This is a genomic window from Mesorhizobium caraganae, from assembly GCF_016836705.1.
Classification (GTDB): Bacteria; Pseudomonadota; Alphaproteobacteria; order Rhizobiales; family Rhizobiaceae; genus Mesorhizobium; species Mesorhizobium caraganae.
Map to the genome: position 1 here is coordinate 53,280 of NZ_JAFCGY010000016.1, position 56,054 is coordinate 109,333.

Genomic DNA, 56,054 nt, shown 5'->3' on the forward strand with positions numbered 1-56,054 from the left:
CCCGGCGTGTTCAGCCTTTCATTCCAGCTTTTCACCATCCATGTCTCCTGACACGTTTATGGCATGGTGCTCCTGACAGCATTCTGTCAGGAGCCTTCAGCATCGTCGGTAGCGAGCACACAAAAAAGGTTTGCGCCAGCCCGGGGCATCGCTGGCCGAGTTTCATGTCAATGATCTGGGCGTTGCAGGGGCCGCATCCAAGCATTGTCATGAAAAAAAGCCTCAGACCTTGCGAATGCGGCTGCGACCCTCATACATATCGGGCCAGCCAATGTCCTTGCGGATGTCCGCCGGCAGGGAGTTCAAGAAGCGCTGGGTACGGACTTCATTGCGCATCGTGCGGATCTTGCCGACGTAGTGCTGTACGCTGTTCAAAATACCAAAGCTGTTCATGACCGTCTCCTCTTCTCTGATGGAGACACTATCGCACACCCCTCCTGACAGCAGTCTGTCAGGAGCCTGTCAGGTCGCTGAAGAAAGCTGCGAGGTGCGTTGCGGGCGGCTCGGAAAAGAGCCTTTTGTCAGGAATGGCCGGATTGGCGGAGACCATGCAAGAAGCGCTTTGACAGCCGTCCGTGATGCTGGTCAAAGGCAGCATGTCGAAACTGCTCGCCCTTGTCATCATCGGCATGATGGCCATCCAGCTGATCAAGCCGCTCGGCTGGCCTGGCTTGAGGCGGCGCGGCGATTTCTGGAAGCTGGCTCTGCTCGCCATGGCGGCCATCGCGCTGGCCGGCGCGCTGGGGCACTGGACATAGCACAGCGTCTGTCGCGCCCCCTTGCCGCAGCAGGCAGGCTGCTGTGTCAGGTCGGATCGACCGTTCCCATGGCGATCATGCGAATTGCGGTGAGGCTGGGGACGAAGAAGTAATCGCCACCGCGCGTCGTCACGAATTCAGGCAGGTTCGCCGCGATGAAGGGCGTGGCGTTGGCCGGTCCAGCCGGAATGACGTGCTTGCTGGATTCGGCCCGGTTGCCGGTCAGCGGGCAGGTGTCATTGCCGGCTTCGAAATCCAGGCCGTAGCTCATCCATTGCTGCTGGATGAATTCGAACTGCCGGAAAATGCTTGAACAGATCGCCATCATGATGACGCCCTGTTCGCCGTCGGGATCGGCATAGGGCAGCCCGCGGCGCAGGATGCGGCGGCGGTTGGTGAGCGTGCTTGCCCCATGCGTCTCGCTCAGCAGCGGATCGAGCATGTCGCGCGGATTGGCGCGGCGTATATGGGCGCCGAACGGGCATTTGGCGCCGTCTGGGTCATCGCCGTAACGGAAGCCGGTGAGCAGCTGGGCAAACGCCGCCAGCCGCTCCTGGTGCCTGGCGTCGTCGCGCGGCTTGCGCAGCGCGGGGTCGATGCAATCGGCCCATTCGGTCATCAAGCGCTGGTGATCGGCCCAGCTCGGCGCGGCCAGCAGCGGAATGCCGGACCGCCAGCGGCCGACCAGCTTGGCCGAGACGGTCTCATAGGCCTCCACGTCGTCGGCGATGCCGGTAACCTGCTTCCACAGGGCCGCCTGCCGCCGCATCTCGGCCTTGAACCCAGGCACGTCCTGGCGCAGCTTGCGCCAGACCATGAAGGTGCCGTTGCGGGCAAAGCCGGGCGGCTGCGTGGCGACCGGAAATTCCTGGCCCTCGTCGACCTGGCCGAGGATGAACTCGCCGGTCTCGAGTGCTTTCCAACTGGTCTTGGGATCGTAGGGGCCTTCAGCGATCTTGCCAGCGCCGATGACGGCGCGCGCCTCTGCGTCGGCCTGGAACTGGCCGCGAAAGACCGGATCGCTGATGCCGTCGGTGAAGCCGAAGGGCTCTTTCGGCTGCGGGATCATCGTGCCGTCAGGACCGGGTTCCATCAGCGCGGCGGAATCCTGCCAAAGGCCTTGTCCGTCAGCTCCGTGCCCTGCGAGAAGGGCAACGCCACCATTGGATTTTGCCGCAAGCTCCTGCAGCCATGCGGTCCATAGCCCGAGTTCAGGCAGCGGCGTGCCGTCGGGATTGGCGCCGACATTGAGCGACACCCAGACATGAACCGGGCGAACGCTGCCGTCGAGATGCGCGTGCCACACGGGGTCCCAATGCCTTGGCGCGCTGCCTTCGACATCGCCGAGGATGTCGGAGCGGCAGCCCATGCCGTCGATGAACTCGTCGGGCAACAGTCGCAGCGTGCGGGTCGGCAGATCGAGTGCGCGCAGGCCGAGAAAGGTGAAGCCGATGTTGAGCGTGATCGGCGGCTTGCGCAGCAGTGTGGGTCCGGCGCCGCCAGCCTCGGACTTTCCCCATGGCTCGGCCGTGGTGATGCGCGGCCGGATGCCTTGCACAAACAGCCGGCCGGCGGCAGCATCGGCGATGGTGAAAAACAGGTGCCGGCTGTGCGGAAAGCCAAAACGGCCATAGGGGCGATGGATGTTGCCCTGGATGTCGGGAAGGTCGAGTTCGATCATCGCGCCCACTCCGCCGCCGGCGCCCGGATTTCACCGGCCTGCTGTGTTGGTTCCGCCGGATCGTCCGGCTTTACGGCGCCGAGAAAGGCACCGAAGCGGGCGTGAAGTGCTGTGTCGTCAAGGCCCTGCGCCTCGATGGCGAAACGGGTGAAATGCTGCTGGATGAACAGCGACTTCAGGACCGAAGGCAGGTCGGCGCCAGGTGCGGTTGGAAAGGGCGTCATGCCCAGGCGGAAGACCTTGCGATACAGCTCCCAGGCCATGAGCAACGTCAGGACGGCCAGCAGCAAAACCACGGCGACGCCCCATGTGGCTGCCGTCGCGATCCATTGCGCAAAAGCGTTGTGCACGCCAAAGACAGCGAAGACGCCGTGCAGGAGCAGGACCGCAAGCCAGATTAGTATCGCCCCAGCGGCAGCGATGCCAACCGGCTTGAGCGCGCCGATTTCCAGTGTCTTGTCTTTGACGTCGAGGCCGTCCGGCCAGTAGTCGTTGAACGGCATCGTCGTCTCGATCTGGCAGCGTTTGATATAGGCGTGAAACCCGTCCGCGGAATCGATGCCGTCGAAGCCGACGCAATGGCCGAAGATGATCACCAGATCGCGTTTCATCGTCGCCCACAATTGATCGGTGTAGGCGCGTAGAGCATCGCCTTCGGCCTGTGCGTCGATATCGGCCGCGAACAGCAGAAAAGGCGTACCCAGCCGATCTACGGGCTGCGGCGCCAGCGGATTGACGGCGCGCACGGCGCTGACCAGCGCATCGCTCGAAATGCGCCCGTTGAAGGCTGGTCCATGGATGATGACGAACCTGGCGAGGTGGTTCAAAGTGTTGAGTGAGAAGGGCGAGGGCCGCGCATTGGCCGGCGATTCCGCCGTTTGCTTGCCGGTGGCCAGCAACGCCAGCTTCTGCGCCAGCAGTTGACGGTGCGAGCGCGAACGGCCGATCTCGTCGGGGTCGATCATGATGTCGACCCGGATCGGGGCGAGGACCGTCAGGAAATAGTGGCCACCGTCAAGGTTTGGCATTGGCCGCCCCACGCTTCTTTTCGAGCATGTCGATGAATTCGTTCCGCGCCTTGTCGGCCTTGCGTGTCGCCACCGAGGCGATCGGGGCAAAGCCCGGCGACGCCAGCGAATTGGCCACCTTCACAAGCGCTTCCCTGTAGGCCAGCGCAAAGGCCTTCGGGTCGCTGCTGGCGTGGATCCTGGCGAGCATCAGCACCTCGTTTCGGACACGCAGCGCTGCCTTGATGTCGCGCTGTGCTGCCCCGGGCGTGGCGTTGTAATAGTAGTTGGTATGGATCTGGTTGGCGCCGATATAGTCCTTGAAACTCGAGATCGGGATCGAGTGCGGATATTTGGTGCTGGCATACCAGAACATGTCCAGGCCGCTCGGGATGCCGTCGGCGAAGGCGTCGATATACTGATCCCAGGTGCCGTTGAAATTGGACAGGAACAGCATGTAGTCGTTCTGGATGGCCTGCTTGCCCTGGCCGAGATCAGGCCATTGGTCGCGCCGGATGATCACCCAACGCGCGAAGTGAATGAGCTTCAGCCCAAGCAAGCCCGACAGCTGCGCAGGCCCGGCGCGCGCCACCATGAAAATCAGGTGCTGGATCCATGTCCGCCAAGGCCGCATTGGCGTCAGCACATTCATTGCATATGCTTTGCCGGCAATGTTCGACATGCCACCCCGCACCCCTGGCCCAATGGCAGAATGACCCAGCAGTCCTGAATCCGCAAGATGGCATTGCAGAAGTAACGTCGGGCTGGCGCATTCATGTTGTTTTGACTTGGAGTACTCTTCCTCCAATCCACTGGAGGGGTGCGGAAATCAACAGTATTTCGAAAATAATCGATCCAATTCTCCGAAACCGGCTAGCCCGAACCCGTACCCGATCTGGTCAATCGGCGAGGACCTGCCCAACCAGGTGTTCGGCCCAGGCCCGATACCCGGCTTCCGAGGCATGAAAACCGTCGGAAGCAAAACCCTCTTCGGGATTGATGATCGGCAGGCGCGGCGCGGGTACGGCGCCGCGCTCGAAACAAAGACGCTTGCCCATGCGGTTCATTGCGGTGGCGCGGATCTCGAGGATTTTGCCGAGCAGCGGCGGCATGGCCGGCGCACGGGTGAACTCCAGCACCGGCGACCAGACGACACGCGCCTCCGGCCATTTGGCCCGAAGTGCGTAGAGCAGGCCGCCGAACTCTTTCTTGAAGCGCGGCACCGAGTGGAAATTCTTGGTGTCGTTGGTGCCAATGGCGAGCACAATATGCGTCCATGGATCGGCCGACAGATTGGGCAGCACATGGTCGCGGATCTGCCCCGACGTTGCCGAGTTGAAACCGGCGGCGCGCCAGCGCACGGCGTTGCCGGTGCGTTGCGCGATCATGACGGCAAGCTGCGCGGCCAGCCCGTGCTCGGAATTGCCGATGCCGACCGAGGCGGCCGAGGAATCGCCCAGCACCAGCAGCGAGATTGCCGGCGCCCTGCCCGATATCTCGTGCATCACCGGTCCTTGCGCCGGCAACATGCGGGTGGTGCGGCGGCGCACGCCGAGCCCCTGCCAGACATAGACGGGGTAGGCGAGCCAGGTGAGGAGGGCCGGGAAGCGCATGGCGATACCGTTATAGATTGGCGGCAGGCTTAGCGCATGTTCGGGCTGAGGTGAACGCCTTCAATCGTCGCAGCAGTTCGGCTTGTCCGCGTGCCTGTCCTGATATTCGTCATGCAGCCGCACCCAGTCCATCAGGTTTTGATAGGGGCCATTTTCGTCGCGGCCTTTCGGCGTCATGTCGAGATAATCGTAAGTGCCGATCTGAGCCTCGCCGCCGCGGGCGCGCGACGTGAAGGTGAGGAAGATGTCGCCGTTCTCGTCCTTGCAGAAAACGCTGGTGCCGGGAAGATCCTTCGATGTCCGTGGACGTGTCTCGAAATTGTAGGTGGTGTCGCCGGCCGCGATCTGCTTGTCGGTGAACGAGACCTGCATGTCGAAATTGAAATCCGAGGCGTAGGACGACACCCAGTCGAATTTCCAGCCCATGCGCTGCTTGTAAGGCAACAGCTCCGCCAGTGGCGCGCGCGCAACCACGACCAGAGACACGTCGTGATGCCTCAGATGCTGGTTGGCGCCGTCTATATGGTCGGCAAGGAACGAACAGCCTTCGCAGCGATGATCCGACCCTGGCGTCATCATGAAGTGATAGACGATGAGCTGGCTGCGGTTGGCGAACAGCTCCGCCAGGTTCTTCGGGCCTTGCTCTGTCTCGAAGACGTAATCTTTCCGGATCTTCAGCCAAGGCAATTCACGCCGCTCGGCGGCGATGCGCTCGCGAAACCGCGTCAGTTCCTTCTCGCGCGCCAGATGCGCCTTGTGCGCCTGGAACCAGTCTTCGCGCGAAACCACCTTGTTGCTAGGCATGAACTTCTCCCTGTCTGTCATCCCAAGGACGTTCGGAATGGGCAGGAACCGACATCGCCGTCAACTTTTGCCGAAGGGGAGATAAGGATGGACAAGCTTCATCCCAAGCCCGTTCGCCATAAACAAAAACCCGGGCGCATCGGCCCGGGTTTGTATGACAACGGGAGGACTGCGCTCAGGCAGCCTGTTCGAGGCTCGCCTTCCATTTCCCCAGCGCAGCCAGATGGTTCATATGGGCGCGATGGGTGAAGGCGGCCTGGCCGGCTGCGACGTTCGATGCCTTGCCGCTCCAGGCCTTTTGCGGGGCCGCCTGCAGGGCACGGCCGTAGGAGAAGGTCAGCTTCCACGGATGCGGGCCGATGGCGTTGATGGCGTTTAGGTTGGCGGTCGCTTCCTCGTCCGACTGTCCGCCCGACAGAAAGGCGATGCCGGGCACCGCAACCGGCACGGTTTCGCGGAAAAGCTTGATCGTCTTCTCTGCGATCTCCTCGGGGCTGTTCGTCTTGCCGGATTTCTTGCCGGCAATGACCATGTTCGGCTTCACGATAGTGCCTTCGAGCACGACGCGCGCCGCATGAAGCTCGTCATAGAGCTTGATCAGCGTCGCCTTCGAGACCGCGTAGCAGGTGTCGATGTCGTGGGCGCCGTCCATCAGCACTTCCGGTTCGACGATCGGCACGATGCCGGCTTCCTGGCAAAGAGCGGCATAACGGGCCAGCGCATGGGCATTGGAGGCGATCGAATTGGCCGAAGGCACGCCCTTGCCGGTGTCGATGTCGATCACCGCGCGCCATTTGGCGAAGCGAGCGCCGAGCTTGTAATAATCGGCAAGGCGTTCGCGCAGGCCGTCAAGGCCTTCGGTGATGGTATCGCCCGGGAAGCCGGCCAGCGGCTTGGCGCCGGTGTCGACCTTGATGCCGGGAATCGCGCCCGATGCCTTGATGACATCGACCAGCGGCGTGCCGTCGGCGGCCGTCTGGCGGATGGTTTCGTCATAGAGGATGACGCCGGAAATGTATTTGGTCATCGCGTCCTTGGCGCGAAACATCATCTCGCGGTAGTCGCGGCGGGTGTCGGCGGTCGATTCGACGCCGATGACGTCGAAGCGCTTCTTGATGGTACCGGAGCTTTCATCGGCGGCCAGCAGGCCCTTGCCACCGCCCACGATCGCGGCGGCAATGTCTTCGAGACGTTCGCTCATTTTGCTTCTCCTGAAGGGGTCTGTTCCGCGCTTAACGGAAGTCTACCGCCAAAGGAATGGCATCGGAAAGCTCGAATCGATTGAAAGTTCCTGGCGTCCGTTTTTGCGCCACCGATCCGGTCAGGCCTGTTTCCTCAGCACGTCGACGCCTGGCAGCGGCTTGCCTTCCATCCATTCCAGGAAGGCGCCGCCGGCGGTCGAGACATAGGTGAAGTCGTCGGCGACGCCGGCATGGTTGAGTGCGGCCACCGTATCGCCGCCACCGGCGACCGAGACCAGCTTGCCGGCCGCGGTGCGGGCCGCCGCATGCTTTGCCGCTGCCACCGTCGCATGGTCGAAGGGTTCGATCTCAAAGGCGCCGAGCGGGCCGTTCCAGACCAGCGTCGCGGCGCGGTCGATCCATTCGCCGATCGCCTTCACGGTCTTTTCGCCGACATCGAGGATCATGCCGTCGGCCGGCACGTCCGAGATGGCGACGGTCTCGCAGGCCGCGCCCGCCTTGAATTCCTTGGCGACGACGCCGTCGACCGGCAGGATGATGGCGCAGCCGGCTTCGGCAGCCTCGATCATGATCTGCTTGGCGGTCGGGGCAAGGTCGTGCTCGCACAGCGACTTGCCGACAGCGGTGCCGCGCGCGGCGAGGAAGGTGTTGGCCATGCCGCCGCCGATCACCAGCGCGTCGACCTTCTTCACCAGGTTCATCAACAGGTCGATCTTGGTCGACACCTTGGCGCCGCCGACAATGGCAACGACAGGGCGGACCGGATTGCCCAGACCTTTCTCCAGTGCCTCGAGTTCGGCCTGCATGGTGCGGCCGGCATAGGCAGGCAACAGCCGCGCCAGGCCTTCGGTCGAGGAGTGCGCCCGGTGCGCGGCTGAAAAGGCGTCGTTGACGAAAATGTCGCCATTGGCGGCAAGCCTTTCGGTGAAAGTCGGGTCGTTCTTTTCCTCGGTCTTGTAGAAGCGAGTGTTTTCGAGCAGCAGCACGTCGCCCTTGTTCATGGCGGCGACTGCACTTCCCGCCGTGTCGCCAACGCAATCCGAGGCAAAGCCAACGGGACGGCCGAGCACCTCGGCTGTGGCCTTGGCGATCGGCTCCAGCGAGAATTCGGGCGAGGGACCGTCCTTCGGCCGGCCGAAATGGGCGAGCAGGATGACCTTGGCGCCCTTGCCGGACAGCTCGGCGATGGTCGGCGCAATGCGTTCGATGCGGGTGGCGTCGGTGACCTTGCCGTCGGCGACGGGCACATTGAGGTCGACCCGCACCAGCACGCGCTTGCCGCTGATATTGCCGATATCGTCGAGTGTCTTGAAGGCGGCCATGCTGGTTCCTTTCCGTGAAAATCGCCGGGACCATACCTCGCATCAATGACGATGCAAGGCTTGAGCCGGGATGGAAGCGAAAATATGAGGGCTGGATCGAAGGCAGCGTAGACGATCGCCTTGTCAGCTCTCGGTCGTTGCCTTTTCCACCGTCGGCTCCGCGGCGGCGGGCTTCTCATCGGCTCGTACCTCGGCCGCCTGCGTTTCCGTCGGCTTGCGCCAGTTGCGGATGAAGGCGGAGACGCGGTCGCCGATCTCGCCGGCGCTGAGGAACACCGGCACCCGCGCCACCGGCGCGGTCGGCTCGAAGGACAGTCCGAGGCCTGTGATCTTACCCTTGTCGTCGACGTCGCGGACGATCAGCTCGATCGGCCCGATCAGCACCCGGTCGGCATATTCGGCGTGGCCGCCGAGCCTTGCCGTCACCAGCGCGCCGACGGTGAGCTTCTGCTCGGCTTCGGTCAGGCCCGGCGTGTAGGCGGCTTCCAACTCGGCGGCGGAGCGCGCCGGATCGACGGCGAAGGCACCGAAGAAATCGGCATCCTCGGGGTCGACCACGGCGCGGCTGGCGAACAGCTTGTCGAGCAGGCGCGGATAGCGGTCAGGCACGAAGATATAGACCTGGTCGCCGGCAGCGAGCCGGCCCATGTCCTGGAAGCGCATCGAGCGGCCGTCGCGCAGCACCAGGGAGGGCCTGGCCCAGCGCGGGATGCGCTCGCCGCGCGCCACCGGGCTGCCGGGCGCGACGCGGTAGGCGAGAAGCTCGTGATGGGCCGAGCCCGGCAGTTCGAGCTCGACCTTGTCCAGCGGACCGAGCCTCGCCGGCACGATCAGGCCGAGGCGGCGCGCCAGTGGCCCGACCGTCCAGCCCTGCACCACCAGCGAGACCAGCACGATGATGAAGGCGGTGTTGAAGATAACGCGGCCGTTCTCAAGCCCGCCGAGCAGCGGGGTGATGGCAAGCAGGATGGAGACTGCGCCGCGCAGGCCGACCCAGGATACGAAGGCGACCTCGGGACGCGGCAGGCGGAACGGGATCAGGCAGAGCCAGACGGCGACCGGGCGCGCGACAAACATCAGGAACAGGCCAAGCAGCACCGCCGGCACCAGGATCGCCGGAAATTGCGACGGCGTCGCGAACAGGCCGAGGATCAGGAACATGATGATCTGCGCCAGCCACGACATGCCGTCCTGGAAGCGCTTCAGGATGGTGACGGCGCGGATGTCGGAATTGCCGGCAATCAGCCCGGCGAGATAGACCGCCAGGAAGCCGGAGCCGCCGATGGCGCCGGCGGCGGCGAACACCATCAGCGACAAGGTCAGCACGAAGATCGGCAGCAGGCCGTGGTCGAGATTGAGCCGGTCGACGAGGCGCACGATGGCAAGGCCGCCAAGCACGCCGACAATGGCGCCGAGGCCCATATTGAGCACGAAGCCAAGGACCAGATTGGTGACCAGCACATGGGTCTCGGGATTGGCGTGGGCGGCGATGATCTCGACCAGCGTGATGGTCAGGAAGATGGCGATCGGGTCGTTCGTGCCGGATTCAACTTCCAGCGTGGCGCGCACGCGCTCGCGCAGATTGATCTCGCCGGCACGCAGCAGGAAGAACACCGCAGCCGCGTCGGTCGAGGCGACGGCGGCCCCGAGCAGGAAGGATTCCAGCCAGCTGAGGTCGAGCAGGTAATAGGCGGCGGCGCCGAACAGGCCGGTGGTCAAAAGCACGCCGAAGGTCGCCAGCGACAGCGCCGGCCCGGCCGCCTGGCGCAGCGCATTGAGCGGCGTGCCGAAACCGGAATCGAACAGGATGACGGCCAGCGCAAGTGAGCCGGCAAAATAAGCCACACGCGCATTGTCGAATTCGATGCCAAGACCGTCGGTGCCGGTGGCGAGACCGATGCAGAGGAACAAGAGCAGCAGCGGAGCGCCGAAGCGGAAGGCGATCAGGCTCGAAAACGCGGCGGCGACGACGAGCGCTGTGCCGACCAGCGTGACGAGATAGATCGCATGCTCCATCCGTGACTTGCCCCTCGAATTCCTCTTTCTCCCGATTTACGGGAGAGTGGGGCGAAGGCATGGCCAGTGCAAGGCGGGAGGGCGGTTTTTTGCCCTATGCCGCTGATTTTCGTGCATTTTGGCCGGTCGGGCCGACTAGGCACGCGCTCCGACGAAAAACGCCCGGACAAAGCCGGGCGTTTCAAAGCTGTGAGACGATGTTTGTGTTCAGGCGATGGTCTTGCCGAAGGCGACAGAGGTGTCGGCCATGCGGTTGGAGAAGCCCCACTCATTGTCGTACCAGGACAGCACCGAAACGAAGTTGCCGTCCATGACCTTGGTCTGGTCGAGCGCCATGATCGAGGAGCGCGGATCGTGGTTGAAGTCGATCGACACATTCGGGTGATGGGTGACGCCGAGAATGCCCTTGAGCTTGCCGTTGGAAGCAGCGATCACCGCTTCGTTGATCTCCTGCACGGTGGTGGCGCGCTTGGCGATGAACTTGAAGTCGACGACCGAGACGTTCGGCGTCGGCACGCGGATCGAGATGCCGTCGAGCTTGCCCTTGAGGTCGGGCAGCACGAGACCGATCGCCTTGGCTGCACCGGTCGAGGTCGGGATCTGCGACAGCGCGGCGGCGCGGGCGCGGTAGAGGTCCTTGTGCATGGTGTCCAGCGTCGGCTGGTCGCCGGTGTAGGAGTGGATCGTCGTCATCATGCCCTTTTCGATGCCGACGGCCTCGTGCAGCACGGCGGCCAGCGGCGCCAGGCAATTGGTGGTGCAGGACGCGTTCGAGATGACGATATGGTCCTTGGTCAGCTTGTCGTGATTGATGCCGTAGACCACGGTGAGGTCAGCACCTTCGGCCGGCGCCGAGACGACGACGCGCTTGGCGCCGGCGGTCAAATGCGCGGCGGCTTTGTCGCGGGCGGTGAAGATGCCGGTGCATTCGAGCGCGATGTCGACGCCGAGATCCTTCCACGGCAACTGCGCCGGGTCCTTGATTGCGGTGACCTTGAATTTTTCCTTGCCGACGGTGATCTGGTCGCCATCGACGCTCACTTCGTGCGGGAAGCGACCATGGACGCTGTCATAGCGCAGCAGATGGGCGTTGGTCTCGACCGGGCCGAGATCGTTGACGGCGACGACGTCGATGTCCTTGCGGCCGGATTCGTGGATGGCGCGCAGGATGTTGCGGCCGATGCGGCCAAATCCGTTGATGGCAACTCTGACGGTCATTTTACTCTCCCTGGGAGCTCGAAAGGCGGCAGATGGGTCCGCAGCTTCATAGCTGCGGATGGGACAAGAATCCAGCCGCAGAAGGCCGAATTTAAATCGATTAGGTTGGTCCAGTCCCGCGAAACCGCCTTTGCGGTTCGCGGGACTGACCGGGATCACTTGCTGTGCAAGTGACCCTGGATATCACTTGCTGTGCAGGCGGGCTTCCGCTGCCTTGGCTGCCGCTTCGGCGGTGATGCCGAAATGCGGGTAGAGCTGCTCGATGGTGCCGGAGGCGCCGAAGCCGTGCATGCCGACGAAGATGCCGTCGGAGCCGATCAGGTGATCCCAGCCCTGGCGGATGCCGGCCTCGATCGCCATCTTGATCGGCGCGTCGCCGATGGTCTTCTTGCGGTAGGCGTCGCTCTGCTGATCGAACAGTTCGAAGCAAGGCACCGAGACGACGCGGGTCGGATGGCCGTGCTTTTCAAGCAGGTCGCGGGCGCCGAGAGCGACCTCGACCTCGGAGCCGGTGGCGAAGATCGTCACTGCGGCGTCACCACTGGCCGAGGCCAGTTCATAGGCGCCCTGGCGGCTCAGGTTCGTGGCCGAGTATTCGGTGCGTACCGTCGGCAGGTTCTGGCGCGTCAGCGCCAGGGTTGACGGCGTCTTTTCCGTCTCAATGGCGATCTGCCAGCATTCGGCGGTTTCCACCGCGTCGGCCGGACGGAATACATTGTGGTTGGGGATTGCACGCAGCGCCGCCAGATGCTCGACCGGCTGGTGGGTCGGGCCGTCTTCGCCCAGACCGATGGAATCATGGGTCATGACGAAGATCGAGCGGATGCCCATCAGCGACGCCAGCCGCATCGACGGGCGGGCATAGTCGGAGAAGCACATGAAGGTGCCGCCATAGGCGATGAGGCCGCCATGCAGCGTCAGGCCGTTTAGCGCGGCGGCCATGCCATGTTCGCGGATGCCGTAGTGGACATAACGCTGGCCGTAATCGTCGGGCGTGATGTTCTTGGTCTGGCTGGTCTTGGTGTTGTTGGAGCCGGTGAGGTCGGCCGAGCCGCCGATGGTCTCGGGCACGGCGCCGTTGATGACTTCCAGCGCCATCTCGGACGATTTGCGGGTGGCGACCTTCGGCTTGTCGGCCGACAGCTTCTTCTTGTAGTCGGCGATGACGGCGTCGAAGTTCGACGGCAGCTTGCCGGCGAGGCGGCGCTCGAACTCGGCCTTCAGCTCGGGCTTGGCCTTGGCAAGGCGGCCTTCCCAGTCGGTGCGCGGCTTGGCGCCGGCTTTGCCTGCGGTGCGCCAGGCGTCGAGGATGTCGGCCGGAATCTCGAAGGGCGGCGAGTCCCAGTTGAAGAATTTGCGCGCACCGGCGATCTCGTCGGCGCCGAGCGGCGAGCCGTGCGCCTTGTTGGTGCCGGCCTTGGTCGGGGCGCCGAAGCCGATGGTCGTCTTGCAGGCGATCATCGTCGGCTTGTCGGAATGGCGGGCGGCTTCGATGGCATAGGCGATCGCTTCCGGGTCGGTGCCGTCAATGTGGCTGGCGTTCCAGCCGCTAGCCTGGAAGCGGGCAACCTGGTCGGTGTTGTCGGCGAGCGAGACCGGACCGTCGATCGAGATGTTGTTGTTGTCCCAGAAGACGATCAGCTTGTTGAGCTTGAGGTGGCCGGCCAGCGCGATGGCTTCCTGCGAGACGCCTTCCATCAGGCAGCCGTCACCAGCCAGAACGTAGGTGTAGTGGTCGACGAGGTCGTTGCCGAAGGCGGCGTTCATGATGCGCTCGCCGAGCGCGAAGCCGACCGAATTGGCAAGACCCTGCCCGAGCGGGCCGGTCGTCGTCTCGATGCCGGTGGCGTGGCCGTATTCGGGATGGCCGGCGGTCTTCGAGCCGAGTTGGCGGAAATGCTTGATCTGGTCGATCGTCATGTCCTCGTAGCCGGTCAGGTGCAGCAGCGAATAGAGCAGCATCGAACCGTGGCCGGCCGACAGGATGAAGCGGTCGCGGTCGGGCCAATGGGGGTTCTTCGGATCGTATTTCAGGAACTTCGTGAACAGCACGGTGGCGATGTCGGCGCAGCCCATGGGCAAGCCTGGATGGCCGGACTGGGCCTTTTCGACAGCGTCCATGGCGAGAAAACGGATCGCATTGGCCATCCGGTCATGTTGTTCACGCGACGTCATGGTACCTCCGGGGTGGGGATTTGCGGGCTTGGCAGAGCCCTGGAAAGAGTGCGCGACACATAGCAGGCGCGGGCTTTTAGTCAACAAATCGGCTGCACATTTGCCGGTCTTGTGATGCCGGTGGCAGGCCCACTTTAGCGTTAGCAGGGGACAGTCGCGAGAGCTTTGTTGACGTTGCCTTCACCCGGTGCCTAATGTTTCCGGGATAACGCGTTCTGAACGCGAGCGATTCGGTGATGGGCAGGGCACAGGACGAAGGCCATGACCGGGGAAACCACACTCAAGGAAGTCATCCACAGGCTGGGCAAGGCCATCGAGGGGCTGGAAAACGCCGTCGCGGCCAAGCTTGAGCACGAGCGCGACTATTCCGAAGCCGAGGCTGAAGTGCAGCGCATGAACGCCGACCGTTCCCGGCTGGCGCAGGAACTCGACAATTCCGAAGCCCGCGCCGAAAGGCTGGAAGATGCCAACAAGGAAGTGTCGCGCCGCCTGGTGACCGCCATGGAAACCATCCGCGCGGTGCTGGACAGGTAGGAGCTGCAGGCCATGGCACAGGTCACGGTTTCCATCGACGGCAAGCAATACCGCATGGCTTGCGACGAGGGCCAGGAAGAGCATCTGATCGACCTGGCCGAACGCTTCGACCGTTATGTCTCGCATCTCAAGGATTCGTTCGGCGAAATCGGCGACCAGCGGCTGACGGTGATGGCCGGCATCATGGTGATGGACGAGCTGTCGGAGCTGCAGAAGCGTGTCAAGGGCATGGAGACCGAGGTGCAGACGCTGCGCAAGACGCGCGACGAGGCGCTGACCAAGGCCGACAAGAACGACGCCGTGCTGACCAGCGCGCTTGGCGCGCTCGCCCAGCGCATGGAAGACCTGGCCACGTCGCTGGCGGTCAACAAGGCCTGAGCGCCCCCTTTTCTCGCAGAAACGAAAGATGTCGGGCCCCAACGTTGGGTCCGTAGCACGAAAGTGCTCATTCCGCCGCCGACAAGAGTTTCCTATTATCTCACAGCCGCGATTTATGCGCTAAGATGCGGCAATGCCGGAGCGTGGACGCCGCCTTGGTGCCGCTCCTAACGAAATCTGTTGCAGGGGAAATGTGCCATGAGCCTTCGTATCAACGACATCGCGCCCGACTTCACCGCCGAAACCACGCAAGGGACGATCAATTTCCATGACTGGATCGGCGACGGCTGGGCGATCCTGTTCAGCCACCCGAAGAACTTCACCCCGGTGTGCACGACCGAGCTCGGCACGATGGCGGGTCTGGCGGGCGAATTCAAGAAGCGCAACGTCAAGGTCATCGGCATTTCCGTCGATCCCGTTGCGAGCCACGACAAGTGGCAGGCCGACATCAAGACGGCGACCGGCCAGACGGTGAACTACCCGCTGATCGGCGACAAGGACCTCAAGGTCGCCAAGCTCTACGAGATGCTGCCGGCGGGGGCCGGCGAGACGTCGGAAGGCCGCACGCCGGCCGACAACGCCACGGTGCGCTCGGTCTATGTCATCGGACCGGACAAGAAGATCAAGCTGGTGCTGACCTATCCGATGACCACCGGCCGCAACTTCGACGAGATCCTGCGCGCCGTCGATTCCATGCAGCTGACCGCCAAGCATCAGGTGGCGACGCCGGCGAACTGGAAGCAGGGCGAGGACGTCATCATCACCGCTGCCGTCTCCAACGAGGATGCGATCAAGCGCTTCGGCGCTTTTGACACGGTCCTGCCCTATCTCAGGAAGACCAAGCAGCCGTCCGCCTAGGTTTTCTCGACCCGGGCGGTATCGATTTTTGTCCTGTTCTGGCAGGGTGTGCTTGACGGGTGCGCCTTGCTGGATGACCATGCTCCTGGTTCATTCCGGCAGAGAAAATCATTCCTGCCGGAGCGAGGGGCAGGGGGCCGGAAATTGGACGCAGCTTTGGCTAAGCCGCTGGTCAGCGGCTTCTACGACAAGCCGACCGGAGCCATACAGTACGTCGTCACCGATCCGGCGACGAAGCGCTGCGCCATTATCGATCCGATCCTCGATTTCGACGAAAGGTCCGGCGCGACGGCGACGAAAAGCGCCGATGCCTTGCTGGATTTCATCCGGGCAAACGGACTGGAACTCGAATGGATCCTGGATACCCATCCGCATGCCGATCATTTCTCGGCGGCTCGTTATCTTCATGAGAAGACCGGAGCGCCGACGGCGATCGGCGACAGGATCGTCGAGGTCCAGAAACTGTGGAAGGCGATCTACAACTGGCCGGATTTTCCCGCCGACGGGTCGCAGTGGGACCGGCTGTTTGGGGAAGGCGAAACGTTCCTGATCGGCAGCCTTCCGGTCAAGGTGCTGTTCTCGCCGGGGCATACGCTCGCCTCAATCACCTATGTCATAGGTGACGCCGCCTTCATCCACGATACGCTGTTCATACCCGACAGCGGCACGGCGCGGGCCGATTTTCCCGGTGGCAGTGCGGCGCGGCTGTGGCGATCGATCCAGGATATCCTCGCACTGCCGGACGAAACGCGCGTGTTCGTTGGCCACGACTACCAGGAGGGCGGCCGTGAGGCGCGTTGGGAGAGCACCGTCGCTGAGCAAAGGGCGAAGAATATCCACCTCGTTGCCGCGCACACCGAGGCCGAATTCGTCGCCTTGCGTGAGGGACGCGACAAGACACTGCCGATGCCGCGGCTGATCCTGCATGCGCTGCAGGTCAACATGAATGGCGGACGGCTGCCGGAACCGGAAGCCAATGGAAAGCGATATCTGAAGTTTCCGCTGGATGGGCTTTGAGAAATGTCGCGCGCCGTCGCGCTCAAGTCTCTTCTCCCCGTGACTATACGGGGAGAAGGTGGCGGCAGCCGGATGAGGGGCAGCGCCGACGTTCGTTGTGATCGCGCCGCTGCTCCTGTGGTGGCAAACCCGAAATCTCGGCGCTGCCCCTCATTGTCCTGCCGGACATTTCTCCCCGTATAGTGACGGGGAGAAAGGGCTGTCGCGCCGGTTTCGCCAATCGCCAGCGGACACAAAAAAAGGCGCCGCCGGTTTCCCGACGCCGCCTTGATGTTTTTCGTAACCGAACCCGACCTTAAGCCGCGGGCTGCGCCTCAATTGTGCGCAGGGCCTGCGTCTGGCGCTTGGCGGCGGCCTTGACCGCATCCTGTACCTTCTCGAAGGCGCGCACCTCGATCTGGCGCACGCGCTCACGGCTGATGTCGAACTCGGCCGACAGCTCTTCCAAGGTCAGCGGCTCTTCGGCGAGGCGACGCGCCTCGAAGATGCGCCGCTCGCGATCGTTGAGCACGGCAAGAGCGCCCGACAGCATGCCGCGCCGGTTTTCCAGCTCGTCCTGCTCGATCAGCATGTCTTCCTGGCTTTCGTGGTCATCGACCAGCCAGTCCTGCCATTCGCCGGATTCGCCTTCGCTGGCGCGGATCGGCGCGTTGAGCGAGGCGTCGCCCGACAGGCGGCGGTTCATCGACACGACTTCGGCTTCGGAGACGTTCAGCCTGGTGGCGATCTCGGTGATCTGTTCGGGCTTAAGGTCGCCATCGTCCAGCGCCTGGATCTTGCCCTTCACCTTGCGCAGGTTGAAGAACAGGCGTTTCTGATTGGCGGTCGTGCCCATCTTGACCAGGCTCCACGAACGCAGGATGTACTCCTGGATCGAGGCCTTGATCCACCACATGGCGTAGGTCGCGAGGCGGAAGCCACGCTCGGGTTCGAATTTCTTGACGGCCTGCATCAGGCCGACATTGCCTTCCGAGATCACCTCGCCGATCGGCAGGCCGTAGCCGCGATAGCCCATGGCGATCTTGGCGACGAGCCGAAGGTGGCTGGTGACGAGCTTGTGCGCAGCGGAAGTGTCTTCATGCTCGGCGTAACGCTTGGCGAGCATGTACTCTTCCTGCGGCTGAAGCATGGGAAAGCGGCGGATTTCTTCCAGGTAGCGGCTGAGGCCGCCTTCGCCGGAAACGATACTGGGTAGTGACTGGGCCATGATAGCGCCCCCTCTCTATTGGAGTGATGCCCCCGAAACGCGGCGGGCATATGACGCGAGCACCAAAAGGGCTCGCCCGCGACAACCGATTTATATAGGAACAAAACCAGAAAAGACAGGCATTTGTTCAACACGAAACAGTGTGTCACGCCAAAGTGAACAATGCCGCTCAGGTTTTAGATGGCGGGTTCAGAGCTTGCGAAAGCCGCCGACGAGTTCCTCCATGTCCTCCGGCATCGGCGCCTCGAACCTCATCGGTAGGTGGGTAGTCGGGTGACGAAATGCAAGGAGCCAGGCATGCAAAGCCTGCCGGGAAAATGCTTTGACCTGGCTTTTCAGCGGCTCGGGCAGCCGGTTGGCCTTGGTGCGGAAGGCCTGGCCGTAATCGGGGTCGCCGATGACGGGATGGCCGATATGAGCCATGTGGACGCGGATCTGGTGGGTGCGGCCGGTCTCCAGCCGGCATTCGACCAGGCTGGCGGTGGCGAACTCCTGCTGGTTTTCGCCGAAACGCTCCTGCACGGTGAAATGGGTGATGGCGTGGCGGGCGTCGTCGCGGCCCTCCGGCACCACGGCGCGACGCACCCGGTCGGCGGCGCGGCCGAGCGGCGCGTCGACCGTTCCCGTCGACCGCGGCGGGATGCCCCACACCAGCGCCAGATAGGCACGTTCGAGGTCGCCGGTGCGGCCATGGTCGGCAAAGGCCTCCGACAGCGCCTTGTGGGCACGGTCGGTCTTGGCCACGACCATGACACCACTGGTCTCCTTGTCGAGGCGATGGACGATGCCCGGGCGCCTGACGCCGCCAATGCCTGAGAGACTGTCGCCGCAATGATGGATCAGGGCGTTGACCAGCGTGCCGGTCCAGTTGCCGGCGCCGGGATGGACGACGAGGCCGGCCGGCTTGTTGATGACGATCAGCTCGTCGTCCTCATAAAGCACGTCGAGCGCGATGGCCTCGCCTTGCGGCTCGGCCGGTTCGGGTTCGGGCATGACGACCGATACGCGCTCGCCAGCACTCATCTTGCGCTTGGTCTCGTCAACACGCTTGCCGTCAACCGACACCGCGCCCTGTTTGATCAGCATCTGCACGCGGCTGCGCGACATGTCGGGGCCGAGGCTCGCCGCCAGCCACTGGTCGAGGCGCTGGCCGGCGGCATCGGTGCCGGCTTCGAGCACGGTTGGCGCCGCCTCTATGAATTGTCTGGTCTCTTCGCTATGAGCGCTCATCGAAAAAAGTTCCGGAATGTTCTGCCATGGCCCGGCCCGTTGCCGACGAAGAAGAAAAGCCGCTCGATCCCGAGATCGAAAAGGTGCGCGGCAGGCTCATCCGCTTCATGGCCATCAATCTCGGCCTGCTTTTGCTGGCCCTTATGGTGGTGATCGCGGCCATTGTCTACAAATCGCGCAAAGCGCCGCCCACAGCCCCGCCGCTCGCCAATGATATTCCAGTACCGCCCGGCGAGCCGCTCGCGGCCGATATCGTGCTGCCGGTGGGAGCCAAGGTGATCAGCCAGGCGCTGTCGGGCAATCGCATCTCGATCGACGCCGAGCTTGCCGACGGCAGCCGTACCATTTTCGTCTACGACATCGCCGAGCGCCGCATCATTGGCCGCTTTGCCATCCGCAACAAATGAGCCTGCAGGCATGACCGGGTTTGCCAACCATCGCCGGGTCGCGACCGTCACGCTCGTTGTCGGCAGTTACGATGAGGCGATCGCCTGGTATGTCGAACGGCTGGGCTTTCTGCTGACCGAAGACGTCGATCTCGGCGGTGGCAAGCGCTGGGTGACGGTGGCGCCGGCCAACGGACAGGGCGCAAGGCTGCTTCTGGCTGAAGCTGACGGCGAGGCGCAAGAGAAGAGCATCGGCAACCAGACCGGCGGCCGGGTCTTCCTGTTCCTCGAAACCGACGATTTTGCCCGCGACCACAAGGCGATGCTGGAAAAGGGCGTCGGCTTCCGCGAAGCGCCGCGCTTCGAGCCTTACGGCACGGTGGCGGTTTTCGCCGATCTCTACGGCAATCTGTGGGACCTGATCGAGCCGAAACGCTAGGTCCGCAAACCGACAGTCCACAGAAGCGGTCCGGCCGCTCGAAGCCCAGTTGCTTTTTCCAAACCGTCAGCCTATATCGCCGGTTCTTGAACGCGCCCATCGTCTAGCGGTCAGGACACCGCCCTCTCACGGCGGGAACAGGGGTTCGATTCCCCTTGGGCGTACCAAATAACGGCTGGGCCGTTTCTTCCCCCACTACTTCAGACAAGCTCGAACGTGGATCGCGTTTTGACTGCGAGGGTCGGCGGCATCAGCGAAACCCGGCCAGTCGGTGCACACGGATACACCCAATTTAAGTCAGGCCGCGACGCTTGAAAGCGTAGCAATCTCTGTTACTTGCCGTGCGGGGTAGCATCTGCGGCAGCGCAGATTTGGGTCGGGTAAAGCAGGTATGAGTTCGGTGAAAGTGACATGCCCGCACTGCCTCGGCAGCGGGAAGGTTTTCGATTGTTCCAGATGGCGCGCGTCAAAGGGGCACTGCTGCCCGCAAGGGACGCATCGAGCCGGTTGCCCGGGACATACGATGGCGTGCGCCGAATGCGCGAGCCTCGGCACGCTGGCGGAGGCCGAGTTCAGAGCCGTCGCTTAGCCGAGGTTTTGCAACCTTAACCTCTGGCTCTTTTTCACTGCCACGCAGCGGCGTCGCTTCTGGCGCGTCGCTGCCAATTGCACTAGCATCATTGCACGACGCCGTTACGGCGCGCAGAACGCCGGGGAACGGATCGGGAAAAAGCCGCCAGCATGCACATCCGCCGCGCGCATGGCATGCGGCGATGCTATGATTTGGCAAGATCCAAGCTCGCCCAAGAAGGCGAGGGGTCGGCGGGGAGGAGACCGATGCAGAAACTGCAATCGCAGGGCGTCCATCACATCACGCTGGTCGGCGCTGGCCGCCAGACGTCGATCGATTTCTGGGAGGGCGTGCTCGGCATGCCGTTCATCTTCGAGCAGCCGAATCTCGACAAGGCCAGCGAAAGCCATCTCTATTTCGACCCCGGCGACGGAAGGCTGATCACCGTCTTCACCGACGAGAGCCGCACGCCGGTCCAGCGGCGCACGCCGACAGAGCCGGGCTGCGTCCACCACATCGCCTTTGCAGTGTCGCGCGTCACCTTCCTGCAGGCGGTCGCCCGGCTCGACGAGCGCGCCATCAAGCACAGCGGCGTCAAGGATCGCGGCTTCATGGATTCGATCTATTTCGAGGATCCGCTCGGCCTGTTGATCGAACTGGCGTCCTACCGCTTCGAGCCGCCGACGGGCTTCACCCATGCCGACGTCTTGATGCAGGCACACAAGCTGCGCGTCGCGCGCGGCGATTACAACATCGCCGAAGTGCATCTCGCCGACGCGATCCAGACGCTGGTCGAATGGTCACGCGCGACCTTGTCGGACGACCGGACGCCGAAGAATCCATACTGACGGCCAACAAAAAGGGGAGAACCACGATGGCAAAGACTGCAAAGAGCGCTGGGAAATCTGCGGCCAAGGCCGCGCCGAAATCCGCCGCCAAGCCGGCAGCAAAAGCGGCTGCCAAGCCTGCGGCGAAGGCATCTGCAAAGCCGGCTGCGAAAGCCGCGGCGAAGCCGGCCGCCAAGAAGTCCGCACCGAAGACGGCCAAGGCTGCGAAGAAGCCGGCCTTGAAGATCAGCATGCTGAAGCCGAGCGTCAACAACATGACCGTTCGGGTGTTTGCGCGTGCGGCCGGGTTCGACCCCGCCGAGACAGACGCCTGGGGCCATACGCGTTCGCCCGAATATATGGCGCGCAATCCGGCGCATCTGACACCGATGATCGAGGACAAAGGCCTTCCCAGAGGCGTGCTCTGGGAAAGCTGCGCCATCATGCAGTATCTCGCTAACAAGCACGGGCTGGAGAAGTTCTATCCCAAGGCGCCGGCCAAGCGGGCGATGGTCGACAGCGCCATGTTCTACCTGATCGGCACGCTCTATCCCTATGTCGCGCGCGCGACCTATCCGGCGCTGGGTTTCCCGCAATATGCCGGCGAGGTCGGCCACAGCGACGCCCATCCGGACAAGAAGTCCGAGGCGCAGAAGGCCGCGATGGCGGCAATTGCCGAGCCGCTGGAAGTGTTTCACTCCTTCTTCAGGGACGGCAAGCCGTTCATCGGCGGCAAGCACCCGTCGATCGCCGACATCCGCCTGGCATCGACGCTCGAATTCCTGGCCGTCATCGACTACCCGCTGCCCAAATGGGCGAAGGAGTATGTCGCGGCAATCGAGAAGAAACTCGGCAAGGCCTATGCCGAGCCGGCCGGCGATGTCAGAGGCTATATCGCCTATGTGAAATCGCAGGCCGGCGCGCAAAGCTAAGGATTCGTTAACCAAAGCCCTGTCTATTGAGGGCAATCCACCCCGCGACCACGGATGTACTGGCGCCGAAGTGGAAGGAAAGGTCGGCGCAATGCCGGCCTTTTTGCTTTTCGCCGATGCACTGTCAGGCGCGCCTCCGCGCTCCGCCATAAAGTCTGATATCAGGCATATTGCCATTTCTGGCGTCGACCCTACCATCATCCTTGGCGGCCCGAGGTACGAGGAGCTTTGCGATGAAGGGCGTGGCGAGATTGTTTGCGATTGCCGGTGTTGTGTTGGCCGGAGGCTACCCGTCCAATGCCGCGTCGCTCGACACCATGAGCGAAGTCGGCGATGCGATCCAGGCGTGCTGGACGCCGCCGGCCGATGCTGGAAATGCCACCGTCACCTTGAGCTTCAGCTTCAAGCGCGACGGCACGCTGATCGGTCCGTCGCGACCGACGGCGATCAAGGTCGATGGTGACGCCAATGCCAAGAAAGCGTTTGTCGACGCCGCGACCACGGCTCTGCAGAAATGTCTTCCGCTGAGCTTTTCGCCCAAGCTTGCACAAGGCGTAGCTGGCAATGTCTTCACCATGCAGTTCGCCTCGCCCAAGCGATAGCGAGCGGTAGAGCGTTTCACCGTTTCACAGAAACGGCGACCCGCTCTCTCGTTGTTTTGACGCAATTCCCAAGGGAAAGCGCTACGCGCTTTTCCCGGAAAAACCGTTCACACTTTTCCTGGAATTGCTCTCATCAGTTGTGCCGGCGCCTTATGTCGACATGCCGTTGCAGGTCGGGTGTCTCGAAGACGTAGTCGGCCCAGGCGGATTCGGGAATCTGCCCCGCCAGGTAGCATTCCAACAGCAGGCTCTGTTCGGGATCGAGCGGTCTCGGCGCCCATTCATGGTCCAGCCCCAGCGAATGGAACAGGTTCCTGGTCAGGCCAGAGACAGTGAAGTGAATAGACATCTTCGGTCTCCTTTGCCGATACAACGCGAGACAGCGGAGAAAGGTTTCAACCGCAAGGGCCATAACGCGGGATTGATCGTGGCGGCGGCCCAGGCGCGTCGATGCCTCGCTTCGTCTCAATCTTGAAACAAAAGTGTAATAGTGAATTTACAGGAGACGGCATAATACACTTGGCGTAAATACCTGGCTGTTGCTGATTTATTCTGAATTAGACTTGCCCTCATATATTGAAGCTCAATCGGCTGGAGCGGCTATCGGCTCCTCGGGTACAAGGACGAAGGTCGCCGATGATGCGTTTGTGGCTTGTCGTGATCTTTGCACTGGTGTCGATGACGGCAACCGTCCTCGGAAACTCGGCCTCCCTTGCCGATGTTTGCGCCGCACTCAGGGGCCAGATGGCCTCGTCCGGCCGCGGCGGCGGGGTCAAGCCCCGAGCTTGCGCAACTGCGCCGCCAGCTTGCGGCGATCCAGGGCCTGGAGAGGCAACGCCGCTGCACGGCGCAAAGTGCGACGGGCGGCTTCTTCAACGCTTGCGCCGACCTCGCCAAAAGCCGCACGCAGGTGCAACGCCAGATCGCCGGCGCCGCGATTTCGGGCCGGGATTCGTCCGGGCTGCAGGCCAGGCTCGTCGCGCTCGGCTGCGCGCCCGCCGCCAGGCAACGGAAACCGCGTCCCGCGGGCGCCATGATCGGCAGCAATTCGATGCTGTTTTGCGTTCGCCTGTCCGACGGTTATTTCTTCCCGGCGCCGAAATCGCAGTTCGTGCAAGGCGACGATGTCAAGGAGATGGTCGATCAGTGCCGCTACATCTGCGACGATGCCGGTGTCGACCTGTACACGCTCGGCGACCCAAGCCTTGAAACCGAAGAGATGGTCGCGCTCGATACGCGCAAACCCTACAAGGACCTGCCGGCGGCCTTCAAATACCGCGACGACGCAACTTTCAAAGCCTGTGACGTCAAGCGTTACTCCAGGCGTGTCGCCGAGCTGAGAGCGCGCACGGTGACCCCGGCCAATATGGGCAACGCCATCATCCCCCTGCCGTCGGCAAATCCGGATCTCGTGACCGTTGCGCAAATTCCCCAGACCGGCGCCGATGCCCCAGACGCCACGGGCGCTGCCCAGCAGCAGTCGGTCGAAGCTTTGGCCGACTCGCGGCCGGTCAGGATGGTCGGGCCGGCTTTCTTCCCGGCGGACTGAGCCGCGCGGCGCCGAAATACCCTGTTTTATCCATGTCTTGATCCCAAAACCGCGGGCCGCTTTTGGGCGACATGCGTCAGGCTATTCGCAGACCATCTTGTAGCGTTTGCCGGGTTGGCTGACATTCTTGCAGGTGAGCGGGTTGGCCGGTTCGGAAGCCATCGTGGGCGGGCTGGATCTGACGTGCCGTCTCGGCGGAGCCGATGTCGTCTGTCGGCGCGCCGCCGGCCGGTACGGCTCCTGCGGCGGCGGCGTCGGAAACACACCAGCTGCCGCCTGCATCTTGCTGGCCTCGGTCTGCGACGGATCGCGATCCCAGACCCGCCTGATATCGAGCGGCCTCGGGATCACAACCGTGCCGTCATAGCTGCGCGCGCAGCCGCTGCTCGCAAGCAGCGCCAGGCCCAGGAAACAAGGCACGATCCAACCAGTCATCCGCAATACCCCTGCCGACTTATAGCCCGGTCGGGGTTCCGCCGACAACCGGCGGAATACCGCAGGGCAATGTGGGCTCTGGTTGGAGTTTGGATGCGTTATGGTTAGCGGATCATTAATGCTTCTCGGGCACATTTCGCCGGCGAACCGCTGAGGGGGTTCGGCCTTGGCTTTCGGGGTGGAACGGAATGGCTGACGGGACTGTTGGAACACGCGGCGGACGCGGTTCCCGAGAGGGGGCTGTGAACGGCGAGGATACGTCCGTCGAGGGTTCACCCGAAGCGCCGCATGAGCCGGTCGAGGCCGGTTTGCATGGCGAGGACGATTCCGCCGGGGCTTCGCCCGAAGCGCTGCGCGAGCTGTTCGAGGCCGCTTTGCGTGGCGAGGACACTCCTGGCGAGGATTCGCCCGAAGCGCTGCGCCGGCTGGTCGAGATTGCTTTGTGTGGCGAGAACGCGTCCGCCGGGGCTTCACCCGACGCGCTGCGCGAACTGGTCGAGGCCGGTGCTGACTGGGTCTGGGAGACCGACGCGGAACTGCGCTTTTCCTGGCTTTCAGAAAATTACCAGGCCGCCACCGGTATCGATCCCGCCAGCATTCTCGGTCGCTTCCGCTTCGATTTCCTCAAGCAGATGGTGCACGGCAATCGACACGCCGCCGCGCATCTGGAGGATCTGCAGGCGCATCGGCCATTTCGCGACTTCGTTTATGAATTGAAGGGCGGCCGCCCCGGCTGCCGCTGGGTTTCGATCACCGGCTCGCCCCGTTTCGACAGCGAGGGCGAGTTTACCGGCTATCGCGGCATTGGCCGCAACGTCACGGCGCTGGCGGGTGCGCTGGACGACCTTCGGCAGCTGCCGCCAGCCGCAGACGAGAGCACGCAGCATCTTTCCGATCTCGAGCGGACGATGGATGCCATGCATATGGGCGTCGTGCTCCTCGACGCCAAGCTCGACACGCTCATTGTCAACAAGGCCTATCGCGACCTCTCAAGGATTCCCGACGGCGCCGTCACTGTCGGCGCGCCGTTCAGCCTCCTGATGGAGCTCAACCGCCGCAACGGCATCTATGGCGATCTCGACGAACAGCAGTGGCAGCATTACCTCGCCACCCGTATCGAGGAGATCCGCGCCGGCTCGGTTGCGCCGCGCGAGTTCACCCATGCCAATGGCCGCACCATGATGTTCTCGGTAACGGCGCTGTCCGGCGGCAAGCGGCTCCTGACTTATTACGACATCACCGAGCTGACGCTTCGCGACGCGGCGATCGAAAGCGCCAACGCCAGGACCGCCGAGACCTTCGCCAATCTGCGCACGATGGTCGACCAGATGCCGATCGGCGTCGTTGTCATCGACGCCGAACTGCGCGCCGAAGTGATCAATCGCGCCTTCTACGATTTCTGGCAGATCGATGCACGGCAGGCCGGCATCGGCTGCAGTTTCCGTGACCTGATGGAGGCCAGCCGCGCCGTCGATCCGTTTGGATTGGACGAGGCGGCCTGGCAGCGGCATGTCGCCGAGCGTGAAGCGGAGATCCGCGCCGGCATTGCCGGATCGCGGCAGCTGCCGCGCAATGACGGCCGCACCTTGATCTGCTCGACGGCGCCGCTCGCCGGCGGCAAAAGGCTGATCTCCTATGTCGACGTCACCGACATGAAGGACCGCGAGGCGGAGCTCGCCGAGGCGCTGGAAAAATCACGGCTGGCCGAGGCGGTGATCAACGCCGTCGAGGACCCGATTTTCGTCAAGGACGACAATCTGCGCTTCGTCTTCGTCAACGAGGCGTTCTCGGCCCTGTTCGGACAGACGCCGCAAGCGATGCTGGGCAGGCCTGGCGGTGACTTCATGCCGGGGAAGGATGCCGCGCTGTTCGAAGGCAGCGAACGCGCCGTGCTGGCGACCGGCACGCCTTATGAGATCGAGGAGAATTTCGAGGTCGAGGGCGCCAGGCGCTCGCGCATCGTGCGCAAGAACCGCGTCGGCATGCCAAGTGGCCGCAACTATGTCGCCGGTTTCCTGTTCGACATCTCCGACATGAAGCGCCGCGAGACGGAGGCCGAGGACGCCCGCAAGAACCTCGCCACGGTGCTGGAATCGCTCCCCGCGGCCGTCATCATCTACGACCGCGACGACAAGTTCGTCTTTGCCAACCGCAAGCTGCAGGACACCCTGCCGGCGCTGGTGCCGGCATGGCAGCCCGGCAGCAGCTTCCGCGACGCGCTGGAACTGGGACACTCGGTCGGCTATTTCCGATCGAGCGGCGATCCCGAGATCGACAGACTCTATGACGGCGACCGCGAGGTCTGGCTCAGTGCCATCCTCGCCCGCTACCACTTGCCGAACACCTCCTACGAGCGCCTCAATCCGGACGGCCGCTGGTACCAGGTCTACGATATGCGGACCGAGGACGGCACCTTCATCGGCGTGCGCGTCGATATTTCCGACATCAAAAGCCGCGAAAAGGCGCTGCAGGATTCGATGCGCCAGATCGACCTGTTCCGCCACGTCATGGACGAATTGCCGGTCGCCGCCTTCATCAAGGCGCAGGACCTCAGCATCGAATTCGTCAACAAGGCCTGGTGCGCCATGACCGGCATCGCCAAGGAAGATGTCATCGGCCGCACCGACCGCCAGCTGTTCGGCGCCGACGATGCCGAAAGCTACAGCCATGACGACACCGAAGTGGTCGCCACCGGGGCAGTGCGCGAGGTCGAGGAGCCCGTCACCCATCGCGACGGCACGGTGCGGCAATTGATGACGCGCAAGAGCCGCCTGGTGGCGCTCGACGGCTCGGTGCATCTGGTCGGATCCAGCACCGACATTACCGATGTCAAGGCGCGTGAGCAGGCGCTGGAAGAAAGCATGCGCGAGAACGAGGTGTTCCGCAATCTCATCGACAACGTGCCGGTGTCGATCTACGCCAAGCGCTCGGACCTGCGCCAATTCTACGTCAACAAGGGCTGGTGCGACCTGACCGGTCTCAGCAAGGAGGAGGCGATCGGCAAGACCGATGTCGAGATCTTCGGTGAGGACGGCGAAGCCTTCGTCGCCGGCGATATGGCCGTTCTGCGCACCGGCGAGACGCAGGAGATCGAGGAGACGGTGACGCTTGCCGACGGCAATGTGCGCCACCAGTTCGCGCGCAAGGGCGCGATGATCGCCTCCGACGGTTCGCTCTATCTCATCGGATCGACCACCGACATCACCGAGTTGAAGATGCGCGAGGCCGAGCTGCGTGAGGCACGCCAGCGCGCGGTGCTCGCCGACCGCGCCAAGTCGGAATTTTTGGCCAATATGAGCCACGAGATCCGCACGCCGATGAACGGCGTGCTCGGCATGGCCGAGTTGCTCGCCAAATCCGACCTCGACCCCAAGCAGAAGACGTTCACCGACATCATCGTCAAGTCGGGCAACGCCCTTTTGACCATCATCAACGACATCCTCGATTTCTCCAAGATCGATGCCGGCCAGCTCGTGCTCGACCCGGCGCCGTTCAACCTGCCCGAGGCGATCGAGGATGTGGCGACATTGGTGTCGACACGCGCCAAGGAGAAGGATCTCGAACTGATCGTGCGTGTCGAGCCGGGCCTGGAAAGCCTGTTCATCGGCGATGTCGGCCGCATAAGGCAGATCGTCACCAATCTGCTCGGCAATGCGGTGAAGTTCACCGACGAAGGCCATGTGCTGGTCGATGTCACCGGCGAGAGGGTTGTGGCCGGAACCAGGCTCACCATCTCGGTCACCGACACCGGCATCGGCATTCCGGAGGACAAGCTGAAGGCCGTCTTCGAAAAGTTCAATCAGGTCGATACCTCGTCGACCAGGCGCCACGAAGGCACCGGGCTCGGCCTTGCCATTACCTCGCGGCTGGTCGAGTTGATGGACGGCGAGATCGGCGTCGAGAGCGCCGAGGGCAAGGGCTCGACCTTCTGGTTCACCGTCACGCTGCCCAGGGCCGGCCAGCAGACGGTGCAGCGCATCATGCCCGTCGACGTCACTGGCGCGCGGGTGCTGATCGTCGACGATAACGCCGTCAACCGCTCGATCCTGACCGAGCAGATGGTATCGTGGACGTTCGATTCCTGCGCCGCCGAAAGCGGTGCCGAAGGGCTGAAGGTGCTGGTCGCCGCGGCTGCCTATGGCGTGCCTGTCGACTGCGTCGTCCTCGACTACCAGATGCCGGGGATGAGCGGTGCCGAAATGGCGCGCATCGTGCGCAACACCGCAGGGCTGGCCGACACACCGATCATCATGCTGACCTCGGTCGACCAGTCGCTCGCCAACACCAGCTACCGCGACCTCGGCATCGACGCGCAGCTGATCAAGCCGGCGCGCTCCTCGGTGTTGCTGGAGACGCTGGTCGCGACCATCCAGCGCCATCGCCACGGCACGACAGATCAGGCGCCGGAAGCCGCAAGCGGCGGTTCCGGCGAAGCGATGGTACAGCGGGTGTCGGCGCCGCCGGCACGCGCCGCGTCCGAGCGGGCGCAGTTGCATCCGCCGCCAGTGCGCGCCCGCGCCCGGGCCGGCGGCAACGAACGCGGGCTCGACATCCTCGTTGCCGAGGACAATGAGGTGAACCAGATGGTGTTCACGCAGATCCTTGGTGAAACCGGCTACAGTTTCGAGATCGTTGGCAACGGCCGCAAGGCGCTCGACGCTTTCGGCCGGCTCAATCCGCGCATGATCCTGATGGATGTCTCGATGCCGGAGATGAACGGGCTCGAAGCCACGGCCGCGATTCGCCGGCTGGAGCAAGAGAGCGGCACGCATATCCCGATCGTCGGCGTCACCGCGCATGCCTTGAAGGGCGATCGCGAGCGCTGCCTGGAAGCCGGCATGGACGACTATCTGCCCAAGCCGATCAGTCCCAAAGCCCTGCTCGAAAAGGTCGAGCGCTGGGCCGGCGTCGCGAGCGAAGCCCAGCGAGACGCCGGCTAGCTGATATCAGCGCCGGGATTCGGCGGTGCCGCGACGTCCTGGGATATGGTGCGATCGCACCATATCAAAGCTTGCGCCCAGTCGGGAAAATGGCGGCAACTCAACCGCTCATTCAGTTACGGGCGGGAGCAAGCGACCGCCGACAAAGAAACAGCGTCGAAATCTACCCCAACGGACCTGTTTTTGGCGATGGCTCGGCCAAGATACGCTCTGGCCACGGGCAACGCGCTCCCGTCCGGTTTTTCTTTCTCGGCATCGCGGCCTGCGATCCGCCGGGACAAATGCCGGCGCAAAATCCCGCAAGCTTATGATTCCAACGGCAAACTGCGGCTCTCGCGGAGAGGCCGGACGGTTGCGGTTTTCTGTGCGTCCATCCGACGTTACCGGGCTGACACGAAACTGTCATGCGACTGTAATAATCGAAGGCTATTGGCCTCAGCGGGCGCCGGCTGAAGAGGGCGCCGAGAGACCATCTTCCGAACAGGAGCAGGCCACATGAAGAAATTCCTCGTTACGGCATCGGCCGTGGCGGTAGCGTTCGCCGCATCGTCGGGTGTCGCCGCCGCGCGCGACCAGATCCAGGTCGCCGGTTCGTCGACCGTGCTACCCTATGCCAAGATCGTTGCCGAGCAGTTCGGCGAAACCTTCACCAACTTCAAGACCCCGGTGGTCGAGTCCGGCGGCAGCGGCGCCGGCATCAAGGAATTCTGCAAGGGCGTCGGCGAAGACACCATCGACATCGCCAACTCCTCGCGTCCGATCAAGAAGGATGAACTGAAGTCCTGCGCCGACGCCGGCGTGAAGGAAGTCCAGGAAGTCCGCATCGGCTATGACGGCATCGTCTTCGCCACCGACATCAAAGGCCCGGATTGGGCGCTGGTTCCCGCCGACGTCTACAAGGCGCTCGCCGCCAAGCTGGTCGTTGACGGCAAGCTGGTCGACAATCCGAACACCAAGTGGAACCAGGTCAACCCGAAGCTGCCCGACTGGGATATCGCCGCCTACATCCCCGGTGAAAAGCACGGCACCCGCGAAGTGTTCGAGACCAAGCTTCTCGACGCCGGCTGCGACAAGGCCGCCCTGAAGGCCGCCGGCATTGCCGACGACAAGGAAATCGGCAAGACCTGCATCGCCATCCGCAAGGACGGCAAGGCTGTCGACATCGACGGCGACTACACCGAGACGCTCGCCCGCATCGACTCCAACAAGACCGGCGTCGGCGTGTTCGGCCTCGCCTTCTACGAGAACAATGCCGACAAGCTGAAGGTCGCCACCGTGGAAGGCATCGTGCCTTCGACCGAGACGATCGCGACCGGCAAGTATCCGGTTTCGCGCCCGCTGTTCTTCTACGTCAAGAAGGCGCATCTCGGCGTCGTTCCCGGTCTCAAGGAATATGTCGAGTTCTTCCTTGACGACCAGATGATCGGCCCGGAAAGCCCGCTCGCCCAGTACGGCCTGGTTTCGGCTCCGGATGCCGAACGTCAAGCGCAGCGCGACGCGTTCGCTGCCGGGAAGAGCATGTAATCAACGACTGGATCAGGGCGCGGACCAAATCCGCGCCCTGATCTCGCTGCATGCCGCAACGGCGGCGGCGACCTGAATTTTCCCTGGGGTGGGTGATGTCGTCCTTGCTCGTGCTCGCCATAGTCATTGCCATCGGCGTGGTCGCCTTCGTGATCGGCCGCCAGCGCGCCACGGCGCACGAAACCGGCAAGGTAAAGCCGCATTCGCGCGCCCACTATCACGGTTGGTGGGCCTTTCTGCTCGCAGTCCTGCCTGCCGTCCTGCTGCTCGCCGTCTGGGACATCGGATCGTCCGTCTATCTTGACCGGCACATCCACGCCGCCCTGCCTGAGCGCACTGTCGACTCCAAGGTCGCCAGCGAAGCGCTCGACGCCAGCTTGGTGAAGAGCCTCGCCAAGGGCCTGCGCCGGCTAGATGCCGGAACGCCGCTTCCCGCCACGTTCGCTGAATTGCAGCCGCTGCTCATCGCCAAGGGCGTGGCGCTGGCCAGCGACACACAGGATTACATGATCCCGATCGCCGTCGAGGCGAACACAGTCCAGGACAGGCTCGGCCTGTTTGGCGCGGTGCTCACGCTTGCGCTGTCGATCGCCGGCGCCTTCTATGCGCTGCGGCAGATCGCGCCGCGCGCCAGGGCGCGCAACAATGTCGAGAGGCTGATGCTGTGGGGGCTGCTTGCGGCGTCGACCATCGCCATCCTGACCACGGTCGGCATCGTGCTGTCGATGCTGTTCCAGACCATCACCTTCTTCGAAAGCGTTTCGCCGATGAGCTTCTTCTTCGGCACCGTGTGGGATCCGCGTTTCGCCGCTGCCGGCTCCGGCGGCAGCCAGGGCCAGTTCGGCCTGATCCCGCTTCTCGCCGGTACGCTTTATATCGCCGCCGTCGCTCTGCTGGTGGCGGTGCCGGTCGGCTTGATGTCGGCGGTCTACATGGCCGAATATGCTTCGCCCAAGGTTCGCGCGGTGGTCAAGCCGGCGCTGGAACTGCTGGCCGGCATCCCGACCATCGTCTACGGCATCTTCGCCGTGGTCACGCTCGGGCCGTTCCTGCGCGACCTGTCGGCGGCACTCACCGGTGGTTCGCCCTTCATCCAGGGCCAGAGCATCTTCACCGCCGGCCTGGTGATGGGCGTCATGCTGATCCCGGTCGTGTCCTCGCTGTCCGACGACATCATCACCGCGGTGCCGCGCGCCATGCGTGACGGCTCGCTCGGCCTGGGTGCGACGCGCTCCGAGACGATCAAGCGGGTGATCCTGCCGGCCGCACTTCCCGGCATCGTCGGCGCCATCCTGCTGACCGCGTCGCGTGCTATCGGCGAGACGATGATCGTCGTGCTGGCAGCCGGCGTCGCCGCCAATCTCACCGCTAATCCGTTCGAGGCGATGACGACCATCACCGTCAAGATCGTCAACCAGCTGACCGGCGACCTCGAGTTCAACTCACCGCAGACGCTGGTCGCCTTCGCGCTCGGCCTGACGCTGTTCGTGCTGACGCTGGTGATGAACATTGTCGCCCTCTACATCGTGCGCAAGTACCGGGAGCAGTACGAATGACCGACATTCCCCTGGACACGATGGCGGGCGCCGTTGCGCGTCCGCGCCGCGACATAGGGCTGAAGGCGCGCTACGCCGCCGAACGCCGTTTCCGCATCTACGGTGTGATTGCGATCTCGGTCGGCCTGGCGTTCCTGGCCATCATGCTGATCACCATCGTGTCGAAAGGCTACACCGCCTTCTGGCAGACGACGGTGACGCTGCCGATCAGCTTCGACGAGAAGGTCATCGATCCCTCCGGCAAGCGCGCCACCGATCCGAGCGTGCTGATCAAGGCGAACTATCCCAAGCTCGCCGACACCGCGCTGATGGCCAAGCTTGGCATCGACCCAAGCAACAAGCCGATGGTCATGAAGCTCAAGGGCTTCCTGTCGGAAGGCGCCCGCGTCCAGCTGCGCGACATCGTCGCCGCCGATCCGTCGGTGATCGGCACGACGCGCGACGTCAATATCCTGGCCGCGGCCAATCTCGACTCCGCCTTCAAGGGCCAGATCGACCTCAGCGTCGATGAAGCGCGCCGCAAGGTGTCCAACCAGCAGATCGACTGGATGAACAAACTCAAGGCCGACGGCGTGATGGCCGAGCATTTCAACACCGGTCTGTTCACCTACGGCGCCTCCAGCCGGCCCGAGACGTCAGGCATGGGCGTGGCCATCATCGGCTCGTTCTACATGATGGTGATCGTGCTGCTTTTGGCGCTGCCGATCGGCGTCGCGGCCTCGATCTATCTCGAGGAATTCGCCAAGAAGAATCGCTTCACCGACCTGATCGAGGTCAACATCAACAATCTTGCGGCGGTGCCGTCGATCGTCTTCGGTCTGCTTGGCCTTGCCGTGTTCATCAACTTCCTCGGCATGCCGCGCTCGGCCGCCTTTGTCGGCGGCCTGGTGCTGACATTGATGACGCTGCCGACCATCATCATTGCGACGCGCGCGGCCCTTGCCGCGGTGCCGCCGTCGATCCGCTCGGCAGCGCTTGGGCTTGGCGCCTCGAAGATGCAGATGGTGTTCCAGCACATCCTGCCGCTGGCCGCTCCCGGCATCCTGACCGGCACGATTATCGGCCTGGCGCGTGCGCTGGGTGAGACAGCACCGCTGCTTCTGATCGGCATGGTCGCCTTCGTCGCCGACTATCCGAAGACGCCTTTCGATCCGGCGACCGCCCTGCCGGTGCAGATCTACATGTGGGCAAACGAGGCCGAACGCGCTTTTGTCGAGCGCATGTCCGGCGCCATCATCATCCTGCTCGTCTTCCTCATGGCCATGAACATCACCGCGATCGTGCTTCGGCGCCGGTTCGAGCGGCGCTGGTAGAAAAAAGGCAATTTGGTATGAACATCATGACCGAACAGTCCCTTGAAAACGCAGTGGGCGACAAAATGAACGCCAAGTCGAACGAAGTCATCAAGATGCGCGGCGACAAGGTCGGCGTGTTCTACGGCGAGAAGCAGGCGCTGTTCGACGTCAATCTCGACGTTCGCCAGAACCAGGTGACGGCGCTGATCGGCCCGTCCGGCTGCGGCAAGTCGACCTTCCTGCGCTGCCTCAACCGCATGAACGACACCATCGATTCGGCGCGGGTGACCGGCAAGATCACGCTCGACGAGGACGACATCTATGACAAGAACATCGACGTCGTCGAACTCAGGGCTCGCGTCGGCATGGTGTTCCAGAAGCCCAATCCGTTCCCGAAGTCGATCTACGAGAACGTAGCCTACGGCCCGCGCATCCATGGCCTGGCCAAGCGCAAGTCCGACATGGACCAGATCGTCGAGTCGAGCTTGAAGAAGGCCGCGATCTGGAACGAGGTCAAGGATCGCCTGCAGGAGCCCGGCACCGGCCTGTCCGGCGGCCAGCAGCAGCGCCTGTGCATCGCGCGCGCCATTGCGGTGTCGCCGGAAGTAATCCTGATGGACGAACCATGCTCGGCGCTCGACCCGATCGCCACCGCACGCGTCGAGGAGCTGATCGACGAGCTGCGCCAGAATTACACGATCGTCATCGTCACCCACTCGATGCAGCAGGCGGCGCGCGTCTCGCAGCGCACGGCGATGTTCCACCTCGGCTACCTGGTCGAGGAGGGCGCCACCGACAAGATGTTCACCAATCCCGACGACAAGCGCACCCAGGACTACATTACCGGCCGCTTCGGCTGAGCCGTCCAGCGGTTGAATTTTCAGGCACGAGGACCACGATCATGGGTGAACATACCGTCGCCTCCTTCGATGAAGAGTTGGGCCAGATCAGCAAGCTGATCCGCGACATGGGCGATCTGGCCGGGTCGATGGTCAGCGGCTCGACAAAAGCGCTGCTCAATTCCGACAATGCGCTGGCGCAACGTGTCGTGTCCGACGACGCCATCATGGACGCGCGCCAGCGGGAACTCGACGATCGCGCCATCACGCTCATCGCCAAGCGCCAGCCGATGGCCAACGATCTGCGTGCCGTGGTCGGCTCGATCCGCATGGCCGGCGACCTCGAGCGCATCGGCGATCTCGCCAAGAACATCGCCAAGCGCGTTGGCACCGTCGGCCTCAGCGTCACGCCGCGCGACCTCTCGCATTCCATCGATGCGATGGCGCAGCTGGTGCTGATCCAGGTGCAAGGGGTGGTCGAGGAATATGCCGCCGCGGATGCCGCAGCCCTGGCAAAGCTCAGGAATGAGGACGAACGTATCGACGTCAAATACACGTCGGTGTTTCGTGAACTCTTGACCTACATGATGGAAGACCCGCGCAACATCACCGCCTGCACGCATCTCCTGTTCTGCGCCAAGAATCTGGAGCGCATCGGTGATCATGTCACCAACATCGCTGAAAATGCGTATTATGTGCTGACCGGCCAGCAATTGCCCGCCAATCGCCCGAAGCAGGACGAGACGGCGATGGCCACTTCGGCCTGACAAGGGTGAACTGCTGATGATCGCGCCACGCATCATGGTCGTGGAGGACGAGGAGCCGCTGGGCGTTCTTCTCCGCTACAACCTCGAATCCGAAGGCTACCAGGTCGAGGTGGTGACGCGCGGCGACGAGGCCGAAATCCGGTTGCAGGAAAATGTGCCCGACCTTCTGGTGCTCGACTGGATGGTGCCCGCGGTGTCCGGCATCGAGCTCTGCCGCCGGCTGCGCATGCGGCCCGAGACCGAACGGCTGCCAATCATCATGCTGACCGCGCGTGGCGAGGAGAGCGACCGCGTGCGTGGCCTGTCGACCGGCGCCGACGACTATCTGGTCAAGCCGTTCTCGACACCGGAATTCATGGCGCGCGTGAAGGCACTGCTGCGCCGCGCCAAGCCGGAAGTTCTGTCCAGCGTGCTCAAGGTCGGCGACATCGTGCTCGATCGTGAATCGCACCGCGTCTACCGCAAGAAGAGCGAGATCCGGCTCGGGCCGACCGAGTTCCGCCTGCTCGAATTCATGATGCGCCATCCCGGCCGGGTGTTCTCGCGCAGCCAACTGCTCGACAATGTCTGGGGCGAGACGATCTATATCGACGAGCGCACGGTTGACGTGCATGTCGGTCGACTGCGCAAGGCGGTCAACAATGGCCGCATGCCCGACGTCATCCGCACCATCCGCGGCGCCGGCTACGCTATCCGGGAAGATTAGGCGCGCCGCGCTGTTGCCGGCCTCTCAGGCGACATGCTTGCCCGCTTTCGCCTGAATCCCCGGTGCGAAAATCTCCTGGTCGACGAAGCTGAGCGCGCGCATGGCGCAGCCTTCGCGGATCAGCGGCAGTTCGTTGGGCTCGGTGTCGAAGGAGATCGATTTCGAGTGCTGGCCGCCGGCAGTCTGGGCGATCGCTTCGCGCAATGCCGGTTCGATCAGATCGAACGCGGCGGCGCTGACTCCGACCATGGCGACAGGTGCTGGATCGATCAGCGCGAACAGGCTGCCGAGGCCGAAGCCAAGCGCCTCGCCGGCCTTGCGGTAGGCTTCGCGCTCGGGGCCATCGGTCTCGCGGGCACGTGCGGCGAGCGCCCGCATGTCGGCGTCGCCGACATCGACCGGTTCGGCATCCTCGCTCATCATTTTGGCGCTGCGCCAGATGGCGTAGTTGCCGGCATAGGCCTCGACGCAGCCGCGCCGCCCGCAACGGCACAGCGCGCCGCCGGGCCGGTGGATCATGTGGCCGAACTCGCCGCCCGAGGAATGGGTGCCGGTGAACAATTCGCCCTTCAGCACCAGCCCCATGCCGATGCCGTGCGAGAGCAGGATAGCGATGAAATTGTCGCGGTAGCGCTCAGGCTGGCGCCATTGCAGCGCCACTGCCATCATGTTGCAATCGTTTTCCATGGTGGCCGGAATGCCGAACTCCGCTTCCAGTATGTCGGCGAAGGCAATGTCGGTCAGCGGCGTGATCGGCGACCACAGCATGGCGCGCGCCTGCGAATCGGTGATGCCCTGGATGCCCATGGCAATGCGGGCGATGCTCTGAACATCGAGGTCGGGATCCTCGAGCCGCCGCCGCACGATTGCCGTGCATTCGCCGATCAGCTCGTCGCGCGGCATGGTCAGCGTATCCAGCCGGCGCTGCTCCTCGGCGACCACCTGGCCGGCATAGTCGATGACGGTGACGGAAAGGAAATTCAGCGACAGCACCACAGTCATCACCGCGGCGGCTTCCGGGTTGAGCGCAAGGCCGACCTGGGGCCGGCCGCGTTTCAGCGCGCCGGTCTCGCCTGGCTTGCTCTCGGCCAGGATGCCTTCTTGAATCAGATCAGACGAGATCGCCGATATGGTCGAATGGCTGAGGCCGGTGGTCGCCGCAATCTCGGTCCGCGACGGTTGGCCTGCCCGGCGCACGGCCGAAATCACCATCGCACGGTTGCGACGGCGCAGATCGTCGTGGCGGATTCCAACCGACATTTTTTCCTCCCGGTCCTCCTCGCGCCTCATGATAGTGGAGGCATTTGGTGGTACCAGCCAAATATTGGCAGAAGCAGGCCGCGCTGTCATTGTTTATTGCGAGTCTCGAAAAAATTCACAGAGGCCATCAGATTCCATCAGAATCGATGTTGACAGCGCCTCGCCGTTGGACCAGTATTTTTTCGAGGCTCGAAAAAATAGAGCCTCTGTGTGCCGGCCTTCGGGCCAGTTTTGTCGCGCCGCGCGCGGCGCAGGGAGGATTATCATGAACAGATTTGCAGCCGCCATGCTGGCGGGTGTCGCCATGTCGCTGACGCTGGTGTCGGTCGCGCAGGCGAAGGACAAGGTCATCGGCGTGTCGTGGTCGAACTTCCAGGAAGAGCGCTGGAAGACCGACGAAGCGGCGATGAAGGCGGCGATCGAGGCGGCCGGCGACAAGTACATTTCCGCCGACGCGCAGTCCAATCCCGGCAAGCAGCTGACCGACGTCGAAAGCTTGATCTCGCAGGGCGCCAATTCGCTCATCATCCTGGCGCAGGACGCCTCGGCCATCGGCCCGGCGGTGCAGAAGGCGCTGGACGAAGGCATTCCGGTCGTCGGCTATGACCGCCTGATCGAGAACAAGGACGTCTTCTACCTGACCTTCGACAACAAGGAAGTCGGTCGCATGCAGGCCCGCGAAGTGTTCAAGGCCAAGCCCGAAGGCAACTATGTCTTCATCAAGGGCTCGGGTGCCGACCCGAATGCCGATTTCCTGTTCGCCGGTTCGATGGAAGTGCTGAAGGAAGCCATCGACTCGGGCAAGATCAAGAATGTCGGCGAGGCTTACACGGATGGCTGGCTGCCCGCCAACGCCCAGAAGAACATGGAACAGTTCCTGACCGCCAACGACAACAAGGTCGATGCGGTCGTTGCGGCCAATGACGGCACTGCCGGCGGCGTCGTCGCGGCGCTGACGGCGCAGGGCCTGGCCGGAACCGTTCCGGTCTCGGGCCAGGACGGCGACCATGCCGCGCTGAACCGTATCGCGCTCGGTACACAGACCGTGTCGGTGTGGAAGGACGCGCGCGAGCTCGGCAAGAACGCCGCCGAGATCGCTTCGCAGCTGGCCGACGGCAAGAAGACGGGCGACATTGCCGGCGCCAAGGACTTCACCACGCCCGGCGGCAACACCGTCAAGTCGCTGTTCCTGACCCCGGTTGCCATCACCAAGGACAACCTCAACGTCGTCATCGACGCCGGCTGGATCAAGAAGGACGAAGTCTGCGCCGGCGTCACTGCCGGCAGCGTTGCAGCCTGCAACTAAAACCGGACCGCTATCGGTTCGAAATCTCGGCGCCGCGGCCCAAAAGCCGCGGCGTTTCTCCAAGGGCTTTCCGCTTCAAATGACCACGGAAAGCAAATAGCATCCATGTTCCGGCATCCGCGCCAGACGGCAAACCGGTGGGAGGATAGCATGACCGACACGACCTCTAATCAGCCGGTCGCCAGCACTGCTGCGGACCGGGCGCGCGCATCCGAGCTCAGCGCCGTCGGGCGGTTCCTCAAGGCTACCGAACTCGACACGCGCATGCTCGGCATGGTCGGCGCCCTGCTGGTCATCTGGGTCGGCATACACATCCTGTCGGGCGGGCTTTTCCTGACGCCGCGCAATCTGTGGAACCTGTCGGTGCAGACCTCCTCGGTCGCGATCATGGCGACCGGCATGGTGCTGGTCATCGTCATGCGCAACATCGACCTTTCGGTTGGCTCCGTCGAAGGCGTGATCGGTATGATCATGGGCGTGGCGCAGGCTGAATTCCTCATTCGCGTCATCGGCTTCCAGCTCGGAAATCCCTGGCTCTGGATCATCGCGCTGGCCGCCGGCGTGGTGCTTGGTCTGCTGATCGGCGCGTTCCAGGGCTTCATCATCGCCTATATGGAGGTTCCGGCTTTCATCGTGACGCTGGGCGGCCTACTGGTGTGGCGCGGTATGGCATGGCTGATCACCAGCGGGCGCACGGTCGCGCCGCTCGACGCCACGTTCCAGCTGATGGGTGGCGGACCACGCGGCTCGATCGGCGCTACCGCCAGCTGGATCGTCGGCATCGTCGCCTGTGCGGCGGTTGCCTTCGCGCTGCTCAACGGCCGCTCGCAGCGCAAGCGGTTCAGCTTTCCCCTGCGCCCCGTGTGGGCTGAGGCCTTGCTTGGCGTGGTCGCTTGCGCGGCCATCCTCGGCGCCGTCTGGATCGCCAATTCCTATCCATGGCCGATCGGCATCGTGCGCCAGTATGCGCTGCAGAACGGCATCACCCTTCCCGAAGGTGGGCTGTTTATCGCGCATGGCATCGCCATACCGGTGCTGATGGCGGTGGCCACGGGCATCATCATGACCTTCATCACCAAGCGCACGCGTTTCGGCCGCTATGTCTTCGCCATCGGTGGCAATCCGGAAGCAGCAGAACTTGCCGGCATCAACACGCGCTGGGTGACCATGAAGGTGTTCATGATCATGGGCGTGCTGGCGGCGATCAGCGCGGCGATCTCGTCGGCCCGCCTCAACGCGTCGACCAACGCACTGGGCACGCTGGACGAGCTGCTGGTCATCGCCGCTGCCGTCATCGGTGGCACGTCGCTGGCCGGCGGCGCTGGAACGGTGATGGGCGCCATGCTCGGCGCGCTTCTGATGCAGTCGCTGCAATCCGGCATGGTGCTGCTCGGCATCGACTCGCCGCTGCAGAGCATCGTCGTTGGCGCCGTGCTGGTCATTGCAGTGTGGCTCGACACCGTCTACCGCAAGCGGGTCTAGGGGAGGAACGATCATGGAAAAAACTGCTCCCACGGGCACAGCGCTGATCGACATGCGCAACATCTCGATCGCCTTCGGCGGCATCCGCGCCGTCGACGATGCGTCCATCGATCTTTTCCCGGGCGAGGTCGTGGCGCTGCTCGGCCATAACGGCGCCGGCAAGTCGACCCTGATCAAGATCCTGTCGGGCGCCTACAAGCGCGATGCGGGCCAGATCTTCGTCAACGGCCAGGAGGCGGCGATCTCCAACCCGCGCGACGCCAAGAAATACGGCATCGAGACGATCTACCAGACGCTGGCGCTGGCCGACAATGTCGACGCCGCCGCCAACCTCTTCCTCGGCCGTGAGCTGATGACCGGCTGGGGCACGCTTGACGATGTCGCCATGGAAGCCGAGGCGCGCAAGGTCATGGGCCGGCTCAATCCGCGTTTCCAGCGCTTCAAGGAGCCGGTGATCAAGCTGTCGGGCGGCCAGCGCCAGTCGGTGGCGATCGCGCGCGCCATCCTGTTCAACGCCCGCATCCTGATCATGGACGAACCGACGGCCGCCCTTGGTCCGCAGGAAACGGCGCAGGTCGGTGAACTGGTCAAGCAGCTCAAGGCCGACGGCATCGGCATCTTCCTGATCAGCCACGACATCCACGATGTGTTCGAACTCGCCGACCGCGTCTGCGTGATGAAGAACGGCCAGGTCGTCGGCACCGCGCGCACCACCGATGTCACCCAGGACGAGGTGCTTGGCATGATCATCCTCGGCAAATGCCCACCCGGCGCCATTCCCGGACCGGGCGCGCTGAAGATCGCCGCCTGAGACGAGCGCCATCATCGGCTGACGGTCATCTTCTCCGATGCGCGATCGATAAGCCGGCTAATATCTGGAACGTAATGTGCCAGCTGTCACGATGGTTTGGCCTCGCCATTGTGTTGGCGCGGTGACATGCCATAAAGGTCCCAGATACATGGACCGCAGCATCCTTTGAAGAAGTTTTTCCCGATCGTCGCCTTCATTGCCGTCGCGCTGATCAGCATGACGATGGCAGGCTTCGCCTACTTCGCCACCCAGGAGGCGGCACGGATCAAATTCGAGGCGACGGCCGACGATGCGCTCAACCGTATCGAAAGCCGCATCGACCTGCATCTGTCGCTGCTGCGCTCGACGCAGGCGCTGTTCGACGCCCGCAATGGCGAGATTTCGCGTAGCGAATTCAAGGCCTTCTTCAGCGCGCTCGACGTCGACAGCAATTTCGCCGGCCTGCGCGGCATCGGTTATCTCAGGCTGGCCAAAACCGGCGACGAAGCGGCGGTCGAGCGCGACATGTTGCGCGACCGTGGCGTGCCGCACGCTGTCTATCCGGACACGGCACAGTCCTGGCGCACGCCCGTCGTGCTGTTCGAGCCGCTCGATCCTGCCAACGAGTCGACCATCGGCTACGACATGTTCACCGAACCGGCGCGGCGCGAAGCGATCGAAAAGGCGATGGCCGATGACGCACAGCATGCAAGCGGCCTGGTTCAACTCGGCCAAGGCGCGGGCGCGGCACAGACCTTTACCGGCTTCCTGGTCTTCGTCAGGCTCAATGTCGAAACCGCGCCGGATGGAATTAACGCCTCCAGGTCGTCGACATCGGGCTTTCTCTACGCCGCTTTCCGCGCCCGCGACCTGTTCCAGACCGCGCTCAGCCGCACGCCGCTGCTGCCGGTCAACACCGAAGTCTATGACGGCAAGGTCGATGCCGACAATCTTCTGTTCCAGTCGGAAACGCCGCCGGTTGCGAGCTTCGGCGACAGGCTGTTGGTGACGCGCAAGATCGTCGTCGCCGGCCGGCCGTGGACGGTGCTGTTTCGGCCGACAAGCGCTTTCTCGCAGCCGTCTTCGCGCGCCATTCCGGTGATGCTCGGCTTGTTCGGGTTGCTCCTGGCGGGCGCGATCGCGCTGGTGGCGCGCTATCAGGAGCGTGCCTATGACGCCAAGTCGCTGTTGCATGAGACGACGGAAAAGAGCCTGCTCGAAAAGGATCTGATGCTGCAGGAGATGAAGCATCGGATCAAGAATTCGATCACGCGGGTGCTGGCGATCGCGCGTCAGACGGCAGCGCACGCCACCGACGTAAAGGAGTTCTCCTCTTCCTTCTCGGCTCGCCTGCAGGCAATGGCGGCTTCCCAGGACATGCTGACGCGATCGCGCTGGCAGAAGGCCGACCTTGGCGACCTCTTGCGCATCGAGCTTGGCCAAGTGTTCGGCAAGGAACTTCCGGAAGGAATATTGTCAGGCCCTCAGGTGCTGCTCGACGAGACGACGACGCAGGCGCTTGGCCTGACCTTTCACGAACTGGCGACCAATGCGCTGAAATATGGCGAAGCTGGCAATTCGGTCGGCGCGCTTAAAGTGGACTGGTCGTTTGAGGGACGCGGATCCGACAGGATGCTGGTTCTGAACTGGCGCGAGGCCGGGCAGAAGCAACTCGAAGCGCCGGCCAAGATCGGCTTTGGCACCAAGCTCATCGACCTCAATGTCACGCGCGAATTGGGCGGTACGATCGCCAGAGATTTTCGCGCCGACGGGCTCACCGTGGAAATCAGGATTCCGCCGCCCGGTACAGGCAAACAAACGGAGACCGGCTGACCGGTCTCCGTCTTGTTCGTTTGACGCTTTTGAAGCGGATCAGCAGCGAGCGGTGTAAAGCCGGCCGCGATTGTCGCGATACTGGCAATAGCCATTGCGCAGGTTGCGCACCAGCAGACCGGAACCGGCACCAACGGCTGCGCCGATGAGCGCACCCTTGCCGCCGCCAACCAGGCCGCCGACGCCGGCGCCTACCAAGGTACCGACACCCACGTCCTGCTCGGTCGTGCTGCAGCCGCTGACGGCGACCACGGCAACCATGGCAATAATCAATTTCCGCATTGAGTCTCTCCTCACTTTCGTCCTCACTTTAGTAAGCTCCAGCCGCCATTTAGCATGAAATGCCGGCTTGTGCCCGCTCGATCTTATTGTTGCTGAAGATAGTCTTTCTAGGGGCGTGTCACATTGGACGCAACCACGACGTTTGAAACCTGCAAGGATGCGTCGAGCGAACCATCCGGACGCACGTTCCAGACGATCCGGTCATAGTCGTCCTCCAAGGCGGGATCGACTTCAAGACATTTGGCAACGACATGCTGGGCCTGACCCTGCACGTCGCCCATGGCAAAAGGCCGCTCGGCGGTGCATGCCTCCGCGGTTTCGAACACGCTGACCGGCACCTGCAGTTCGCGGCATTCGGTCATGCTGCTTGAACAGCCGATAACCAGAAGCAAAGCGGCGATGTGTTCCACAGCGAAAGATCCTCTCGCCTTAAGAACGGTCGACAGCCGTCAAAGTTCCTGTGATGAAAAGGTGGGGACGTTGGTAATTGGCTGGCCAGGAGCCAGACCAGCCTTCAGCTCAGCCAGATTTGGGAGCAGCGTGAACCCGAAGCGAACGTGGCTCAGCCCAACTGCGACGCCACGATCAGAACGATGGCGGCGACGAGCGCGACAGCGGCGAAACGAAGCAAGGGATGCCAGGTGTGCGCAGGCGAGGCGGAAGCATCAGGATCCTGAAAGCCGCTCATCGAGATGCGGGCGGCCTGCTCCAGCCTGTTCATATCGGCAACCGTCAAGATCATTCCTCCCATAGTCGGGTTGCAGGCCACGGCCGAAGCGTCGGTTGAATCGGTCAAGAGCCGGCAATCTCTGGGAGCCTCAGCATCGAACTTTATGGTGAACAGCCGGTTAAGGAATTCGGCGCTCCGGGCTCTCTGTTTGACGCGATTCGGGACGGAATTCCTCTGAGGCAAATCCGGCCGCTCACTCGGTTTCGAAATTGCCGTGCGGAACGACAAGCCGATATTCGAGGCGGTCGCCGGTGATTTCCAGCGTCGCCGTGCCGTTCAGCGATATCGGCACAACGCGTTCGAGAGCAACGCTGCCGAATCGTTTCTCGGTGCGCCTGTTGTCATTGGCGACAATGGCCTCGACCCAGGTCAGCGACAAAGCCGGCTTATCAGCGGTCTCCGTGATGCTCGACAGGTTGGCGGTTACCTCGACGAAGCCATCCGGCCGCGCCAAGGCGCCGTAACTGAATGAATTGACTGCGAGCTCGTGCATGGCCAGGCCGATATGAAGAGCGGCGTTGGGATTGAGGTAGGGATTGACGCCATTGAACCGCAGGCTCTGCGCGGGATCGGCGCCATAGCGCACGACCTGGCCACGGACTAGTTCGCGTAGTGCGGCACCCCGCCAATTCGACGACGTCACCAGATCCTGGGAGGAGGCCAGTGACTGCAGCCGACCGCGAAAGCGCGTCAGGAAATCGTCCGATGTCTCGGAATAACGGCCGGTCTGTGTGGCAATGCTCTGGATGATGGCCAACAGGTTCTTGGAGCGGTGACTGACCTCACGCAGCAGCGTCTTCAACGTTTGCTCTCGGCGCTTCTGCTCGGTTGTCTCTACCATTGTGGTGACAACGCCTTGGACATCGCCGCCGTCGCCGCGATCGGCATCGATCCAGACTTGAAACCAGCGGATGCCTTCAGCAGTGGGAACGCTGAGCTCGAGGCGTTCAGGATTGCCGGAAGCGATGACATGGCGTTTGGTGGTATCGATGTGGTCGGCCTGCGCCGGCGGCAGGATGCCGTTGCTGTCCGCAGTATCGGAAGCCCATGGCTCACGCATGTTGCGCGCCCACACGGTCTTCATTTCGCGGTCCTGGTACAGAACGGAAATGCCGGCATTGTGCAGAGCATGGAGCAAGGCGCGGCCGAGCTGCATGCCGCTTTCAACGGGGTGCAGGGCGATGACTTCGTCATTCGGCCCGCTTTCGCTTGTCTCTCCGCCTCTGGAACGCATCAGTCACCTGTCCACCCCTCAATTCTGAACGATTCACGCTGAAATCAGTTCCTGAAATAAACCCCCAAAACAGGTCCGCCGGGCGGCGTCCCGTTGAAGGACACCGCCCGGCGGTGACTGGAAACCGTTTGAGGGGTGCGGCTTCCAGTGTTGGCTCGCTGCCGGTCTTACGACGCCCGCCTGAACAGGCCGGCCAGAAGCGAGATGACGAGGAAGGCGAGAAAGATGAAGAACAAAATTTGCGCGATGCCGGCGGAGGTGCCGGCGATACCGCCGAAACCAAGCGCGCCGGCGATGATCGCCACGACAAGAAATACGAGCGCCCAGTAGAGCATGATCCGTCTCCTTCCGATGCTGAGAATAAAAACGTGGGTGGTTGGTGTTTGTTCCACCATTTGCCGAAAAAGACAGGCTTTGGAAGGGCCCGGACGCGAATTGATTCGGGGCACGCGAGCGCGACCACGCAAAGCGCGGCTTGGAGCGACCGACAACTGGCGATCACCGGGTGGACGATCGCCAGTGCTTGGCAACGCCGGGATGCGGCGACGTTGGAGATTGTTAGAGCAGTTCACCGTTTCACGGAAACGGCGCCCCGCTCTATCTCTTTGTTTTCGCAATTCCGGACGGAAAACCGCTTCACACTTTTCCTGAAATTGCTTTAAGCGGCGGCCTTGGCCTGACGGTCGAAGAACAGCGCCTGGCTGATCAGCGCCTTGACCATGTCTGGATTGAACGGCTTGGTGACGAGGAAAGCGGGTTCGGGCCGCTCGCCGGTCAGCAGACGCTCGGGGAAGGCGGTGATGAAGATCACCGGCACCGAGGTCGACGACAGGATTTCGTTGACCGCATCGATGCCCGAGCTGCCATCGGCAAGCTGGATGTCGGCCAGCACCATCTTCGGCCTTGTCTTGCCGAACATCGCCACCGCCTCGGCATGGGTGCGGGCGGTGCCGACGACACGGTGGCCGAGGCTCTCGACCATTTCCTCGATGTCCATGGCGATCAGCGGTTCGTCCTCGATGATCAGCACGTCGGTCGCCACCTGGCGGGAGATCTCGTTGCTCGCCTGGGCCAGCAGTTCGGAGAATTCCCTGGCGTCGACATCCAGAATTTCAGCCGCCTCGTCCTCGCTAAAGCCTTCGACGGCGACCAGCAGGAAGGCCTGGCGGGGCCGTGGCGCAATGGCGTTCAGGTTGGCGGCGGCGCGCTGCTCCCATGCCGATTGCGCATGCTCCTGCGGAACGCGGATGGCAATGGAGGTGAACAATTTTGCGAAAACCTTGTAGATCGCGATGCGGTCGTTCGACGCTTCGGGGAAGATGTCGACGTCGGCGATGATGGCTTCGAGCATCGCGGCGACCAGCGCATCGCCACTCTCCTGGGATCCCGAAACGGCGCGCGAGAAGCGGCGCAGGAACGGCAGGTGCGGAGCAATGGTTGCGGAAAGGCTCATGATAGACGTCTCCCTCAGATGACGTAATTGCATAGATTCCAGGTCAAGCTGATTGCAAGCCCCGGCAAACAACGCGGGTTTTGTGAAAAAGTTCCGAGGGTTGTGGAACGAATCTGCAAGGACGACGTTTGTGGTGCGATGGGCAACCAGACGAGGGGGCCGCTTTTGCGTTGTGTAACAGGGCGGCTAAGGCGCTGGAATTTAAGGGCGAAATGAGGACATGAATAAAGAAACACTGGCTGGCGCCGCTAACAGGCGCCGGGCCAATTCCGGTGACCCGCTCGGGGCGAATTCGGAAATCGGCCGCAAACTCAAACAATATTATGACGAGTTGGTCTCCGACAATGTGCCGGATCGCTTCGCCCAGTTGCTCAGGCAACTGGAACAGGCCGAACCCGCACAGAAGAAAGACTGAGGCATGGCAGCTGTCTCACAAGGGTTCAAGACCGATCTGCTCGGCTCGATCCCGAGCCTGCGGGCCTTTGCCGTGTCGCTGACGCAGAATGCCGACAAGGCCGACGATCTGGTGCAGGAGACGCTGGTCAAGGCCTGGGACAAGCATGAGAGCTTCCAGCCGGGTACCAATCTCAAGGCATGGCTGTTCACCATCCTGCGCAACGAGTTCTATTCGCAGATGCGCAAGCGCGGCCGCGAGGTGCAGGACAGCGATGGCATCATGACCGCCAGGCTCGCCGTTCATCCGGCCCAGCACGGCCAACTCGACCTCAAGGATTTTCGCGGCGCGCTCGAGCAATTGCCCGAGGACCAGCGCGAAGCCATCATCCTCATCGGCGCTTCCGGCTTTTCCTATGAGGAGGCGGCCGAGATTTGCGGTTGCGCGGTCGGAACGATCAAGAGCCGGGTCAGTCGGGCCCGCACACGGCTGCAGGAGATCCTGAAAATCTCCGGCGAAGACGAATACGGCCCAGACGCCATCTCGTCGCAGGTTACCGGCTCAAACGCCGCCTGACAGCGGAGCCCGTTTGCGGGCTCCGCTACTTAAATCCGGATCGAAGGCATTTCAGGCTGGCGCGCGGCCGCAGGCCACCGCCAGCGCCCCGACGAGATCGTCCCCCGAATACGGCTTGGTTACCAGTCGCACGCCGGGGAAAGACGCCCTGATCTCGTCCGCGTCCGAATAGCCGGAGGCAAAGACGAAGGGCATGCCTGCCTGGCGCAGTTGCTCGGCGAAGTCGAGCGTCGACGTCTCTCCCAGCATCAGGTCGACGATAACGCCGTCGAACTTGTCGGCAACCGTCTGCTCGTCGATCTCTGCCAGGTCGCGGGCAATCACCACGTCGCCGGCGCCATGGTCGCGGCAAAGCTGTTCGACATCCATGGCGATCAGGAATTCATCCTCCAGGACAAGAATTCGCAATCCCTCGAGCAATGGCGGCACCTGGCAAATTCTCCTTGTTCCGGCAGCACTTCAATATCAACACCACACTGGATCTCAACAATCCACCAGTGGCCTTACACCCTGAATTCGCTTGCCGGGGCTGCTCCAACGTCAGACGAATTGGATTCGTCTCACTGGAGCGGGGCAAGTCATGATCGGTATTCGACACCCTGTCATTTAAAAAAGACATGCCCAATCGCCGACGCCGGAACCACAGCCCCTGCAAGCCGTTGCAGTCAGTCTGCCACAAAGGCTTTCGAAAGGGGGATCGAAATGTCTGGCCAGAATGGTCGTTCTTTTTCCAGCCGTCAGTACCCCTGCGAGAATTGCCCGCTTCGGCCATTGCCGGTGTTCCGGGAGTTCGAGAAGCAGGAGCTTGCCTATGTCAGCAAGTTCAAGAAGGGTGAACTGGCCGTCGACAAGGGCGCCACGGTGCTGGTCGAAGGCAGCCACAGTGCTCATCTCTATACGGTGCTTTCGGGCTGGGCCTTCCGTTACAAATTGCTGTCGGACGGCAGGCGCCAGATTCTCAACTATTCGATGCCCGGCGATCTCATCGGCCTGCAAGGCAGCGTGATGGGTGAAATGCAGCACTCGATCGAGGCGCTGTCGCCGATGCTGTTGTGCGTCTTCGAGCGCGAAAACCTGCACGAGCTCTACCGCAACCATCCGGACCTTGCCTACGACATCACCTGGCTGGCATCGCGCGAGGAGCGCATGCTGGACGAGAATTTGCTCAGCATCGGTAGGCGCACGGCGCTGGAGCGCACCGCCTATCTCATCGCTTTCATCGCCAGCCGCGCGGCGATAGTCGGGCTCAACGGCAAGGCGCCAGTGCAAATCCCGATCACGCAGCAACACGTCGCCGATACGCTCGGCCTGTCTCTGGTCCACACCAACAAGACGATCCGCAAGCTGATCGACCGCAAGCTGATCGTCTGGCGCGACGGTGGTTGCGAAGTGGTCGACCGGGAGGCGCTGAAGGACCTCGCACGCTGGGAGGGCTTGAGCGAGGGCCGCCGGCCGCTGATCTGAGGCTGATCTGAGAGGGAAACGAGTCCCGCCGGGCTGGACTCGCACAGGCAAACACCCTTTCATGGATATGGTCTCCGATTTCGGAACCTTGACGTGTGTGGGGCGTTTGAAACCAAGCAAACGCAAGGAGTTATAGAATGGCAACTGCCACAGGAAAAACCGCTGGCGAAACCCAGACGAACGCCGACCTCGAAGCCGATATCCGGCAGTTGAAGGCCGACATCGAAAAGCTGACCAAGCAATTGGCCAAGACCGGCGAGCATGGCTACGGAACGGCGCGGCGCGCTGCCGCCGAAGGCGTCGAGCAGTTGCGCGCCCAGGGTGAGGCTGCCTTCGACAGCCTGCGCGGCAACGCCAAGGACATCGAAGCCCAGATCACCGCCAATGTGCGCGAAAAGCCGGTGACGTCGCTGGCCATCGCAGCCGGCGTCGGCTTTCTGTTCGCGCTTCTCGCCCGGCGCTAGTTTCCGCTAGAGATGGGGACGCTGGCATCGTTGATTTCGGCTTTGGCCTCGGGTGAAGCCATTGCCGCCATGCGCCGCGCGCGCACGGCGGCGATCGTCTATGGGCTCGCCGCGGTTCCGGCTCTGTGCGGGCTCGGATTTCTCTTGGGAGCGGGCTATATCTGGGCCGCCGACCGCTATGGGTCGATGGCGGCCTGCCTGGGCTTCGCGGCCGGCTTCCTGGTGCTTGCCGGGCTCATCCTGCTCATCCATCAACTGGCGGCCGGCACGCGCGCCCGTAGACGTGCGCGAAGGCGCAATGCCGACCTCAAGGCACTCGGCATCACGGCGGCCCTCGCCGTATTGCCGTCGCTGCTCAAGGGGAAAGGCGGCAAGGAACTTGTCCTTGGACCGATCATCGCGCTGGTGGCCTATGCCATCTACAAGGAAAACGTCAAACCGCGGCCGGGCGATCCGGACGGCGATGCCGAGTAGGCCCGAACTCCCCCGACGCTTCAGCTCGGCAAATCTTCAAGCGGCATCGATATTTCCGCGAACACGCCTTCCCGACGGAACTCGTGCACAACCTCGCTGGACAAAACCTTGGCCAGGCTGCGGCGGATAAGGATCGAGCCGAATCCCTGGCGTTCCGGCGGCTGGACCTGCGGCCCACCGCTTTCGCGCCAGGTCAGCACAAGGCGGCGTGCGCCTTTCTTGCCCAGCGCCTTCCAGTCGACGTCGACCTTTCCCGAGCCCACCGACAGCGATCCGTATTGCAGCGCGTTGCTGGCCAGTTCGTGCATGATCAGGCCGAGCCCCACCGCCTGGTCGGGCGAAAGCAGCAGATCCGGGCCGGAAATCGCGATGCGCGGCTGTTCGGTCGAATCGAACGGCTTAACCTCGATCTGCATCAGTTCGCGGATGCCGATGCCGCGCCATTCGCGATCGGACAAGAGGTTATGGGCAGCCCCCAGCGCCTGCAGCCTGGCGCCGAAGGCTTCGAGGAATTCGCTTGGGCGGCGGGCGTGGCGAACGGTCTGCGTCGCCAGTGCCTGCACCGTCGCCAACGTGTTCTTGACCCGGTGGTTGAGCTCGCGCAACAACAGCCTTTGCCGCTCCTCACCGAGCTTGCGTTCCGATATGTCGTAGTTGACGCCGAAGATCAGCGTCGGTTTGCCTTCGCCGTCGCGCTCGATGACGCGGCCGCGGGTGGCTATCCAGCGCGGCGGATCGAAGCCCTTGACCCGGTATTCGCCGAAATAATCGTCGCTGCCGGTCAGGGCGTCGCGAAAGCGCGTCTCGGTCTGGTATACGTCGCGCGGGTCGATGGCGCCCAATATGTCGCGCGCCCGCAACCGGTTCGAGCGCGGCAGATTGAACAGTTCCGACAGGCGCACATCGCATTCGATCATGTCGGTGCGGATATCCCAGGCCCAGCTGGCAAGCGAGGCGGCATCGAGCGCGATGGCGCGGCGCTTTTCCTCCTGCGCCAAAGCTGCGGCGGCGATGGCGCCGCTGCGGGTGGCGTTTTTGAGCGTAAACAGGCTGGCGGCGAGACTGGCCAACGCCTTCAGTTGATCGAGTGCGGCAGGGGACGGAAAGTCATGCGGTTCCCGGTCGAGTACGCATACGGTGCCAATGCGCGCACCGGCCACCACCATGGGCGCGCCGACATAGAACCGCAGATGATGCTTACCGGTCACGAGCGGATTGGCGGCGAAGCGGGGATCGATGCTGGCATTGGTCACCACCATAGGCTCGTCGCCGGCGGCAATGGCGTGCGCGCAAAACGAGATGTCGGTGGCGGTCTCGGTCTCGTCCAGTCCGACACAGGACTTGAACCATTGTCGTTCGGTATCGAGCAACGTGACCAAGGCGATTGGCGCCTGCATCACGGCGGCGGCAAGACCGGTGATGTGATCGAAGTCGGGATCGGAGGCCGTGTCGATCGCGTCGAGCCCGTGCAGTACGGTAAGCCGCTCCGGCGCCGCCACGGCGCGGCGAACGTCGGCCGGCAGACCCTTCTCCACCTTCTTATCCACCAAGTCCCCTCGCTTGCAGGTCCCATCCGCAGTGCCGCGCGTTGTGCGCTGCCGTCGGGACCCGGAACTTTTGTAGCAAGCAATCGTTACCTGTCCATGTTTCGCCAGCCGTGGTTTTATCCGCCACGTCTGCAGTCGTATGATGGGAACGGCGCCAATGACCAAGATCATCCCTGAGAACAAGGCCCGCCAGGGGCGCTGGGGTTGGCATGGGCTGCGCATCCTGATCGCAGCGCTGCTCTTGGCCTTCATCGCCTGGGGCATCGCCGAGATCTATGGCGAAAAGATCGACAACAGCGCGCCCGCAAACCAGAGCGCGCCCGCCAGTCAGAGCCAGCCGGCCGGCGGCTAAAGCGCTCGCCGTCGTCGGCGCTCGCATCAGGCGGCCTTTGCCTGCGCAGCGCGCGCCGGCACCAGAACATTCAACGCGCCGGGGTGAATCTGCACAGCTGTTTCGCGCTCCAGCTTGACCAGTTCGCCGTCGATGACGGCGCCGAACTTCTTGCTTCCCGTGTGGATTTTCACAACTGCCTTGTCGGCCTGATGGATCTCGACATGATCGCTGTCGCGCCATCTGCCGCGCGCCATGTCGAAGAGGGCTCTGGCCAGTTCGCCGCGCCGCCGCGCCACGGTGACATAGATGCCGAGCACGCCGCCGGCAGGGTTGTCGGCATAGGGCAGGTGACCCTCGCCGAACAGGTTGTTGGAGATGCCGATGCCGCTGATGCGGGTCACGATCTCGGCGTCGCCGACCGTCAACGTCACCTTCATGGCGGGCGGATTGTTGATCGTCGTCCAGGCGGCCTTTGCCGAAGCACGGATCTTTCCCAGGCGCGAAGTAAACTCCATTGTGTCGCGCAGTCTCACCATCCTGGCGTGCAGGCCGATGGAGAACTGATGCACGAAGGGCCGGCCATTGGCGCTGGCGATGTCGACCGCGACGACCTCGCCGTCGGCAAAGGAAGTCAGGGCCCCGTCGAGGGTCTGCGGAATGCCCAGGCCGCGGGCGAACAGGTTCATGGTCCCGGCCGGCAGGACAGCCAAGGCTTTCTTGCTGTTCATCAGCCGCGCCGCGGCGGCCGAAATGGTGCCGTCGCCACCTCCGGCCAGCACCACCTCGATGCCGCGCCGCGAGGCGACCTTGTCGAGCGCTGAGACAATGTCCTTGCCATCGACGATGTCGATGTCGACGGTGTGACCAGCCGCCTCAAGCGTCTGGCGCATCCGGTCCGAAAACACGGAAAGATCGGTCGTCCGCAAGGTGCCGCCGTCCCGGTTCAGCACCGCCGCAAATCGCATGCCCGCTCCGTATTCATTTTAGCGGCTGGAATGCCCAGCCGCAGGCTGAAACGGCGAAGCCTTACAAAGGTTCCATCGGCCGGCCGGAAATGTCGGGCGATTCCACGGACTTGCCCGAGGTACCCGATGCCCCTCGTTTTTTCGGAACAAGCGCCTTGTCACGACGTTGTGATCCCATTGGAGGCGCCGCTTTCGGTCTCCCGGCAACGGTTTGCCGGTTGTGGCGCGCACGATCAGGCAAGAGGAGAGTTATCATGATCCGCACTCTTTTCGCGACGACCGCGCTTGCAACGCTGATTGCCACCGGCGCGTTTGCGCAGTCAACGACGGCCCCGGCGACAAGCCCGGCGCCGGCTGAAGCCCCCGCCACCATTGCTCCGGCGCCGCAGCAGGCCGCTGGCGCCTTGATGACCAATATCATCGGCGAATCCGTCTATAACGGCACCGGTGATGACGCGCAGAAGATCGGCGATGTCAGCGACGTCGTCTTCGATGAAAACGGCCAGGCGAAATCCGCCATTATCGGCGTCGGCGGCTTCCTCGGAATAGGCAGCAAGAACGTCGCCTTCGACTACGGCAAGCTGCAATGGGTCGAGAGGAATGGTGACCGCTGGCTCGTCGCCGAGACGACGAAAGAAGCGCTGACGGCGCTGCCCGACTTCGACCGTAAGCCTTACGATCCGGCCCCGGCGCCTGCTTCCACGGCGCAGAGCGACCCGCAAAAGCCGGTTGATCTCAACGCCGCGCCGTCGGAACCGGCGGTGAAACGCGCCGACGGCAATCTCGCTACCAACATCATCGGCGAGAACGTCTACAATGGCACTGGCGACGACGCCCAGAATATCGGCGACGTCAACGACATCGTGCTGACCAAGGAGGGCAAGGCGCAATCACTGGTGATTGGCGTCGGTGGCTTCCTCGGCCTGGGTGAAAAGAATGTCACCTATGATTTCGCCAAGGCCGAGTGGGCGGAGAAAAACGGCGATCGCTGGCTGGTGGCGCACACCACGAAGGAGGAACTGCAGGCACAGCCTGATTTCGACCGCAAGCCCTATGATCCGGCGCCGGTGACGACAACGTCCGACGCAACGTCGCCGACCGCTCCCGCTACCCCGACGGTCGTCGCACCGGCTGACAATGCTCAGCCAGCGGACAAGACCGCCGAGGCTCCCGCCGGTACAAAAGCCACCGACCCGACGCAGACCGCAGCCATCGACAAATCGACGCTGACGGAAATGCCAGTCGGCGAGATCAGGGGCGAAGATCTGAAAGGCACGACCGTCTATGGCGCCAACGATGCCAAGGTCGGCGAGATCGGTGACGTCGTGCTGGCGCCCGACAGCAAGCCGGATGCCGTCATCATCGATGTTGGCGGGTTCCTCGGCATCGGTGCCAAGGAAGTTGCGGTCGGCATGGACAAGCTCAAATTCATGACCGACAAGGACGGCAAGAAGTATCTCTACACCAATTTCACCAAGGAGCAGCTGCAGGCGCAGGCCGCCTACGACAAGGGCAGTTATGCCGAGAAGCGGAATGAGCAGCGGTTGATGGTGAAGTAGCAGTAGGCAGTAGGCAGTAGGGCCGTTCTATTCCCTACTGCCTAAGCCCTACTGCCTCCTACATACCCAACCACGCCATCCTCGGTCAGCTCTGCCAGCGCCAGCGACTGGTCGAGATGTTCGGCGCGCCAGGCAAGCAGACGCTCGGCAAATTCGAGCCGCGCGGCGAGGTAGGTCGTGTCGGCGGCAACATTGGCCAATTCGCCCGGATCCTTTTTCAGGTCAAACAGCAGCGGCGGCAAACCACCGCCGAAGTGCACGTATTTGAAGTCTTCCGTGCGGATGGCGGCGAGGTTGCACTGACGCGAGGCGAGGCCGAAGTGCCGCTCGGCTTCCCCTTCAGCAATGGAGCGGAAATCTAACTCCCAATGCGCGGCGTCGCGCCAATCCTTGGGCGGTTTACCTTCCAGGAATGGTTTCAGCGAGCGGCCGTCGAGATGCGGCTGGGCGTCGGCATCCAGCAGATCGAGCAAGGTCGGGAAGACGTCGACGGCCTCGGTGAAGCGATCGACGGTCGAGCCCGCCGCCTCGCCGCGGCGCGGGTCGCGGACGATCAGCGGGATGTGATAGCTGCCGTCAAAGAAACCGCCTTTGCCGAGCATGAAATGGTCGCCCATCATCTCTGCGTGGTCCGATGTCAGGATGACGATCGTGTCGTCCCAGGCTCCTGCCGTCTTGATCGCCTGCCAGATGCGGCCAAGCTGCGCGTCGACTTCGGAGATCATGCCGTAATAGATCGCGCGGATGGCGCGGATGTTGTCGTCCCCCCAGTCGCGCACCTTGCCGTCAGTGCCGGGGCGGAAGTTCTTACGCTTTTGCCGGCCGAGATCGTAGGCCAGATAGGGATGGCTTTCCGCCTCCGCCTGCCAGCTTTCGCCACGAGGAAAGGCCGGGCCGTCCGTGGGATCATACAGCGTGTTGTAAGGTTCGGGCACGATGAAGGGCGGATGCGGGCTGATAAAGGACACATGCGCGAACCAGGGCACATCCTGTTCGCCCAGCCAGCGGATGAATTCGCCGGCGAGGAAAGCCGTCGGTGTCTCGTCCCTGGAATAGACCGGCGGCGCGTTGGTCACACCGTCGCTTGCTTCCTCGCCGAGGGGGCGATGGATGCCGGGAGAACCGGCGCTGGTGTCGAGCCCGCGCGCCGTCAGCCATGACAACCACGGTTTCTGATGCTCGGGCAGGAACTGGCGCACGCTGAAGCCGGGCAGTACGCCCTCGTAGGTTTTCAGCCGGGGATCGCCCGGCGCCAACGTGTGCGGATCGGACGAGACGTCGGTGTAGCCGAACAGCGTCGGATCGTAACCGAGGGCGCGGGCCGAAACCGCGATGTTGCCGTGGCGGGCGTCGAGCGGCGTGCCGTTGCGGCAGACGCGGTTGTTCATCTGGTAGAGGCCGGTGTAGAGGCAAGCGCGGGCCGGCGAGCAGGGCGCCGCACCGCCATAATGTCGCTTGAAAAGGACACCCTCGGCGGCCAGCGCATCGGCGTTCGGTGTCTTCACCGTGGGATGGCCGG

Annotated in this window: 56 protein-coding genes and 1 tRNA gene (2 of these 57 cut by a window edge); 30 read left to right on the plus strand and 27 right to left on the minus strand. The window is 63.1% G+C overall.

Annotated elements, in window-relative coordinates:
- Positions 1–38, minus strand: partial view of a hypothetical protein gene (locus JQK88_RS23330; protein ID WP_203279566.1) — the 5' portion only. 373 nt of this gene lie to the left of the window's left edge; 38 of the gene's 411 nt are visible here — the first part of the coding sequence; the start codon lies at positions 36–38; its stop codon lies beyond the left edge, outside the window.
- A 184-nt stretch (positions 39–222) separates the two neighbouring features.
- A complete protein-coding gene (locus JQK88_RS23335) occupies positions 223–393 on the minus strand; it encodes a hypothetical protein (RefSeq protein WP_192259307.1) in 171 nt (56 codons plus the stop codon).
- A gap of 182 nt (positions 394–575) precedes the next feature.
- Here JQK88_RS23335 and JQK88_RS23340 point away from each other — a divergent pair, with 182 nt between their 5' ends.
- Positions 576–758 carry a hypothetical protein gene (locus tag JQK88_RS23340; protein ID WP_192259384.1) on the plus strand — a complete coding sequence of 61 codons (183 nt, stop codon included), beginning with the start codon at positions 576–578 and terminating at the stop codon, positions 756–758.
- Between the two features lie 46 nt (positions 759–804).
- Here JQK88_RS23340 and JQK88_RS23345 read toward each other — a convergent pair whose 3' ends face one another.
- From JQK88_RS23345 to tkt, 10 genes are all read right to left on the minus strand, one after another.
- On the minus strand, positions 805–2,439 hold the full coding sequence (locus JQK88_RS23345; protein ID WP_203279567.1) for a Dyp-type peroxidase: 1,635 nt from the start codon (positions 2,437–2,439) through the stop codon (positions 805–807).
- Complete coding sequence (locus JQK88_RS23350) at positions 2,436–3,467, minus strand: hypothetical protein (RefSeq protein WP_203279568.1); 1,032 nt, start codon at positions 3,465–3,467, stop codon at positions 2,436–2,438. The genes JQK88_RS23345 and JQK88_RS23350 overlap by 4 nt, the downstream gene beginning before the upstream one ends.
- Entirely contained in the window at positions 3,454–4,128 is a 675-nt protein-coding gene (locus JQK88_RS23355; RefSeq protein WP_203279569.1) for a hypothetical protein, read from the minus strand. Before JQK88_RS23355 ends, JQK88_RS23350 begins: the two co-directional genes overlap by 14 nt.
- 217 nt (positions 4,129–4,345) lie before the next feature.
- The gene (locus JQK88_RS23360) at positions 4,346–5,059 is read right to left on the minus strand and encodes an SGNH/GDSL hydrolase family protein (protein ID WP_192259311.1); all 714 of its coding nucleotides are present in this window, start codon (positions 5,057–5,059) and stop codon (positions 4,346–4,348) included.
- 60 nt (positions 5,060–5,119) lie between these two features.
- On the minus strand, positions 5,120–5,863 hold the full coding sequence (locus JQK88_RS23365) for a DUF899 domain-containing protein (protein WP_192259312.1): 744 nt from the start codon (positions 5,861–5,863) through the stop codon (positions 5,120–5,122).
- A gap of 175 nt (positions 5,864–6,038) precedes the next feature.
- Positions 6,039–7,064 carry a class I fructose-bisphosphate aldolase gene (locus JQK88_RS23370; RefSeq protein WP_192259313.1) on the minus strand — a complete coding sequence of 342 codons (1,026 nt, stop codon included), beginning with the start codon at positions 7,062–7,064 and terminating at the stop codon, positions 6,039–6,041.
- Positions 7,065–7,184: 120 nt separating this feature from the next.
- Positions 7,185–8,387: a phosphoglycerate kinase gene (locus JQK88_RS23375; protein WP_192259314.1), complete on the minus strand. Its 1,203-nt coding sequence runs from the start codon at positions 8,385–8,387 to the stop codon at positions 7,185–7,187.
- A 123-nt stretch (positions 8,388–8,510) separates the two neighbouring features.
- Positions 8,511–10,403 carry a potassium/proton antiporter gene (locus JQK88_RS23380; protein WP_192259315.1) on the minus strand — a complete coding sequence of 631 codons (1,893 nt, stop codon included), beginning with the start codon at positions 10,401–10,403 and terminating at the stop codon, positions 8,511–8,513.
- Positions 10,404–10,610: 207 nt separating this feature from the next.
- Positions 10,611–11,621, minus strand: a complete 1,011-nt coding sequence (gap, locus tag JQK88_RS23385) for a type I glyceraldehyde-3-phosphate dehydrogenase (RefSeq protein WP_192259316.1) — start codon at positions 11,619–11,621, stop codon at positions 10,611–10,613.
- 183 nt (positions 11,622–11,804) lie between these two features.
- Entirely contained in the window at positions 11,805–13,796 is a 1,992-nt protein-coding gene (gene tkt, locus JQK88_RS23390; RefSeq protein WP_203279570.1) for a transketolase, read from the minus strand.
- A gap of 261 nt (positions 13,797–14,057) precedes the next feature.
- Here tkt and JQK88_RS23395 point away from each other — a divergent pair, with 261 nt between their 5' ends.
- The 4 genes from JQK88_RS23395 to JQK88_RS23410 all read left to right on the plus strand — a co-directional run bounded on the left by JQK88_RS23395 (position 14,058) and on the right by JQK88_RS23410 (position 16,583).
- Positions 14,058–14,330 carry a DUF4164 domain-containing protein gene (locus tag JQK88_RS23395; protein ID WP_023670128.1) on the plus strand — a complete coding sequence of 91 codons (273 nt, stop codon included), beginning with the start codon at positions 14,058–14,060 and terminating at the stop codon, positions 14,328–14,330.
- A 12-nt stretch (positions 14,331–14,342) separates the two neighbouring features.
- Entirely contained in the window at positions 14,343–14,708 is a 366-nt protein-coding gene (locus JQK88_RS23400) for a cell division protein ZapA (RefSeq protein ID WP_192259319.1), read from the plus strand.
- Positions 14,709–14,906: 198 nt separating this feature from the next.
- Positions 14,907–15,566, plus strand: coding sequence for a peroxiredoxin (locus tag JQK88_RS23405; RefSeq protein WP_192259320.1), 660 nt, complete (start codon positions 14,907–14,909; stop codon positions 15,564–15,566).
- Positions 15,567–15,710: 144 nt separating this feature from the next.
- Positions 15,711–16,583 carry an MBL fold metallo-hydrolase gene (locus JQK88_RS23410; RefSeq protein WP_192259321.1) on the plus strand — a complete coding sequence of 291 codons (873 nt, stop codon included), beginning with the start codon at positions 15,711–15,713 and terminating at the stop codon, positions 16,581–16,583.
- Between the two features lie 295 nt (positions 16,584–16,878).
- Here the strand turns inward: JQK88_RS23410 and rpoH are convergent, their stop codons facing one another.
- The gene (gene rpoH / locus JQK88_RS23415; RefSeq protein ID WP_112559526.1) at positions 16,879–17,790 is read right to left on the minus strand and encodes an RNA polymerase sigma factor RpoH; all 912 of its coding nucleotides are present in this window, start codon (positions 17,788–17,790) and stop codon (positions 16,879–16,881) included.
- Between the two features lie 189 nt (positions 17,791–17,979).
- Positions 17,980–19,020, minus strand: a complete 1,041-nt coding sequence (locus tag JQK88_RS23420; RefSeq protein WP_192259322.1) for an RluA family pseudouridine synthase — start codon at positions 19,018–19,020, stop codon at positions 17,980–17,982.
- Positions 19,021–19,046: 26 nt separating this feature from the next.
- On the opposite strand from JQK88_RS23420, the gene JQK88_RS23425 reads away from it, so the two are divergent.
- From JQK88_RS23425 to tolA, 6 genes are all read left to right on the plus strand, one after another.
- Positions 19,047–19,427, plus strand: a complete 381-nt coding sequence (locus tag JQK88_RS23425; RefSeq protein WP_203279571.1) for a fimbrial protein — start codon at positions 19,047–19,049, stop codon at positions 19,425–19,427.
- Between the two features lie 10 nt (positions 19,428–19,437).
- A complete protein-coding gene (locus JQK88_RS23430; RefSeq protein WP_192259324.1) occupies positions 19,438–19,845 on the plus strand; it encodes a VOC family protein in 408 nt (135 codons plus the stop codon).
- A gap of 92 nt (positions 19,846–19,937) precedes the next feature.
- A tRNA-Glu gene (locus JQK88_RS23435) sits at positions 19,938–20,012 on the plus strand.
- A gap of 670 nt (positions 20,013–20,682) precedes the next feature.
- Positions 20,683–21,264 (plus strand): VOC family protein, encoded by a 582-nt coding sequence (locus tag JQK88_RS23440; protein ID WP_192259339.1) that lies wholly within the window; start codon positions 20,683–20,685, stop codon positions 21,262–21,264.
- A 26-nt stretch (positions 21,265–21,290) separates the two neighbouring features.
- The gene (locus JQK88_RS23445; RefSeq protein ID WP_203279572.1) at positions 21,291–22,175 is read left to right on the plus strand and encodes a glutathione S-transferase family protein; all 885 of its coding nucleotides are present in this window, start codon (positions 21,291–21,293) and stop codon (positions 22,173–22,175) included.
- A 233-nt stretch (positions 22,176–22,408) separates the two neighbouring features.
- The gene (tolA, locus tag JQK88_RS23450) at positions 22,409–22,777 is read left to right on the plus strand and encodes a cell envelope integrity protein TolA (protein WP_203279573.1); all 369 of its coding nucleotides are present in this window, start codon (positions 22,409–22,411) and stop codon (positions 22,775–22,777) included.
- A gap of 133 nt (positions 22,778–22,910) precedes the next feature.
- Here tolA and JQK88_RS23455 read toward each other — a convergent pair whose 3' ends face one another.
- Positions 22,911–23,126, minus strand: a complete 216-nt coding sequence (locus JQK88_RS23455) for a hypothetical protein (RefSeq protein WP_112559520.1) — start codon at positions 23,124–23,126, stop codon at positions 22,911–22,913.
- A gap of 369 nt (positions 23,127–23,495) precedes the next feature.
- On the opposite strand from JQK88_RS23455, the gene JQK88_RS23460 reads away from it, so the two are divergent.
- A complete protein-coding gene (locus JQK88_RS23460; RefSeq protein WP_246749994.1) occupies positions 23,496–24,326 on the plus strand; it encodes a DUF2865 domain-containing protein in 831 nt (276 codons plus the stop codon).
- 81 nt (positions 24,327–24,407) lie between these two features.
- On the opposite strand, the gene JQK88_RS23465 is transcribed toward JQK88_RS23460, so the two are convergent.
- Positions 24,408–24,761, minus strand: coding sequence for a hypothetical protein (locus JQK88_RS23465; protein ID WP_203279574.1), 354 nt, complete (start codon positions 24,759–24,761; stop codon positions 24,408–24,410).
- Positions 24,762–25,177: 416 nt separating this feature from the next.
- Between JQK88_RS23465 and JQK88_RS23470 the strand changes: the two genes are divergently transcribed.
- The 7 genes from JQK88_RS23470 to phoB all read left to right on the plus strand — a co-directional run bounded on the left by JQK88_RS23470 (position 25,178) and on the right by phoB (position 36,388).
- On the plus strand, positions 25,178–29,701 hold the full coding sequence (locus tag JQK88_RS23470; protein WP_376740447.1) for a PAS domain-containing protein: 4,524 nt from the start codon (positions 25,178–25,180) through the stop codon (positions 29,699–29,701).
- Positions 29,702–30,196: 495 nt separating this feature from the next.
- Positions 30,197–31,225 carry a substrate-binding domain-containing protein gene (locus tag JQK88_RS23475; RefSeq protein ID WP_203279575.1) on the plus strand — a complete coding sequence of 343 codons (1,029 nt, stop codon included), beginning with the start codon at positions 30,197–30,199 and terminating at the stop codon, positions 31,223–31,225.
- A 95-nt stretch (positions 31,226–31,320) separates the two neighbouring features.
- Positions 31,321–32,781 carry a phosphate ABC transporter permease subunit PstC gene (pstC, locus tag JQK88_RS23480; RefSeq protein WP_203279576.1) on the plus strand — a complete coding sequence of 487 codons (1,461 nt, stop codon included), beginning with the start codon at positions 31,321–31,323 and terminating at the stop codon, positions 32,779–32,781.
- On the plus strand, positions 32,778–34,094 hold the full coding sequence (gene pstA / locus JQK88_RS23485) for a phosphate ABC transporter permease PstA (RefSeq protein WP_203279577.1): 1,317 nt from the start codon (positions 32,778–32,780) through the stop codon (positions 34,092–34,094). The genes pstC and pstA overlap by 4 nt, the downstream gene beginning before the upstream one ends.
- Before the next feature lie 17 nt (positions 34,095–34,111).
- Positions 34,112–34,936: a phosphate ABC transporter ATP-binding protein PstB gene (gene pstB / locus JQK88_RS23490; protein ID WP_112559514.1), complete on the plus strand. Its 825-nt coding sequence runs from the start codon at positions 34,112–34,114 to the stop codon at positions 34,934–34,936.
- A gap of 41 nt (positions 34,937–34,977) precedes the next feature.
- On the plus strand, positions 34,978–35,682 hold the full coding sequence (gene phoU, locus JQK88_RS23495; protein WP_192259346.1) for a phosphate signaling complex protein PhoU: 705 nt from the start codon (positions 34,978–34,980) through the stop codon (positions 35,680–35,682).
- Positions 35,683–35,698: 16 nt separating this feature from the next.
- Positions 35,699–36,388 carry a phosphate regulon transcriptional regulator PhoB gene (gene phoB / locus JQK88_RS23500; protein ID WP_010911896.1) on the plus strand — a complete coding sequence of 230 codons (690 nt, stop codon included), beginning with the start codon at positions 35,699–35,701 and terminating at the stop codon, positions 36,386–36,388.
- A 24-nt stretch (positions 36,389–36,412) separates the two neighbouring features.
- On the opposite strand, the gene JQK88_RS23505 is transcribed toward phoB, so the two are convergent.
- Complete coding sequence (locus tag JQK88_RS23505) at positions 36,413–37,648, minus strand: ROK family protein (protein WP_203279578.1); 1,236 nt, start codon at positions 37,646–37,648, stop codon at positions 36,413–36,415.
- 265 nt (positions 37,649–37,913) lie between these two features.
- On the opposite strand from JQK88_RS23505, the gene xylF reads away from it, so the two are divergent.
- The 4 genes from xylF to JQK88_RS23525 all read left to right on the plus strand — a co-directional run bounded on the left by xylF (position 37,914) and on the right by JQK88_RS23525 (position 43,059).
- Entirely contained in the window at positions 37,914–38,954 is a 1,041-nt protein-coding gene (xylF, locus tag JQK88_RS23510) for a D-xylose ABC transporter substrate-binding protein (RefSeq protein WP_112559512.1), read from the plus strand.
- Positions 38,955–39,104: 150 nt separating this feature from the next.
- Positions 39,105–40,436, plus strand: a complete 1,332-nt coding sequence (locus tag JQK88_RS23515) for a sugar ABC transporter permease (RefSeq protein ID WP_203279579.1) — start codon at positions 39,105–39,107, stop codon at positions 40,434–40,436.
- A 13-nt stretch (positions 40,437–40,449) separates the two neighbouring features.
- Entirely contained in the window at positions 40,450–41,247 is a 798-nt protein-coding gene (locus JQK88_RS23520) for an ATP-binding cassette domain-containing protein (protein WP_192259350.1), read from the plus strand.
- Between the two features lie 165 nt (positions 41,248–41,412).
- On the plus strand, positions 41,413–43,059 hold the full coding sequence (locus tag JQK88_RS23525; protein WP_192259351.1) for a CHASE domain-containing protein: 1,647 nt from the start codon (positions 41,413–41,415) through the stop codon (positions 43,057–43,059).
- Positions 43,060–43,098: 39 nt separating this feature from the next.
- Here the strand turns inward: JQK88_RS23525 and JQK88_RS23530 are convergent, their stop codons facing one another.
- The 6 genes from JQK88_RS23530 to JQK88_RS23555 form a co-directional block, all read right to left on the minus strand.
- Entirely contained in the window at positions 43,099–43,341 is a 243-nt protein-coding gene (locus tag JQK88_RS23530; RefSeq protein ID WP_112559509.1) for a YMGG-like glycine zipper-containing protein, read from the minus strand.
- 107 nt (positions 43,342–43,448) lie between these two features.
- Entirely contained in the window at positions 43,449–43,751 is a 303-nt protein-coding gene (locus JQK88_RS23535) for a hypothetical protein (protein ID WP_192259352.1), read from the minus strand.
- 152 nt (positions 43,752–43,903) lie between these two features.
- Positions 43,904–44,083, minus strand: coding sequence for a hypothetical protein (locus JQK88_RS23540; RefSeq protein ID WP_246501918.1), 180 nt, complete (start codon positions 44,081–44,083; stop codon positions 43,904–43,906).
- A 181-nt stretch (positions 44,084–44,264) separates the two neighbouring features.
- Complete coding sequence (locus JQK88_RS23545; protein WP_203279580.1) at positions 44,265–45,305, minus strand: sensor histidine kinase; 1,041 nt, start codon at positions 45,303–45,305, stop codon at positions 44,265–44,267.
- 167 nt (positions 45,306–45,472) lie between these two features.
- Positions 45,473–45,640: a DUF1328 domain-containing protein gene (locus JQK88_RS23550; RefSeq protein ID WP_023670098.1), complete on the minus strand. Its 168-nt coding sequence runs from the start codon at positions 45,638–45,640 to the stop codon at positions 45,473–45,475.
- Between the two features lie 323 nt (positions 45,641–45,963).
- Entirely contained in the window at positions 45,964–46,758 is a 795-nt protein-coding gene (locus JQK88_RS23555; protein WP_192259355.1) for a response regulator, read from the minus strand.
- A 220-nt stretch (positions 46,759–46,978) separates the two neighbouring features.
- On the opposite strand from JQK88_RS23555, the gene JQK88_RS23560 reads away from it, so the two are divergent.
- Complete coding sequence (locus tag JQK88_RS23560; protein ID WP_192259356.1) at positions 46,979–47,173, plus strand: NepR family anti-sigma factor; 195 nt, start codon at positions 46,979–46,981, stop codon at positions 47,171–47,173.
- A 3-nt stretch (positions 47,174–47,176) separates the two neighbouring features.
- Positions 47,177–47,728 carry a sigma-70 family RNA polymerase sigma factor gene (locus JQK88_RS23565; RefSeq protein ID WP_023670095.1) on the plus strand — a complete coding sequence of 184 codons (552 nt, stop codon included), beginning with the start codon at positions 47,177–47,179 and terminating at the stop codon, positions 47,726–47,728.
- 51 nt (positions 47,729–47,779) lie between these two features.
- Here JQK88_RS23565 and JQK88_RS23570 read toward each other — a convergent pair whose 3' ends face one another.
- Positions 47,780–48,097: a response regulator gene (locus JQK88_RS23570; RefSeq protein ID WP_210328440.1), complete on the minus strand. Its 318-nt coding sequence runs from the start codon at positions 48,095–48,097 to the stop codon at positions 47,780–47,782.
- Between the two features lie 333 nt (positions 48,098–48,430).
- Between JQK88_RS23570 and JQK88_RS23575 the strand changes: the two genes are divergently transcribed.
- The 3 genes from JQK88_RS23575 to JQK88_RS23585 all read left to right on the plus strand — a co-directional run bounded on the left by JQK88_RS23575 (position 48,431) and on the right by JQK88_RS23585 (position 50,130).
- On the plus strand, positions 48,431–49,192 hold the full coding sequence (locus JQK88_RS23575) for a Crp/Fnr family transcriptional regulator (protein WP_203279581.1): 762 nt from the start codon (positions 48,431–48,433) through the stop codon (positions 49,190–49,192).
- A 137-nt stretch (positions 49,193–49,329) separates the two neighbouring features.
- Positions 49,330–49,656, plus strand: coding sequence for an ElaB/YgaM/YqjD family protein (locus JQK88_RS23580; protein WP_142866548.1), 327 nt, complete (start codon positions 49,330–49,332; stop codon positions 49,654–49,656).
- A gap of 12 nt (positions 49,657–49,668) precedes the next feature.
- The gene (locus JQK88_RS23585; RefSeq protein WP_203279582.1) at positions 49,669–50,130 is read left to right on the plus strand and encodes a hypothetical protein; all 462 of its coding nucleotides are present in this window, start codon (positions 49,669–49,671) and stop codon (positions 50,128–50,130) included.
- 20 nt (positions 50,131–50,150) lie between these two features.
- On the opposite strand, the gene JQK88_RS23590 is transcribed toward JQK88_RS23585, so the two are convergent.
- Positions 50,151–51,677: a sensor histidine kinase gene (locus JQK88_RS23590; RefSeq protein WP_203279583.1), complete on the minus strand. Its 1,527-nt coding sequence runs from the start codon at positions 51,675–51,677 to the stop codon at positions 50,151–50,153.
- Between the two features lie 157 nt (positions 51,678–51,834).
- Between JQK88_RS23590 and JQK88_RS23595 the strand changes: the two genes are divergently transcribed.
- Positions 51,835–52,029: a hypothetical protein gene (locus JQK88_RS23595; protein WP_192259361.1), complete on the plus strand. Its 195-nt coding sequence runs from the start codon at positions 51,835–51,837 to the stop codon at positions 52,027–52,029.
- Positions 52,030–52,055: 26 nt separating this feature from the next.
- Here the strand turns inward: JQK88_RS23595 and JQK88_RS23600 are convergent, their stop codons facing one another.
- Entirely contained in the window at positions 52,056–52,976 is a 921-nt protein-coding gene (locus JQK88_RS23600; RefSeq protein ID WP_192259362.1) for a diacylglycerol/lipid kinase family protein, read from the minus strand.
- 254 nt (positions 52,977–53,230) lie between these two features.
- Here JQK88_RS23600 and JQK88_RS23605 point away from each other — a divergent pair, with 254 nt between their 5' ends.
- The gene (locus tag JQK88_RS23605; RefSeq protein WP_203279584.1) at positions 53,231–54,535 is read left to right on the plus strand and encodes a PRC-barrel domain-containing protein; all 1,305 of its coding nucleotides are present in this window, start codon (positions 53,231–53,233) and stop codon (positions 54,533–54,535) included.
- A 41-nt stretch (positions 54,536–54,576) separates the two neighbouring features.
- On the opposite strand, the gene JQK88_RS23610 is transcribed toward JQK88_RS23605, so the two are convergent.
- Positions 54,577–56,054, minus strand: partial view of an alkaline phosphatase family protein gene (locus tag JQK88_RS23610; RefSeq protein ID WP_203279585.1) — the 3' portion only. 76 nt of this gene lie beyond the right edge of the window; only the last 1,478 of its 1,554 coding nucleotides appear in the window; its start codon lies off the right edge, out of view; it ends in the stop codon at positions 54,577–54,579.

Excerpts from the sequence above, each read along its gene's own strand:
- JQK88_RS23595 (WP_192259361.1), top strand. The coding sequence starts at position 51,835 with ATGACCAAGATCATCCCTGAGAACAAGGCCCGCCAGGGGCGCTGGGGT.
- pstB (WP_112559514.1), top strand. The coding sequence starts at position 34,112 with ATGAACATCATGACCGAACAGTCCCTTGAAAACGCAGTGGGCGACAAA.
- JQK88_RS23400 (WP_192259319.1), top strand. The coding sequence starts at position 14,343 with ATGGCACAGGTCACGGTTTCCATCGACGGCAAGCAATACCGCATGGCT.
- JQK88_RS23370 (WP_192259313.1), bottom strand. The coding sequence starts at position 7,064 with ATGAGCGAACGTCTCGAAGACATTGCCGCCGCGATCGTGGGCGGTGGC.
- JQK88_RS23440 (WP_192259339.1), top strand. The coding sequence starts at position 20,683 with ATGCAGAAACTGCAATCGCAGGGCGTCCATCACATCACGCTGGTCGGC.
- JQK88_RS23605 (WP_203279584.1), top strand. The coding sequence starts at position 53,231 with ATGATCCGCACTCTTTTCGCGACGACCGCGCTTGCAACGCTGATTGCC.
- JQK88_RS23570 (WP_210328440.1), bottom strand. The coding sequence starts at position 48,097 with ATGGATGTCGAACAGCTTTGCCGCGACCATGGCGCCGGCGACGTGGTG.
- JQK88_RS23360 (WP_192259311.1), bottom strand. The coding sequence starts at position 5,059 with ATGCGCTTCCCGGCCCTCCTCACCTGGCTCGCCTACCCCGTCTATGTC.
- JQK88_RS23520 (WP_192259350.1), top strand. The coding sequence starts at position 40,450 with ATGGAAAAAACTGCTCCCACGGGCACAGCGCTGATCGACATGCGCAAC.
- pstC (WP_203279576.1), top strand. The coding sequence starts at position 31,321 with ATGTCGTCCTTGCTCGTGCTCGCCATAGTCATTGCCATCGGCGTGGTC.
- JQK88_RS23365 (WP_192259312.1), bottom strand. The coding sequence starts at position 5,863 with ATGCCTAGCAACAAGGTGGTTTCGCGCGAAGACTGGTTCCAGGCGCAC.
- JQK88_RS23555 (WP_192259355.1), bottom strand. The coding sequence starts at position 46,758 with ATGAGCCTTTCCGCAACCATTGCTCCGCACCTGCCGTTCCTGCGCCGC.
- JQK88_RS23420 (WP_192259322.1), bottom strand. The coding sequence starts at position 19,020 with ATGAGCGCTCATAGCGAAGAGACCAGACAATTCATAGAGGCGGCGCCA.
- JQK88_RS23475 (WP_203279575.1), top strand. The coding sequence starts at position 30,197 with ATGAAGAAATTCCTCGTTACGGCATCGGCCGTGGCGGTAGCGTTCGCC.
- JQK88_RS23530 (WP_112559509.1), bottom strand. The coding sequence starts at position 43,341 with ATGCGGAAATTGATTATTGCCATGGTTGCCGTGGTCGCCGTCAGCGGC.
- pstA (WP_203279577.1), top strand. The coding sequence starts at position 32,778 with ATGACCGACATTCCCCTGGACACGATGGCGGGCGCCGTTGCGCGTCCG.
- JQK88_RS23460 (WP_246749994.1), top strand. The coding sequence starts at position 23,496 with ATGTTTGCGCCGCACTCAGGGGCCAGATGGCCTCGTCCGGCCGCGGCG.
- JQK88_RS23455 (WP_112559520.1), bottom strand. The coding sequence starts at position 23,126 with ATGTCTATTCACTTCACTGTCTCTGGCCTGACCAGGAACCTGTTCCAT.
- JQK88_RS23445 (WP_203279572.1), top strand. The coding sequence starts at position 21,291 with ATGGCAAAGACTGCAAAGAGCGCTGGGAAATCTGCGGCCAAGGCCGCG.
- JQK88_RS23505 (WP_203279578.1), bottom strand. The coding sequence starts at position 37,648 with ATGTCGGTTGGAATCCGCCACGACGATCTGCGCCGTCGCAACCGTGCG.
- JQK88_RS23540 (WP_246501918.1), bottom strand. The coding sequence starts at position 44,083 with ATGATCTTGACGGTTGCCGATATGAACAGGCTGGAGCAGGCCGCCCGC.
- JQK88_RS23465 (WP_203279574.1), bottom strand. The coding sequence starts at position 24,761 with ATGACTGGTTGGATCGTGCCTTGTTTCCTGGGCCTGGCGCTGCTTGCG.
- JQK88_RS23565 (WP_023670095.1), top strand. The coding sequence starts at position 47,177 with ATGGCAGCTGTCTCACAAGGGTTCAAGACCGATCTGCTCGGCTCGATC.
- JQK88_RS23425 (WP_203279571.1), top strand. The coding sequence starts at position 19,047 with ATGGCCCGGCCCGTTGCCGACGAAGAAGAAAAGCCGCTCGATCCCGAG.
- JQK88_RS23405 (WP_192259320.1), top strand. The coding sequence starts at position 14,907 with ATGAGCCTTCGTATCAACGACATCGCGCCCGACTTCACCGCCGAAACC.
- JQK88_RS23560 (WP_192259356.1), top strand. The coding sequence starts at position 46,979 with ATGAATAAAGAAACACTGGCTGGCGCCGCTAACAGGCGCCGGGCCAAT.
- phoB (WP_010911896.1), top strand. The coding sequence starts at position 35,699 with ATGATCGCGCCACGCATCATGGTCGTGGAGGACGAGGAGCCGCTGGGC.
- phoU (WP_192259346.1), top strand. The coding sequence starts at position 34,978 with ATGGGTGAACATACCGTCGCCTCCTTCGATGAAGAGTTGGGCCAGATC.
- JQK88_RS23515 (WP_203279579.1), top strand. The coding sequence starts at position 39,105 with ATGACCGACACGACCTCTAATCAGCCGGTCGCCAGCACTGCTGCGGAC.
- JQK88_RS23585 (WP_203279582.1), top strand. The coding sequence starts at position 49,669 with ATGGGGACGCTGGCATCGTTGATTTCGGCTTTGGCCTCGGGTGAAGCC.
- JQK88_RS23575 (WP_203279581.1), top strand. The coding sequence starts at position 48,431 with ATGTCTGGCCAGAATGGTCGTTCTTTTTCCAGCCGTCAGTACCCCTGC.
- gap (WP_192259316.1), bottom strand. The coding sequence starts at position 11,621 with ATGACCGTCAGAGTTGCCATCAACGGATTTGGCCGCATCGGCCGCAAC.
- JQK88_RS23335 (WP_192259307.1), bottom strand. The coding sequence starts at position 393 with ATGAACAGCTTTGGTATTTTGAACAGCGTACAGCACTACGTCGGCAAG.
- JQK88_RS23345 (WP_203279567.1), bottom strand. The coding sequence starts at position 2,439 with ATGATCGAACTCGACCTTCCCGACATCCAGGGCAACATCCATCGCCCC.
- tolA (WP_203279573.1), top strand. The coding sequence starts at position 22,409 with ATGAAGGGCGTGGCGAGATTGTTTGCGATTGCCGGTGTTGTGTTGGCC.
- JQK88_RS23430 (WP_192259324.1), top strand. The coding sequence starts at position 19,438 with ATGACCGGGTTTGCCAACCATCGCCGGGTCGCGACCGTCACGCTCGTT.
- JQK88_RS23580 (WP_142866548.1), top strand. The coding sequence starts at position 49,330 with ATGGCAACTGCCACAGGAAAAACCGCTGGCGAAACCCAGACGAACGCC.
- JQK88_RS23355 (WP_203279569.1), bottom strand. The coding sequence starts at position 4,128 with ATGTCGAACATTGCCGGCAAAGCATATGCAATGAATGTGCTGACGCCA.
- JQK88_RS23395 (WP_023670128.1), top strand. The coding sequence starts at position 14,058 with ATGACCGGGGAAACCACACTCAAGGAAGTCATCCACAGGCTGGGCAAG.
- xylF (WP_112559512.1), top strand. The coding sequence starts at position 37,914 with ATGAACAGATTTGCAGCCGCCATGCTGGCGGGTGTCGCCATGTCGCTG.
- JQK88_RS23545 (WP_203279580.1), bottom strand. The coding sequence starts at position 45,305 with ATGCGTTCCAGAGGCGGAGAGACAAGCGAAAGCGGGCCGAATGACGAA.
- JQK88_RS23380 (WP_192259315.1), bottom strand. The coding sequence starts at position 10,403 with ATGGAGCATGCGATCTATCTCGTCACGCTGGTCGGCACAGCGCTCGTC.
- tkt (WP_203279570.1), bottom strand. The coding sequence starts at position 13,796 with ATGACGTCGCGTGAACAACATGACCGGATGGCCAATGCGATCCGTTTT.
- rpoH (WP_112559526.1), bottom strand. The coding sequence starts at position 17,790 with ATGGCCCAGTCACTACCCAGTATCGTTTCCGGCGAAGGCGGCCTCAGC.
- JQK88_RS23375 (WP_192259314.1), bottom strand. The coding sequence starts at position 8,387 with ATGGCCGCCTTCAAGACACTCGACGATATCGGCAATATCAGCGGCAAG.
- JQK88_RS23600 (WP_192259362.1), bottom strand. The coding sequence starts at position 52,976 with ATGCGATTTGCGGCGGTGCTGAACCGGGACGGCGGCACCTTGCGGACG.
- JQK88_RS23550 (WP_023670098.1), bottom strand. The coding sequence starts at position 45,640 with ATGCTCTACTGGGCGCTCGTATTTCTTGTCGTGGCGATCATCGCCGGC.
- JQK88_RS23350 (WP_203279568.1), bottom strand. The coding sequence starts at position 3,467 with ATGCCAAACCTTGACGGTGGCCACTATTTCCTGACGGTCCTCGCCCCG.